Below are 57,671 nucleotides of genomic sequence, written 5' to 3'. Positions count from 1 at the left end.
ACACCTGAAGTCAGAGAATTTGTAGAAAATAGTGAGTACGTATTAGGAATTGGTGCAATGATGACCGACTTCAATACAGGAAGTTTCACTGCCAATATTAAACCAAAACAATTTATCAACATCATGCCCGAATATGTTGAGATTGATTCCATTATCTACACATCGATTTATATGGAGGACGTACTCTCTGCACTGACTCAACGATTACCGAAAAGAAGTTATCATCAGATAAAAGCCAAAGGATTAGGCGAAGCTGTGTTATCTGATAATGGTAAAATTACTGCTCAATATCTATATCCTCATTTAGAAAAATTCTTTAAACCTAATGATATTATTATTGCAGAGACAGGGACATCATCAATGGGATTAGGTTTTGCCCTATTACCAGCAGGTGCACAATTCCATAACCAAACATTATGGGGTTCTATTGGTTGGGCTACACCAGCATCATTTGGTGCTGCACTTGCAGCGCCTAACAAACGAGTTATTTTAATTACAGGTGAAGGCTCACATCAATTAACCGTACAAGAGATTAGTCAATTTGTTCGCTTCGGATTAAAACCGATCATCCTTGTTTTAAATAATGATGGTTATTTAATTGAACGATTATTATGTGATTACCCTGAAGCTTATTATAACGATCTCGCTCAATGGAATTATCATCAATTACCTAGAGCTTTTGGCGCAAGAGATTGGCATTGTGAGAAAGTCACAACGATAGATGAATTAAATAAAGCGCTTAAAGTGGCAGAATCAACAGAAAATGCCTCTTATATAGAAATAGTAACCGAACGATATGAAGCTTCTGAATTAGCACAAAAATTAAAAGAGTCTAAAGATTCGCTTTATTCATTTTAAGTTATAAGTACGATTTAAATAACAAAACCTAGCTTATGCTGACTTAGCTTAGGCTAGGTTTTTATCAATATAACCATTTGATATAAAATGTATTAATTTAATAAATTTCTCAAGAGAAAGAGTGCGATTTTCATAATCACCAAGAAAAAAACAGCTTCATTAAATTCTGTTAGATCAATCATATCTTAATATTTTATTTATAACGATACGATTATTTATTTTTTAATGTAATTCTTATTATCAGAAAATGTGTCCCCCCTATTTATCATTTATTGTTCAATTTCCTATTTGATACAGCTAATTTAATACTGATAATTTATTGTAGGCAAAAAAAAATGGCTTCATTACTGAAGCCATTTCTACACTGATTTTTATGACAATTTTTATAGTATTACTTTTCTGGCATTTGTGGCATTGGTCGACGGAATCGACGAGTGATCCACACCATATAAAGAATACCAATTGCGCCCCAAACAAGTCCTAACTCCATAGAACCTGGTTCAAGGTTTATCCACAAGACTCCCATTGTCGCAGCACCAATGATAGGCAATATCAGGTAATTAATGTGATCCATTAATCCTTTATTACGACGCTCACGAATATAGAACTGTGAAATAACAGACAGATTCACGAAAGTAAACGCAACTAACGCACCAAAGTTAATTAATGCAGTTGCAGTCACTAAATCAAAGAACACGGCACCTAATGCTAAGAAACCAACTAATAGCACGTTAAATGCAGGTGTACGCCATTTTGGATGTACATAACCAAATGTCTTCTCAGGGAATACGCCATCACGTCCCATTACATAAAGTAAACGTGCAACACCTGCGTGAGCCGCCATACCTGATGCTAATACCGTCACACAAGAGAACACTAAAATAATAGACTGGAATAAAGCACCCGCAACATACAGCATTATTTCAGGTTGTGACTCTTCTGGATTTTTGAATCGTGAAATATCTGGGAAATACAATTGTAAAAAATAAGAAACCGCAATAAAGATGAGTCCACCAATCAGCGCCGTTAAGAAAATCGCTTTAGGGATAACTTTACCTGCATTTGGTGTCTCTTCTGATAATGTACTGATACCGTCGAAACCTAAGAATGAGAAGCAGAGTATTGTCGCTCCGGTTATCATTGGTATGACTTCAGCATCAACAGACGCAAACGGTCTAAAGGTCCATAACTCCCCTGCACCTTCTCCGTTATAAACACCGTGGATAAGCAGCCCAACAAAGACAACCATGACTGCAACCTGAACAATAACGATCGCTGTATTTAAGTTAGCAACAACGTTAATACCACGTAGGTTAAAGAACGTCATTAAAGCCACTAAAGCAAATACAAAGATCCACGGTTCAACGCCTGGGAATATTGCTTGTAAATAGATTTTCGCCAATAGAATATTGATCATTGGCATAAATAAATAGTCAAGTAAAGATGACCAACCCACCATAAAGCCAACATAAGGGCTCATGGATTTTTGAGCATAAGTATACGCAGAGCCTGCTGAAGGAAAACGCTTAACTAATTTTCCATAACTGACCGCTGTAAATAAAATTGCAATCAACGCAATCGCATACGAGGTTGCTACGTGACCATTCGTAATGCCAGAAACGATACCAAATGTATCGAAAATAGTCATAGGCTGTAAAAAAGCAAGCCCCATCATGACTACCTGCATTAGAGTCAAGGTTTTACGTAATTGTACTCGATTGTTAGCACCAGTTTGGTTAGTGCCGATAGAGGAGATGACGTTATCTGACATTAGCGAACCCTCCCATAACTTCGGTTTGAGTATTAGATAAACTCAACCGACAGTTACTGGGAAGACTTCGCATCTGCCTATAAACAGAATAGAATGAAGTTTTTAAGGATGTGTATGTGTTTAGGAGACGCCGTGCTCCGTAGTCATCATTGCCCGCAGTGCCGTTAGGCCCGACTGCGAAAGAGAATAATTGTACCATATTAGCATTCCTCTATCATGACAACCCTTTCTCTAAGGGGCTGGCTGCTAATCAAATTATGTTATCTATTCAGACTCAAATGAATCTGACCTCTTGGTGTAGTAATAAGTAAAAATGCAAAAAAAAACCGATGCACTTTAAACGCATCAGTCATATTTTTAGTGGGCGCATTTTGCACGTCTCAGACTTAAATAGCAATACATTTTCATCAAAAAGCCCCCTTTTTTTACGATCTTTTCAATTCGCAAACTAAGTCAACATATAACGCCACATTTTATTAACAATAATTGTGTTTTTATCACAACTCTTAAGTTTTAAATATTTCAAATAGTCATTACTGCAACGAAAGGAAATAAAACACAATACATTGATAAATAAGAATTAAACTTTAGATTAAAATTAATATCATTACCAAACCATCAAAATAAAGCATTTAAAATACATTAATAAGATTAATGCTAAGATTTTGTTAACTCATGCTTCTTTTATCCCCAAAAATAGACTTTTAATAAAAAGTGCCTATTTTTTAATAACCTGTTTTATATAAATAAAAAGTAAGAGAATAATTTGAGAAAAAAATGACTGGTAATAAGTAGAAATAACACTCTGATAGTCAGAATAAAACGATAGATAAGATGATTTATTGAGCTAAATATAGACCTCAATATTTAAATTTTCCAGTATTTATTTTAACCAAAAGAATGATAAAAAAAGACTCCACAAGTGGAGTCTTAATGACACAAACTGAGGGTGAAAAATTAGAAGTTATAGTTCAAACCAATGTTGTAACGACGACCTTCTAATGTGGTATTAAAGTTTTCATAATTAATGCGACGATCAAACACGTTATAAACACCACCAATCACATTAAGTTGTTTGGTTAAGCTGTAACTTGTACCAATATCAACAAACGCATAAGAAGGCGTACCCGTTGCCATACTCGTGCGTGATAAATAATCTGATGTTTTACCTCGGAAATTAATACGTGCCCATGTTTCCATTTCTGGCGTGGTTTCCCAGTTTAAGGTCGCATTTGCCATATGACGAGGCTGTTTATTAAGTGGTTTACCACTAAATGCACCACTCTTCTGCTCTGAATCAGTGAAGGTGTAGTTAGCTGCTAAGTTCCACGCAGGTGAAATCGTCCAGTTACCTGTAACTTCAATACCACGCATATTCGCTTTATCTACGTTTTCACGCGTACTGATAAAGTCATATTGGTGACCGTATCCTTGCTCTTTAGTACATGTAGGTAACACGCCTTTATCATCACAAATACGACGTTCAGTAATTTTATCTTTGAAATCAGTATTATAAATAGTAACACTTGCGGTTAAGTTATCACGATTATCCCAAATAATACCAATCTCTTCGGTTACTGACTTTTCAGGTTTCAGATCTGGATTACCATAAATGACGGCATTACCACCTGAACCCCCTGTTGCCTGTCCCCATGTTTTAGTGGCTTGACGTAGATCTGGTGAACGATAGCCAGTAGAAACGCCCCCTTTTAAGGTCCACTCATCAGCCATATGCCAAACACCATAAACACGAGGTGTCCAATGTGTACCGTAGTTTTCGTCTTTATCCATACGTAAACCACCGGTTAAAGCGAAATCATTTGTTAGTGCCCATTCGTCTTCAGCAAATAGCGCCCAACTATAACGATCTAATTTATTACCGTTGTCTAAACGGTTGTTGTTATCTTTTAATTCTTCAAAACGGTACTGAGCACCAACACTTAACGTATGCGCATCTAACATAAATACTGTTTGATTACGAACTGTTGTATCGTTGTATTCCATTTTACGACTTGGGTTATTATTTTCATCACGCTGAACATAAGTATTCATCGTACCAAAGTCATAAACACCATCATGAGTCAGGGCATATTGCGTTAGCTCATATTTACTGAAATCACTGCTCTTAGATTTACGAGAACGTTCAGAGGCTGAATATTCCCAACGTGCATCTCGGTGCTGGCTGTCTTTTTTAAATTCAAAATCAATCGTATTTTTATCATCTGGTGTCCAGCTTAATGTCCCACCACCGCTTGCGGTAATCTGACGATTATAACCATTCGCAAATTTATCTTCGCTACGATGCGAATATTGTCCTTGAACTTTTAAACTTAGCAAATTATCAACTAATGGGCCCGCTGCGTAGAAACTACCTTGTTCTGTATTACCTGAATTTTGGCGTTCCGTTAATGTACTGTCTGCTCGTAAGCTAACATTCCACTCTTTTTGTGCTTTACGGGTAATAATATTGATAACCCCACCCATTGCATCTGAACCATATAAAGAAGACATTGGGCCACGCACAACTTCAATACGTTCAATAGCAGGTAAAGGCGGTAACCAACCTTGTTCAATACCAGAGTTATCACTATTAGGACGCGTTTCACGCGACGCAACACGCTTACCATCAACTAAGATCATGGTATATTTTGCATCCATACCACGAATACTGATATCAGAACTACTTCCACCGCCTGTTACTAATACGCCGGGAACATCTTTTAATGCGTCAGTCACATCACGGTAAGATTTGGTTTCTAATTGTTCACGAGTGACAACAGAAACCGATGCAGGTGCATCTTCAACGGTTTGCTTAAACCCAGAAGCGGTTGTTACAAGCAATTTTTCTACATTTTCTGCTGAAGCAGTCATTACAAAACTTGATGCAATAGCAGCAACAACGCTAAGCGCGATTTTATTTTTATTTAACACTACCATTCCCGATTCTCCAAGAATATATATTCTTTAAGTTTTATATAGATGGATATGTCGACAGTTGCTCAGAAATTAGGGTAATAAATAAACTTAATTACCCTTAGTTATTTTAATATTATTTTTATATCCCTATTTACTGCGTTCCTATATTTACTTCTTTTCTCTTTCTTTTTTACTTCTCTATATTTTATCCACTAAACCATCAATAATGATTTGAGGTATTCCTTGTGAACAATATTCCAATCGACCTTGAACACCATAAACATCGGCAAGGCTTTGTGCCGTGATAACCTTATCTGGCGTGCCTTGTGCAATTAACTGTCCTTGTTTCAACATTAATACATGTTCGCCATGTCGTAAGGCGATATTAATATCGTGGACAACGACGACAGTAATAATATTTCTACGGTGTGTTTCTTTAGCAACTAAATCCATTACATGATATTGGTAATTAAGATCTAGTGCGCTTAATGGCTCGTCCAATAATAATAAAGAGGGTTGTCTAATTAATGATTGAGCAAGCCCCACTAATTGTTTTTGACCACCCGATAATTCATCTAAATAACGTAATGCTAAATGCTCAATACCTAATTGGCGTAATAAGTGCATTACCTGAGCTTCACTATGTTCATTATGTAATCCACCTGAAGCACGTTGCGCCACAATAATGGACTCTAAAACATGTAAATGAACACCAGCAGGTAATGTTTGTGGCAAATAGACTACATTTTGAGCACGTTGTGCAAAATTCATCGATGCTAGATCGTTGCCATCTAAACTGACAACACCTGATGATTTATTTAATCCAGCTAACGCTCTTAATAATGTTGATTTTCCGCTACCGTTCGGCCCCAATAATACGGTGACCTTTCCTTTTGGCAAAGGCTCAACATCCAGTGCCTTAATGATAAGATGTTTAGCATACCCAGCACTAAAATCTTGGATCTTTAATCCTTCCATCATTAGATATTCCCCCTATGACGTAAAATCATACTGAGGAAAAATGGCACGCCCACCAGCGATGTCACAATACCAACAGGAATAATGACACCCGGTATTAAATTTTTAGAAGCAATAGATGCCAATGATAAAACTAAAGCACCAATTAATGCGCTTGCTGGCAGATAGAATCGATGGTCTTCACCAAACATCATGCGAGCAATATGAGGGGCAACTAAACCAATAAAAGCAATTGGTCCAACAAAAGCGACTGCGAGCGCGGTTAAAATACTGATGCGCAGTAATGAGCCTAATCTTAAACGCTTTACATCAATACCAAAGCTAATCGCTCTATCTTCACCTAATCGCAATGCAGTTAACTTCCATGAACTCATCCATGAAATCGACATAATGACAGCAAAAGCACCCGCCATAACACCGAGTTTTACCCATGTTGCACGCGTTAAACTTCCCATAGTCCAGAAAACCAAACCTTGGAGAGTGTCTTCTGTTGCAATAAATTGCATCATTGAGACTAGTGCATTAAAGGTAAACACCATAGCAATACCAAAAAGCACTACTCCAGATGTAGGAACTCGAGTCCAACGAGTTATTCCGTCTAATAATAAAGCTGATAATAATGCAAAGAGAAACGCATTCGCCGAAATAAACCATTGGTCAGGAATACCCGGAATACCAATACCTAAAACAATCGCTAATGCAGCACCAAATGAAGCCGCATTTGATAAACCTAATGTGAATGGACTTGCTAACGGGTTATTTAGAATAGTTTGCATTTCTGCACCCGCTAATCCTAGTGACATCCCTACCACAACCGCCATTAGGGCATAAGGTAAGCGGATATCCCATACAATCACTCGAGAACCTGCATCAACAAGCTCAGGTTGAAAAAGGGTTGTTAATAATTTATCAAGCGATAAACCAGAAGGTCCCATGGTGAAATCTAACACCACTGAACCACAAATAATCAAAACGATAACTCCCAACCATAACATGCGTTTATTCATCATTTTTCGATAATGGACTTTCACATTATCTGATGGATCTCTTTCATGCTCTTGTGTGGCGAGCCTCTCTGATATAATGCTCATATCAATTGTTGTACCTAGTTTTTTTTCTACGTTTTTCTGCTTCTGCCAACACATTCAATAGGCAAAAACATACCGTACAACTCATCAACTGTTTCTTATGTACCAAAAGCCAGTTATTAATTTGAGACAATTCATTCAACAAAGAAGTGAGTCGCAAAATTATTATACGGTGAAACATATCCGCTGTGTAACTTATTATATGACGATAAATTGTTGGTTGGCTGTATTGAACACTAGAATGGCTAATTATTATCAGACTCATTACATTAAGCATATTATTTACAACCAATAGCACCATCATTTTATTTTTCAGTAAATAAATTATGCGCCAACAATAAAGCAAATAATAATTATTATCAATGCGATTACTAATATAATTAGGATTTTTGTATATTTTTTATAATTGACTGGTTAAAAAAATAAAAAAACGCCCGTTTTATAGTGATTTCGATCACAAAACGGGCGTTTTAATAACTTAATTTAGAGGTTATTTTTTATTCGCAATATGTGTTGGAAATTCCATTTCGTTATAACGAATAAAGCGGGTTTTCTTCACAATCTTATAAGTAAACCAAATTAATAAAAATAATGGGATACCAATATAGGTTGCAATGGCACCATACCAATCAATCGTATCTTCTAAGAAAGCTTGGTAATTTTGGCCTAATGTAATAATTAAACACAATATAAAGGCAAAAATAGGACCAATTGGGAAGAAGCCAGAGCGATAAGGTAAGTCATTTAAATCACGACCTTGTGCAACATACCCTTTACGGAAACGGTAGTGGCTAATCGCAATACCTAACCATGCAATAAAACCCGTCATTCCCGAGGTATTTAATAACCACAAGTAGACAGTTTGGTTTCCGTACATTGAGCTTAAGAAGCATAGACCAGCAACAACCGTTGTCGCATAAAGCGCATTGCGCGGTACACCATTTTTAGACAATTTACCAAAGCATTTTGGTGCTTTGCCTTCTCTTGCTAATGTAAACAGCATACGCGTTGATGCATACATGCCTGAGTTACCAGCAGAAAGTACCGCTGTTAAGATAACCGCATTCATGATGGCAGCCGCAGATAATAATCCCGCATTTTTAAAGACTAATGTGAATGGACTAACGCTAATATCACCTACATCATTACGCAGTAAATTAGGATCAGTGTAAGGGATAATTAAGCTAATAATTAAAATCGCGAAGATATAAAATAATAAGATACGCCAGAAGACTTTACGCACAGCTTTTGGTATATTTTTAGCTGGATCTTTAGATTCACCCGCCGCAATACCAATTAATTCTGTGCCTTGGAATGAGAAACCAACAATCATGGCAACACCAATCATGGCGGCAAATCCACCCGCAAAAGGTGCATCACCAATTTCCCAATTATGCCAACCTGCGTTTTCGGCACCTCTCATAATGCCAGTGATCATCGCAATACCCACAATAATAAAGATAATTACTGTGGAAACTTTGATTAAGGAGAACCAATATTCTGCCTCACCAAATCCTTTTACAGAAATATAGTTGAGTAAGAAAATAACGCCAAGGAATAGAGCGCTCCAGATCCAACCATCAACATCAGGGAACCAATAGAGCATCACCAATTGTGCAGCAACAAGGTCAACAGCAATTGTAACTGCCCAGTTATACCAATAGTTCCAGCCTAATGCGAAACCAAAACCTTCTTCTACATACTTAGAACCGTATGTTGAGAATGAGCCGGAAACAGGCATAAATGCGGCTAATTCCCCAAGGCTGGTCATTAGGAAATAGACCATTAATCCAATTAAAGCATAAGAGAGTAATGCCCCACCTGGCCCTGCTTGAGCAACAGTTGCACCAGATGCGACAAAAAGCCCTGTACCAATTGAACCACCAATAGCGATCATCGCTAAATGTCGCGCTTTTAACTCTCGGCGCAAAGTGCGTACTGCGCCCGAATCAGCAGTACTATTTTGTTGTTCTGACATAACATTCCACTTTTATATTCACTTTTCTAACGAGGATTGTAGCAAATCTGTCGTTTGTGAATAGCAAGGATCTGGGATTATAAGATACCTTCATGATCGGGCGTCAATTATTAGCAATTTATGAAAAATTGCCGATTAAGTGTTCAGCATTGCAATACGTCAGAAGTTTTTTCAATGCATCAGAGACATGTTTTTGACGATGATATACAAGATATAGAGTACGTTGTAAGGCCAGCCCTTCTACTTTTATCTCTTTTAATGAGCCATTATTGATCTGCTCTTCAATGACTCGGCGAGATAAACAGCTGATCCCCATTTCATACATCACGGCGTGTTTTATTGCTTCTGAGTTACCTAATTCCATTTCAATGCGGTAGCCCGGTAAAGAAGCAAATAGAAGATGGTTAAGTACATCTCGAGTTCCCGAACCATTTTCTCGTAAAATCCAAGGAGCCGACTGTAAATCAGTTAAAGTCACTTTTGGTGCTTTAGCTAACGGATGATCGGGCGAGCAAAAAATAACCATTTCATCTAAAAGCCATTTCTGGCTAATGAGTTCAGAGCTTTGACAAGCACCTTCAATTAACCCTAAATCAACACGGAATTCGCTCACTAATTTAACGACTTCTTCGGTATTTCCAATACTCATTTCTAGCGGAATATCAGGATAGTTACGATGAAAATTCCCCAACATTTGAGGTAAAATATAATTACCTATTGTTGTACTTGCAGCGATGCGCAGAGCACCATTTCCAGCTTGGAATAACTGCTCCACTTCCGTTGCTCGTTCAAGTAAAGATAATGCTCTGGGATAAAGTAATCGCCCATGTTCATTTGTGACAAGCCGTTTTCCCACTCTGTCAAAAAGCTGTACGCCTAGTTGGCTTTCGAGATCAGTTAAAGATGCACTGACAGCAGATTGAGATAAAGCAAGCTGTTGTGATGCTTGCGTTGTAGAACCACTCTTGAGAACTTCAGTAAAGACTTCCAGTTGCCGCAACGTAATTCGCATATCCATTCCACCTTTGAGCTGTCATTGTAATAACATACTATCCACAAACCAGTAACATACCAAGTACATTTAAGAAAATACACCTATATTAGTTTTACTGGTTATTATTATAAAAATAATGAATTTAATAAATAAGATTGCTTGTTATATGCTTATGCAAAATTCATATAAGCAAGGTTTTTCTATGTCAGAGCAAAGTCAACCTATTACATTGGCGAAAAAATGTTTTACTCCAGTCTATCGCTGGCTTCCTGGTTTATTACTAACAGGTGTATTAACTGCGCTTGCTATTTATATTGGTGATATTCCTTGGTTTTCTAGCATGGGTTTAGGTGCATTAACACTGGCTATCCTATTCGGTATTATTGTGGGTAATACCTTTTATCCTGTTGCCAAACCTTATAGTGACGAAGGTGTCAAATTCGCCAAACACTATTTATTACGTACAGGTATTATTTTGTACGGTTTTAGACTGACTTTTCAGCAAATTGCAGATGTAGGTGCAACAGGTTTAATTATAGATGCCATTATGCTGATATCGACTTTTCTTATTGCTATGTGGATTGGTCGCAAATATTTCGGTTTAGATGAACAAACTGTCATCTTGATTGGTGCAGGTAGTAGTATTTGTGGTGCTGCGGCTGTTATGGCGACAGAGCCTGTTGTTAAAGCACAAGCAAGCCAAGTCGCTGTTGCGGTTTCTACTGTTGTGATTTTCGGGACTATTGGTATTTTTCTTTACCCTTGGTTCTATCACTTAAATGCATTTGCAGGCTGGCTACCATTTACAGAAGAAACCTTTGGTATTTTCTCAGGTTCAACAATTCACGAAGTGGCTCAAGTTGTCGCCGTCGGGCACTCAATTAGTCTTGATGCTGAAAATGCAGCGGTTATTAGTAAAATGATCCGTGTAATGATGCTAGCACCGTTCTTAATTATTCTTTCAGCTTATTTAAGTAAAAAGAAAAGCAAGGCAAACAATGGCGCGCAATCTACTGAGAAAAGCCCAATTACTATTCCTTGGTTTGCCGTATTCTTTATTTTAATGGCGGGTTTTAACTCTTTGAATTTAATTCCAGCGTCTATTGTTAGTTATATTGTAACTATCGATACCATTTTATTAGCAATGGCTATGGTGGCATTAGGTTTAACAACACATATCAGTGCTATCCGACAAGCGGGCGTCAAACCGTTATTGTTAGCATTATTCTTATTTTTCTGGTTAACCCTTGGTGGGGCAATGATTAATATCTTTATTCAAACTGTGTTGATGTCTTAATAGGAAGATCGATAAAAATTAATTCCCTTTAAAATTTCGCCTTGAGAAGTACTTTTCAATTGCGCAACTATTTTTAGTTGCGCTTTTTTGCTTTTATCATCTCAATATGATGTTATACGCTGTATGTTTGTTATCATGGTGTGAAATAAATCTAAGGAGAGAAAGAATGAAATTTGTTGGCGCACATGTCAGTGCTGCTGGTGGCGTCGATCAGGCGGTATTACGCGCACATGAAATAAAAGCGACTGCGTTTGCCCTTTTTACTAAGAATCAGCGCCAGTGGAAAGCTGCACCATTATCCACAGAAGTTATTGATAAATTTAAAAAGAACTGCGAACTTTATAGTTATAGCCCCTCTCAAATTTTACCCCATGACAGCTATCTCATTAATTTAGGTCACCCTGAAGAAGATGCTCTCGAAAAATCGAGAGATGCATTTTTAGATGAAATGCAGCGTTGTGAACAACTGGGTATTGAGTTACTGAATTTCCATCCAGGAAGTCATTTAAATAAGATTGATGTTGATAAGTGTCTACAAAAAATTGCCCAATCAATTAACATCACTTTAGAAAAAACTAAAAATGTCACTGCCGTAATTGAAAATACAGCAGGACAAGGAACAAATCTAGGTTATCGTTTTGAACATCTAGCCGCCATTATTGATGGCGTAGAAGATAAATCTCGTGTAGGCGTTTGTATTGATACTTGCCATACTTTCGCCGCAGGTTATGATCTAAGAACAATTGAAGATTGCGAAAAAACATTCGCTGAATTTGAAAGGATTGTCGGCTTTCAATACCTAAAAGCGATGCACCTTAATGATGCAAAAAGTGAATTAGCCAGTCGTGTAGATCGCCACCATAGTTTAGGTGAAGGTAATATTGGTAAAGTGCCTTTTAGTTATATTATGCAAGATAAACGTTTTGATGGTATTCCGCTGATTTTAGAAACCATTAATCCTGATATTTGGCCTGACGAAATTGCTTGGTTGAAATCACAACAATACTAATACCAGCACTAACAGTAATGAGTTTTGCGGTTTATACAATTTTCGCTTTATAACAATAAACCGCAAATTACTTTATTTAATAGGTGTTAACTCAATCTTAGTCATCATTTCAGCAAGCTGGCTTCTGTCTTTTATTCCTACATCAGGCTGACTGACTGATAACGCAGAAATAGCGGTTGCAAGGCGCAATGTATGCTCACTCGTTTGGCTCATTAATAAGCCATAGACTAATCCAGCAACCATTGAATCCCCAGCACCAACGGTACTTATCACATCACAATGTGGTGGCTTTGCAAGCCATGCTCCAGATGCATTTACCCATAAAGCTCCTCTTTCACCCAGTGAAATAACGACATGCGCAATGCCTTTATCTCGCAATTGATGAGCAGCTTTAATAATATCTGCCATTTCAGTTAATGAATGTCCAACCCACGCTTCTAATTCACGATGATTAGGTTTTATCAACCAAGGTGCCGCTTTTAACCCTGCGACTAAAGCATCACGACTGCTGTCAAAAATAATGCATGGGCATAATATTCTTAACTTAATCATCCATTGGGTAAAAGCTTCAGGATCAACACCATTAGGTAAACTTCCACTGACAACCACCATATCGAAATGACCAAGCCAATTAAGCGAATCTGTTGCAAAACGCTGCCAATCTTGTGGTGATACTGTAAATCCTGAAAAATTAAAGTCGGTGACTTGCCCTTTTCCTTCAGTTAGCTTTACATTTATGCGTGTTCGTCCCGACACTAGATAAAAACGGTTCGCCATACCATTTTCACTAAAGAAATGCTGAAACTCTTCTTGATTTTCGCGTCCCATAAACCCGCTAACAGTAATATCGATACCTAAATCACGTAAGACTTTCGCGACATTATTGCCTTTACCCGCAGGATTAAGTCCAGCAGTTCGGACTAAATTAACACCACCTACATCAATAGCTGGACAAGCACCAACAAGATCATAAGCAGGGTTTAAGGTGATCGTAGCGACACGGCGACTCATGCCTTCACTCCCCAATCATTTTTTATTATGAATATTTAGGGTGTTATTTATAGCATCAATTAACCTTTTATTCAGTGAAATCGAGCTGGTTCTCCTTGCACTCTATTCATCCTCAATGGAGAATATCACCCGTAAAAAGCGACTTATTTTATACATTAACTATATAAAAAAGAAAAAAGGAGTCTCAAATGTCAGTCGTAGTCGGCGTTGGTGTAATTATCACTAATGAAAATGGTGAAATATTATTAGGAAAACGTTGTGGAAAACATGCCCCTTATTGGTCAATTTTTGGTGGGCATGTTGATGAAGGTGAAACTTTTGAGCAATGTGCAATTCGAGAAATAGAAGAAGAAATTGGTATTGCGATCACTGAGCCACAAGTGATTGGTATTAGCAATAATCTAGAAACTTATCAATTAGAAGGTAAACACACAGTTTCTATTTGTATGATCGCACAACATCAAGGTGACGAACCTAAATTGATGGAACCAGATAAATGTTCTGAACTTCGCTGGTGTTCACCTGATGATTTACCTGAGCCACACTTTGAAGCCAGTCGCAATTCTATTGCATTATGGAAAAGTAAGCAGTTTTATCAAGGCTAATTAAAAACGCCCTATCACTTTCATTATTCTGGATCTTTTTTGTTCAGAATAATGTTTGAATTATCTATTTCTGCGCAAATTTTCACTTTTTTATAGCGATATTTCTTTATCATTTCTAATAATTCTCACTCTAATCTATTGATTTATATAATCACCTTCTCCTATTGTATTATTTTTACTCACTTTTTTCTTTTATAAAGCACAATAACCTCTATTTACACCTTTATAGCAAAAGTGTATTCTTTACACCATCAAGCTAGTACATTGAGTCAATTTTATAAGGACATCCTATGTCAGAAGTCACATCAATAACAAAGCGCCCATCCATACTTGGTGGTGCAATGATCATTGCTGGCACCGCTGTGGGTGCAGGCATGTTTTCCATTCCTATTGTGACTTCCGGTGTCTGGTTTACCGGTTCTATTTTCCTTTTGATCTACACTTGGTTTTGTTTATTTATGTCGGGGTTAATGATTTTAGAAGTAAACCTTCATTATCCTTTAGGCTCAAGCTTTCATACCATTACCAAAGACTTATTAGGAAAAGGTTGGAGCACTATTAATGGACTATCTATTGCGTTTGTTCTTTATATTTTAACTTACGCTTATATTTCTGCGGGTAGCTCCATTATTGTGCAAAACTTTGCAAATGTGATAAGCGTCCCTCAAGCTATTGCTGGTTTAGTCTTTGCATTAATTGTTGCTTTCTTTGTTTGGTTATCAACACGCGCAGTGGATAGATTAAGCACCATTTTAATTGGTGGTATGGTAATTGCCTTTGTGTTAGCTATTGGCGGTCTATTTACGGAAGTAAAAATGCCAGTGTTATTTAACACTAATGAAAACAATGCAAGCTACTTGCCTTATGCTTTAGCCGCATTACCTTATTTACTGACCTCATTTGGTTATCACGGCAATATTCCAGGCTTAGTGACGTATTACCGTAAAGATGGTAAAGCTGTTATGAAAAGCTTGCTTATTGGTACATTGATTTCACTGGCAATTTATATTTTATGGCAGTTTGTTGTACAAGGTAATATTCCTCGCGAAGATTTCAAACAAGTAATTGCTGATGGTGGGAATATTGGTAACTTATTAGCACAAATGCGTTCAACAACCGCCAATGCCTCTGTATCAATGTTATTAGACTTTTTCTCTTATATGGCACTAGCAAGTTCATTCTTAGGAGTGTCATTAGGATTATTCGATTACTTAGCAGACTTTTTTAAGTTTTCAAATACAAGAGGTGGTCGATTTAAATCTGCATTAGTAACGTTTATACCACCGACTATTTTGGCAATTATTTTTCCTGATGGTTTCTTATATGCCATTGGTTTTGCAGGACTGGCAGCAACCATTTGGGCTGCAATTATTCCAGCATTAATGGCAAAAGCGAGTCGTGAACGTAATCAAAGTCAAAGCTTTAAAGCGCCCGGTGGTATGTTTATGATTGGATTCGTCATTTTGTTTGGTGTTATCAATGCCAGCGCACATATTTTAGCGAACTTTAATCTTCTGCCTATCTACCGTTAATTTCTTTTCTAAAAGCCTGTATCTAAAGCCAGCTCCACTTCAGCTGGCTTTGTTTTTTCATCAAATCTTATAAAAAAATGTGCGAATAACTTGCCAAGTTTCTGCACTGCGAGTAATTTTGTCGCCATTATCGTCAATGTTATTTAATGGAAGGTTTTATATGGCAAAAGCCAATGAAATTAAACGTGGTATGGCTGTTAGTTATAACAACAAGTTATTACTGGTAAAAGATATCGACATCCAAGCACCAAGTGCTCGTGGTGCAAGTACACTGTACAAAATGCGTTTTACTGATATCCGTACAGGCCAAAAAGTAGAAGAGCGTTTTAAAGGCGATGATATGATTGATACCATCAGCTTAACACGTCGTGCTGTGAGCTTTTCTTACATTGATGGTGATGAATATATCTTTATGGATAATGAAGATTACACACCGTATACCTTCAAAAAAGATCAAATTGAAGATGAATTACTGTTTATTCCTGAGGAAGGCTTAGCAGGAATGCAAGTATTAACAATGGATGGTCAAGTTTTAGCATTAGAACTGCCACAAACTGTTGATATGGAAATTGTTGAAACTGTTCCAGGTATTAAAGGCGCTTCTGCAAGTGCTCGTACTAAACCTGCAACATTGCCAACAGGGTTAGTTATTCAGGTTCCTGAATACCTTTCTACTGGCGATAAAGTTCGTATTCATATTGCTGAACGTCGCTATATGGGCCGAGCTGACTAATCAACAGTCAGAAACCCTACTCATTAGCGTATAGCTAATGTTGCTTTAAATAGGTCAGATAATCGTAAGAAACCCAATGTGACAAACGATTATTTGACTTGTTTATCTTTTGCAACCTACCTCTGTCTACCCACAGACACCTTAAAAATAGTGAACGTCAATAACACCATTCTTTTGGATATCATCCATCCAACGGATCTCAGCCTTGCCCATATCTTGAGGCAAAATAATAGTTTGTTGGGATTTATCAAAAGACGCAGGAACAATAGATTGAGTAGATGTAAACACTTTGTTGTGTTTGTAACATTGGTATTCAGCTTTATCAAATGTGAAATTCATCTCACATGCAGGATCCACAATCGCACCCCGCAGATAAATCTGCCCTGTTGTTTGCATGGGATCAGATGCCCAAGCTAATGATATCGAACTGGAAACGAGAAGACTGCATACTACGGTCAGATATTTTCTCATAACGACCTCACTTCTTGTTTGCGCTAGCAGGTATGAGGATCACACCTACCCGACATATTTTCATCATAGCAATAAAATATGACATTCATATAGACATAAGAGGAATATTTGATGTCTATCAAATATAAGTGTTCGATGTTTATAAATAAGAAATCAACGTTGATTAAACTTAAGTCAAATATTTTTAACTTTAATAACAATTCTATAAAAGCATTAAAATTTTATTTAATTAATACAATTATTTTTATTATTAGGTCTATGGGAAACTAATTATAAACAATGTTCATTACAGCTAAATTATCATTAATCCATTTAATATCCATAGAGCCTTTGTTGTTAATCAATTTAGAATTAAAGTGCTTATTCCTTTCTAACTGATATTGAGATTCTTGCATTTCAGTTCCATTCCAACAGCTTGTTTTAAAAGTGTTTTTCTCTGTATCCATTAGGCAATTGCCCTCAACAATTGCACCAACAAAAGTTATAGTTCCGGAACCAATGACTTTATTTTCCTTAGCAAAAGTAGGTGTACTTAATAATAAAGTTAAGCACGTAGCAGCAATACATAACTTATTCAAAACTAGCCTCCTATGATTATTGGGGTGTGTAAATTCCACAAGCCAATATGTTATTAAAGTCCTAACTAATATCGGCTTGTTACTTTATTTATTTAACTTTTATCTTTAATTAAAGAATAGAAAAAAATTATATAATACTCAAATTACGAGTATCAAGAAAAAATATTCTAAATTTGAGTTAAGTGAGTATGAAAAAATCCAACAGAAATGAAACTAAAGTATAACATTTACACAAACAGCAAATTGCAAAGATCTATTTTTTTATTTTGGTTATAGTTCTATAATTAAACTCAAACTTTTTGTGATCAAGATCACCAAACACACGCAAAATTTGTCATTTTATTATTATGAAACTTTCTTATTTTCACCAAAAAGCACTCGCTATTTTTCTACTTAATCTTGCAGGTCTAATTATTTTTTTCTCTTGGTATCTTCCAGCACAACATGGATTTTGGCTATCAATTGACACTCATATTTTTTATTTTTTTAATCAGCACATTTTACCTGATACTTTTTTTGCCTCTTTTGTGGCTTATACCAATAATAGGAAGTTTGATTTAGTTATTTTGCTGGCGATGGGTGCACTTTATTACAATACATTCCGTAAAAAAGATTATATGGGTAAACGCCATCTTGTCATTGTGGGATTAGTGATGGTAATAAGTGCAGTGCTGATTAATCAATTGGGACAAAATATTCCCATTGAAAGACCAAGCCCAACACTTCATTTTCAAGGTGTGCATAGAGTGGGCGTTGTGACTGGTATTCCTACAAAAGATGCCTCAGGTGATAGCTTCCCTGGCGATCATGGTTTGATGCTACTTATCTTCTGTAGCTTTATATTACGTTATCTCTCGTTTCGTTCTTTCTTATGTGCTCTTCTTATTACTATCGTATTTTCATTACCAAGAGTTATGGCCGGTGCACACTGGGCATCAGATATATTAGTTGGTTCTATTTCTTTAACTTTAATCACAACAAGTTGGTTATTAATTACACCATTATCAGATATTATTGTCAGACAATTAGAAAAATATCTTCCTTTTAAAAAATAAAAGGGAAAACACATTTAATTTATTAAAAGAGAATAAGTGTAATATTGCACTTATTCTTTTGGTCATTTTTTTGACAATTAAATGATATTATTATGACAAAATGAGATCTATTTTAAGTATTAGCACTTTATTATCTAATGTTTTGTAAATTAAGCTCCTTTTCTCTCGCCATTTAGCCCCTCTTTCTGTACACTTTTCTGGTTTCTTCATTATTTATTGTTTAATGTGGATATTTACGTGCTTTAGAGCACGTTTTTCGCGAAATAGGGTTGCCAGAGTTAAATTACACTATATTCTCTGGTTATTTGGTGAATAATTCATGTGCGCTTCTGCACGTAAGGATGTAAGGGAAATCTGTCACAATGAGAACAAAACCGTATATGAGAATGCTTAAGCTCATACCGGCGTTCATTGTTGTAGCTACGCTATCAGCATGTAGCTCACAGAACGCAAATTCACGCTTAGCGAATTCAAGCACTACCCCACTTAATACATCATCAAGCACATCTATTTCCCAAGCATCACAAGATGAATTTGAATCATTGGTGAAGAATCTCGATATAAAATCTAAGATACTTGACCAATATGCAGACTGGAAAGGCGTCGCTTATCGTTTAGGTGGAGATACTAAAAAAGGCATCGACTGTTCTGCCTTTGTACAAAGAACCTTTCTTGACCAATTCGGTGTAGAACTTCCTCGCTCGACCTCAGACCAGCAGTTCTCTGGTACCCAGGTTAATAAATCAAAATTACAAGCAGGCGATCTCGTTCTATTCAAAACAGGCCGTACTATGCGCCATGTTGGAATTTACATCGGTAATGATAAATTTGTACATGCATCCACCAGCAATGGTGTAACAGTGTCAGAAATGTCTAATGTCTACTGGAACAAACGTTTTTATGCAGCAAGACGTGTTATTGACAAAAATGACGCAGCGCTTGTTGAAAACAACCTTTCGCAAAATGTATTAAGATAATTAATTCCCTTATATCTTATTGCAATAAAAAAGCCTCATTAAAATAAATAATGAGGCTTTTTTTATATTCTTGGCCATGCTTAAACCGCACAGTAACTACATTGGTTTTATAACATTAACTAGGTGTTATAAATAAGAATATGCCGTTGGGAATGGCTCTGCAATAGCGACACCCGCGTTTTTTAAGCAACATAATGCAGCACATTCATCGTCGCTATGAAGGAAAAGGCAAGGAGCTCCATCCCACTCAATCACAACGCTATCAATATGGAGATTACTCAGATACTGACGCAAATTCTGTATTGCTTCATCCAGTGTCATACCATCATGACTTAATAATTTTAAGCCAATTAACGTATTTTGCTTTCCAGCATCATTTTCAGGCAGTATTTCTACTCTTGTGCCTGCAAAGCCTGCTAGCCACCGATAACTCAGCGGCAGCTTATGAACTACCGAAAGTTGTACATTATCCACAAATCAATCCTGTTTCATCAACACGTTAATTTAATACATCATCAATACGAGTTTGAACTGACTTGCTCACACGCATATTAGAACTTTGTTAATCATAGAACATAAATATTACAATTGCTTTACAAAAAAAGCGAAGAGACGTATCAAACCATTCGTTTAGCTTAGTGTTTGCAGATATTCATGCCTGCAATGCTTAATCTCTTCAATTATTCTTCCATTTATTTAACATTTTATCAACCATATAAAATAATTGCATAAAATATTACGCATTCATGTAAAACAATCCATCAATTTTTATCACGATACTTCATATCAACAAAACAATAATAGATGATTATTAAAATAAATTTTACTTAATTTAACAAAAAAACAACATCAGGTATTGATTCAAATCAAAAAATCACACTAATTTGAAACGATTCATGAAATACAGCAGAGGAAAATGTGGTGTTTTTTGAGGAAATAGAGACAGGAAAAGAGGAGCACGCTATAAATTTCTGTTATTTATAGCGTGATGTTCTTATTTATAACGACGAGCAAGCAAAATAAACCCCATAGCAAACAGTACACAGAATGCCATAGAGCTTACCATTGGCCATTCTGATTTTGCTGGTAGCATAGCAATAGCCGTTCCAACTAACGCACCAACACCAAAACGCACTGTTCCTGCGAGAGAAGAAACCGTTCCTGCCATATGGGGATAGTCATCAAGAATAACGGCCATCGCATTCGATGTGATCATTGCGATCCCGCCCACATACATTGCTACACCCACAACAAGGAAATAGAAATGTAAATTAAGAGCGACCACCAGCAATAAAAAGATCCCCATAATACATTGAATAGTTAATCCTAGGCGTAACATATTCAACGCACCAAATCGACGAACATATCGCCCATTAATGCTTGTCATCACAATTAAGAAGATGATATTAAAGCCAAAATATAATCCAAATTGATCAAAGGGAATACCATGCAATTCGATATAGACAAAAGGGCCAGCACTAAGAAATGAAAACATGCCAGCAAAAGAAAAACCTGAAGCCAAAATATAGCAAAGGACACGACGTGTTCTAAATAGACTAATAAATTGGCTAAATGTCACTCTTAAGCTAAAGCGTTGGCGACGCTCTTTTGGTAATGTTTCTGGAATATAAAAAGCAATTAATGCAGATGCAATCACGGCGGCTATCGCGATACTCCAGAAAATAGCATGCCATGAAAACCAATTCATCACCCAAGCACCTAATAGTGGCGCTAATAAAGGTGCGATAGTCATAACAAGTGCAACAAAAGACATACTTCTAGAGAAGTCATCTCTAGAGAACATATCTCTCATCAATGCATTAATAACAACACTTGCCGCAGCTGCTGCAAAACCATGTAAAAAGCGCATACCAATTAGCACATCTATTGATTCAGATAATGCACATGCACTAGAGGCAAAAGCAAAAACAATTACGCCGCCCAAAATGACAGGCTTACGTCCCAAGCTATCAGCCATAGGACCATAGACTAATTGCCCAATAGCAAAACCAAAAATATAGATACTTAATGTCATTTGTACTTTGCCACTTGGCACACCAAAATCTTGCGCAATAGTAGGTAAACTTGGCAAATACATATCTATAGCCAATGGCATAAGCATGGAAATAAGTCCCAGTATTAAAATGAGACTAAGGTACGACGAACGTTGCTGTTGCACGCAGATAAACTCCCAAAAACGACAGGATAAATAATAATTATTGAGGTAAGTGAATGCTGTTGATCTCTTCTTCTGTTAATGGACGATATTCGCCCTCAGCTAAAGTCTCATCTAATGTAATATCACCAATACGCTCACGATGTAATGCACTTACATGATTACCCACTGCTGCAAACATACGTTTTACTTGGTGGTATTTGCCTTCACTAATAGTAAGTTTGACTTCTGTTGGCGTAATAATTTCTAACGTGGCGGGTTTTGTTAGGTCTTTTTCACCGTTGAGTTGAACACCCTTTTGGAATTGTTCAGCAACACCCTCTCCAATCGGCTCTTCTAACGTAACCAGATAGGTTTTCTCACAATGATGTTTTGGTGCCGTAATACGATGTGACCATTGACCATTATCCGTTAATAAAACAAGTCCTGTTGTATCAATATCTAAACGCCCAGCAGCATGTAATTTATGAGCCAAAGGTTCATCAATAAAATAGAGGATAGTTGGATTAACTGGATCGTCTGTTGAACATACATAGCCAATTGGCTTATTCAACATAAAGTAGCGAGGCCCTAAAATTTGAGTTAAGACATTACCGTCGTAAGCTACTTCTTGCTCTGGTGCAATTTTGGTTGAACCGCTTTTCACCATTTCGCCATCAATTGTTACAAGCCCTGCTCTTAATTCACGAAGGATCAAGCTACGGCTAATACCCAATTGCTGGGATAAAAATTTATCTAATCGCATGAATTTCTCTGAAAAATGGAAGAATACCATCTGATATGAGGTATCTATTAAAAATGAATATTAACAATAAAACAACTAATTAATTTATAAATAAACTATCACGCTCTTTACTCCCCCCTTATTCGCGCTACCTATAAAAAAATGTTACGCTGACGCCCCGTTTGATTTCTTATGCAGAGTTATGGCTTTTACACTCAGACCTTATCAACTTGACGCTGTTAACGCGACAATCTCTTATTTTCGCCAACACAATACACCTGCGGTAATTGTATTACCTACTGGCGCTGGGAAAAGTTTAGTGATTGCAGAACTCGCTAAAAGAGCGCGCGGACGTGTATTGGTGTTAGCACACGTAAAAGAGTTAGTAGAACAGAACCATAGCAAATATGAGGCTTATGGTCTATCTGCAGATATTTTTGCTGCTGGCTTACAACAAAAAGAGAGTAGCGGGAAAGTTGTTTTTGGTAGTGTGCAATCTGTTGCCCGTAATTTATCGCGGTTTAGTGATACTTTTTCTCTTCTTATTATTGATGAATGCCATCGCATTAGTTTGTCTGAAGATAGCCAATATCAGCAAGTCATTAAACAATTGCAATCCATTAATCCACAATTACGTATCTTAGGATTAACTGCAACACCTTATCGTTTACCTACGGGTTGGATTTATCAATATCATTATCACGGTATGATCAGAGGTGATGAAAACTGCTTTTTCCGCGATTGTATCTATGAATTGCCTTTACGCTATATGATAAGCAATCATTTTTTAGTTCCACCAACTCGCCTAGATATGCCTATATTGCAATACGACTTTAGCCAAGTAAGAACAAGTCAAAATGGGATATTTAATGAAGAAGATCTAAACCGTGAAATAAAGAGACAAAAACGTATTACGCCTCATATTGTCGCTCAAATTATTGAATATGCGCAAAATTGCCGAGGAGTAATGATATTTGCGGCGACAGTTGAACATGCAAAAGAGATCCTTTCTCTTTTACCACAAGATGAAGCAGCATTAGTCAGTGCGGATACCCCCTCTTATGAACGTGATGATCTTATTTCCCGTTTTAAACAGCAACAATTACGTTATATGGTCAATGTTGCCGTACTAACAACAGGTTTTGATGCACCTCATGTTGATTTAATTGCTATCTTACGCCCCACTGAGTCTGTGAGTTTATACCAGCAAATTGTAGGACGGGGATTAAGATTATTTGCAGGAAAAACAGAATGCCTGATTTTAGATTATGCAGGTAATCCTCATGATCTCTATCTACCCGAAGTTGGTACTAAAAAACCCAATCCAAATAGTCAGCCGGTACAAGTTTTTTGTCCTATTTGCCAATTTGCCAATACCTTTTGGGGAATTGTAGATGCTGATGGGGATATCATTGAACACTATGGTCGCCGTTGCCAAGGTTGGGAACTCAATGAACAAGGGCAAAAACAGCAATGTGAATTTCGTTTCCGCTTTAAATTGTGTCCTCATTGTAATGAAGAAAATGATATTGCAGCACGTCGCTGTGTTCATTGCGATGAGATCTTGGTTGATCCTGATGATATGCTCAAAGCGGCATTAAAACTCAAAGGGGCATTAGTTCTACGCTGTGGTGGAATGCAATTTAAGTCAGGAAATGATGTTAAAGGTGAATGGTTAGAAATTAATTATTACGATGAAGAAGGCACGTCTGTCTCTGAACGTTTTCGATTAACCACCCCAGCTCAACGAAAAGTATTTGAATTAAAATTTTTACGTGAACATCAACGCGCACCAGGTGTTCCTTTTGTTTGGCATGATGCCAACGACATTATTAAACAGTTTGATTTGTTACGTCACCCCGACTTTATTGTCGCCCATAAAGGTAAAAAAGAGAGCTTCTGGAAGATAAGAAATAAGATTTTTGACTATGCAGGCCGCTACCGAAAAGCAGATACCTTATATTAATCTGGATTTATATTTGCTGTTAGAGGACTTTTTCGTTAAAATGCGCCCCGCTTTATCTATTTTTAGATAAACCAAATCTCGAGCTTGTTGCTGGGTCGCCTGTAACAAGTATGTATTTTCTTTCTTTTTTATAAGAGAAAAAAGATGTTAACTATCAAAGCAACTGTACGTAAAGAGCAGGGTAAGGGTGCGAGCCGCCGCCTGCGTGTGGCTAACCGTTTTCCTGCTATCGTTTATGGCGGAAATGAAGAGCCAATCGCTATCGATTTAGATCACAACGAAGTTATCAACCAAGAGCACAAATCAGAATTCTATTCAGATTTCGTAAACCTGGTTATCGATGGCAAAGAAACTAAAGTTAAAGTTAAAGCAGTGCAACGTCACGAGTATAAACCAAAAATTACTCATATCGACTTCCTGCGCGCTTAATAAGCCACCCTTCGAGCTTTATTTTTCGGGACGCCGAGCATATAACGCCACTTAATGTGGCGTTATTTGTTTCTACTATTTAATTATTTTTCTGATGCTCTACGTTGTAGCTGATCACGTAAATTAGGCGGTGTACCTTTAATGGTGAGCGTATCTGTTGCTGGATCCCAGAATATTCTCTCCCCTAATAATTTCGCATCAAAATTCACTGTTAATCCACCACCACTTCCTGAGTACTTCATCAGTTGACGTAACGTACTGCGATCTGCGGGGAATGTTTCAGCTAACTCATAGCCTTTTTCTTCAGTAAATTGAGCAAAGTTTTGATCACCCAAAGACGGTAATTCTTCGGCAAGCTCTGTTAAGGCAATTTCTTCGCCCGATTGTAATTGCTCGTTACAATAGCTATATACTTGCTCACGACAAGTTTGACGCTCTTGCTTGCCCATTTCTGAGGCTTCACAAAAATCGTCAACCGCTTGTAATAAGCCTTTATTTTGAACTTTAGCGTTTAAACCTTCTTGAGCACCTAAAAAGTCCATAAAGAAGTCAGAGACTTTACGTCCAACACGACCTTTTAAAAACGTTAAATAACGTAAAGAGTCGGGCGCCGTTTCCCATTCAGTTAAATCGATACGAGCAATAATGTCTGCATGAGGAATATCTAAATAGCGCGTTGATGACACATCAAGGCTGTCATTTACCCACATACTGTTACAACTACTAAGTACAGCAATTAAAAGGTAATCCACCGCTAAATAGCGATAGTGGCAAAATAGAACGGTGCCACCTTCTGCAAAAGGATATTTTGCTAATTCATCTTTTAGTCTCACGGTTGCTGCTCGTGAAAAACCTAAAAAGTTTTCTTCGCCTTTACGCTGTAAGCGCAGCGCTTCTGCTAATTCACTTTCTTCATTAAACAGACCATAAGCTTTACTTTTTGCACTGTATACACGATGCAACTCTTCAATCATCTCCTGAACAACGGGTTCAATTTCTAAGAGTGAATCACGTAGCACAACTTCTAATGTCTGCTCATCTCGCTTAATAAGTTGATGCAAAACTAATTGGTTAATATCTAGACTCATGGTCGTCCTCTTCTATTACGTCTCTTTCTCGTGCGCGTATTCAAACACTCCCTACTTTCAGTATCAAGGGAAAATTAATTAATTTAATAGCGGAAAAAGACCTAGTAATACGGTAATATATAGCGTTTTATTCATTTAGTAGGAATTCAGATTTTATGCCACAAAAATCCCGTTATAGTGATGAACAAGTTGAGCAATTACTTGCAGAACTTGTCAGCGTTCTTGAAAAACATCATACTCCTACAGATCTTTCTTTGATGGTGTTGGGGAACATGGTGACAAACTTAATCAATACAAGTATTGCCCCTGCTCAACGAATGCTGATTGCTGATTCTTTTGTTCACGCATTGCGTGCTTCAATTGATGAAGGCAATATTCACTAATAAACATAGAAAAATTATTTATAGACATGGTAACGAGACCTCAGTCCTATCGTGAAAAAGTATCCCAAATGATCAGTTGGGGTCACTGGTTTGCGCTATTTAATATTATTCTAAGCTTACTGCTTGGGAGCCGTTACCTGTTTATTTCTGATTGGCCTGCAACTTTTGCTGGTCGTTTTTACGCTATTGTGAGTTGGATGGGACATTTTAGTTTTATTGTCTTTGCTATCTATATACTCATCCTTTTCCCTCTCACCTTCGTAGCGGTTTCTCAACGGCTACTTAGAGTCATTTCCTGTGCCCTTGCCAGTGCTGGATTGACTATCCTTATTTTTGATATCGCCGTTTACCAGCAATTTCAACTCCATTTGACTCAACTTGTTTGGGATCTCGTGATTAATCCAGATGAAGGTGAAATGGCGCGTGAATGGCAACTTATCTTTATTGGCATTCCCATCATCTTTCTTATTGAAATGCTTTTTGCAACGTGGAGTTGGCAAAAATTACGCAGCTTAAATCGCCAACGTTGGGGTAAACCATTAGCGGGTGTCTTTATTACTTGCTTTATATTATCTCACTCTATGTCAATTTGGGCTGATGCTAACTTCTATCGCCCAATCACCATGCAACGAGCTAATTTACCGCTATCGTATCCAATGACGGCGCGTAAATTCCTTGAACGTCATGGTTTTATTAATCAATCAGAATATGAGCAACGTGTTATCAGTGAGGGTAACCCAGCAGCACAAGGGATCACCTATCCTCTTGCTCCATTAATCTATGCCAAGAATACCTATTCTTATAACTTGCTGGTGGTTGTCATCGATGGTTTAGGTAACGAAGAAGTGCCTGAATTACCAAGCCTGCAACAATTCGCAAAAAATAATCTTTATTTTTCAAAGCATTACTCATCAGGCATTAATAATGACACTGCATTATTTGGCCTATTTTATGGTATTTCACCTTCTTATTTAGACAGTGTATTAAGTAGCAGAAAAAACTCTGCACTTTTCGATGCGCTAAGTTATCGGAACTACCAATTAGCAATGTTTTCAACTAATGGTTTCCAAACGCCACTGTTTAAACAAGCTGTGCTATCAGATTTCTCCCTCCCAACATCACGCAGTGGTGATAACAATGCCACAATTGATAGTTGGAGCAATTGGCTGGTCAAAAACAGCCAAACAACCCCTTGGTTCTCTTTCTTACAAATTAATGGTCACACCAATAATGCGTCTCAACGCACCACATTAAATGATCAACTTGAGACAATATTTAAGACATTACAAGAAACCAAAGTGCTAGATAATACTGTTGTAGTTGTCACTTCTAGCTATCATCAAGACAACAATAAGAAGCAGATTAATCAATGGCTTTCAAATAAGACCACCTTTAATTTAAGCCAGTCACAAGTGCCATTGATGATACATTGGCCAAATATGACGCCACAGGTTATTGATCGAATGACAAGCCATCAAGATATTATGACAACCTTGATGCAGCATGTTTTACATGTCATAAGCCCAGCTGATAACTATTCACAAGGTGAAGATTTATTCGCAAGCACCCGTAATCATCCATGGATTTTTACAGGTGATGAAGAGGCATTTGTCGTCTTTTTACAAGATAATACTTTGTTGATAGATAAGAATGGCCGGTATGCTTTATTTGATAAATCAGGACAAGAGATCAGCTCTGCAAAACCTGATTTAAAATTATTACTGCAAGTTCTGGCTGAGCAGAAGCGTTTTATTGAACGCTAGCACTATTAAGTGACGTATAAAATTACGTCACTTAATTAGCAAAGGGTTGCTTTAGCAGTCAAAAACAGTAATATACAGAGCACAAACGGCATGTAGCGCAGCCTGGTAGCGCACTGTCATGGGGTGTCAGGGGTCGTAGGTTCAAATCCTATCATGCCGACCAAAATTCCTTAGAAAAACCAACCGCTTATGGTTGGTTTTTTTATGTCTGAAATTTACCACTGGTAAAACTCTGGTAAAACTCTGGTAAAACGACAACAAATCATCTCTCAAAATCACCCTTTCTTTAGCTCATAAAATTGCCCTTTTCTCCTTGCTATTCTATTCGTTACCTTATATAAATTACTGTATAAAAACACAGTAAGATAGGTGATATCATGATTAAACTAGAAATCAATAATGCTGAATATATTGCTCAATTAGAAGAGGCTCGTTTATCTGCAGACAACCCTTATGGTTATCTGTTTATGGACATTATCTTTTCTGATCCAAAGTTTGATGAAAATACATTTGAAATAAAGAATATTAAACGGGAACCGATGAGAACCTATATGACAGAGGATGTGGCTAGGGATTTGTTTGAGCAATTGGAGCGGTTTTTATATAGTAAAAATACTGTACATAACTCTTAAAAACATAAATACTCAGTTAAATACAATTAATTTATATAAAGATTTATTTTGGAATACAGCAATGGATAGTTATGACTACACTAGTTACAGATTTTTAAAGCAATGTTTATCTGTCGAAGTGATTAAATCCAATGATAAAAAGTTTTCATGGCGTAGAGCTATGTTAAGAAGTTATAAGTGCCATGATAGGCGTTTTATTTTTTGGTGGAGGATTGCCAGTTTCTTACATCATAAAACTCATTCAAAACTCGCAAATTATATAAATCGAAAGATATCTTTAAAATATGGAGCTGAAATTAATTTAAATGCAAAAATAAAACCAGGGATATCATTTGCCCATTTATCTGGCATCATTATCACAGGTCTAGCTACAATTGGTGAAAACTGTCACATTAGACAAAACACTACAATAGGTGTTGGTGGTTCTCGATATTCTGAAATCAAAAATAAGAGATTCATTATTATTGGTGATAACGTTGAAATCGGTGCCCATTCATGCATTATTGGTAATACACTTACCATTGGTAATAATGTTATCATTGGTGCTATGTCTTTTATAAACAAAAATATTCCAGATAATTGCACTTGTTATACAAAAAAAGAAAACATACTAATTACCAATAACGCATAACTTATTATAAGAAAGATGATACTCCATAGAAAAGCATCATCTTTCTAAATTGAATAAATTTAGTTTTAATCAAATATAGTTTCTTAATCGTCAGTGTGATTGCAATAATATGTATTCTTGTTCCATTCTCTGTTGTTTTCATTCTAGTCCATTTATCACCATTATTTATAGTGACAAGAAGATTATCCGCAGGTATACGGCTCTCTGTTAATCCAATGTCATTCCTATCCGATAACATATATAAAGAACGACCTCGAACACCATAATGACCTTAACTGAATTTCCTTCATTTAAGGCACCGTTATAAATCTCACCAACCCAATTTTTAGGTATGTATCGACTATCGCTCTCAGCTTTTGTGTAACTACTCCCCCCAGTTGCATAACTCCCTTTAGGCTGATACTTATTATCTGACTCTGATTTTGAATAACTGTAACCGGATGGTGTGTAATTGCCTAAAGGTTGAAAACGTTGATCAGATTCTCCTTTTGAGTATGCTTCCACGTCACTCGCTGTGGCATCGGCTTTTAACTCTGCCCATGCATTACCAGCAACCAGCTCGACATTGTTATTTTCAACTTTAGACTGCCAGACTTTATTTTTATGGTACACAATGGCGCATATCGCATACGGCTTACCGACTTCATCCCATTTTGGAAAACCAAAAGATTGGATTTCACCAATGGCTTCCGTGATATCGTGAAATATCCCGTTCATTTTTTCACGTTCAATATCTTTCGCAGCAGGATCTGTGACTTGGTCACGTTCATAGTCGTAACCATAGCCTTGTGTATAGGATACCAGCACGAAAATCACTGCCTTTGTGGTTAGCAATATCAAACTCGTCAGAATTACATTTAACTGCAATGCCGTTCTCAAACTTGTTATCTAACTCACTTTTAGAAAATAACACACGATATTTATCGGACATCATATTCGCTGAACATCGGTGTTCATATCACTAACGAGATCTGATGAATACGATAATGCACCAACACACATATTTAGGTATTTACCAAAGAAATAGGCTAGCAAATAGCGAGAAACAATATCAGACTTACCATGCTAAGGTGGCGCACTTAAGATTAACTTAGGGCGCTTACCATCCATCATGTCTAACAAAAATTGCTCTAACGCATTACACACCGTTTCTGAAAAGTGGCTTGTAATATATTCCGGGTTTATATACTGAATAAATTCATGCAAACTACGCCTAGCTATCTCTCTCCTGACCTCTTCAGTAAACAAATCGAAATTGACATTCATAGAGATACCTAAAGTAATAAAACAGCCCTTTCACTACCACATAATAATGAAATGAAAAATGAGTTTTCAATAATAAATTAGCTACAAATAAAAAAGCCTAAATTCAATATTTAAAGATATAGACCCAATTATATTCAGAAATCGAGATTTACACTGTTATAAAAGGATCTTCCCCTATTATGGTGGATAGTACATAATATATTTTTAAACACTACACAGCCCTTTATGCTCTTTCTCTTCTAATTAGATGGAAGTTCTTATGAGTGTACCGCAAACAAAAGTTGAACTACTTTTAGCTATTGATAAAAATTTCAATAAATTAATTAGTTATCTTGATGCAATCCCGATAGAAACTACTTCGGAGCGCTCAATGGATGGGCACGCCAAAGGAACCAAGATGAGTGTTCGTGATCTTGTTTCGTATTTGCTCGGATGGAATTCTCTTGTTGTAAAATGGATCACATCTGATGCCAAAGGTTTACCTATCGATTTTCCAGACACTGGTTATAAATGGAACCAACTTGGTCTTCTTGCTCAAAAATTTTACTCAGATTACAGTGAGTTAAATTATGACTCGTTAATAGCTGAACTTCGGGCTGTAAAAAATGAAATTGTGGCACTTATTGATGAGCGAACTGATGATATTTTGTATGGTAAACCATGGTACACAAAATGGACGATGGGTCGAATGATCTCATTTAACACATCTTCACCTTATGCCAACGCTAATGGGAGATTAAAAAAGTGGGCAAGAAATAATAATATCAATTTAAAGTAAGTATTAGCGTCAAAATTACACGCAGTATTTAAGAACAGATTGCCCTTATAACTATAAGGAAGGTTTTCTCTAATTATGATTAAGCACTAATACTCAACATTCACGCCCATGATCTTATCTATCGTCTCATTTTACACTTTCTCCTCAAATCGATATATAATAAATTATATATCGATAACAAAATAAAAAGTTGGAAAAGCAATGAAGTTATTTATGTTCTACATTGGTGGTAATGCCGGTAAGTCAAATATTGAAGTTCACGATATCCAATTTGTTGTGGCAGAAAAACCTACAGATGCTTGGTCTGCGTTAAGAGAAGCATGGTTTGGAGATAAAGACAAAGTACATATTGATGGTTATGCAGAAATCACTTGGGTTGATGGGTTTAATATCACTCTTAGTGATAAACCTAGCGATAGTAACGATAATTTATATTTTGTTAATGTGGGAGGCTATCATCCATCAAATCTAGCTGAATTGCATGAATTTGATTTATTTGTTGCTAAATCAGCGAATGAAGCTAAAGAGAAGGCTATTGCGACCCTTTTAGTAAATAGTCTGCAACAACATAAAGACAATTTAAAAGATGTTGATGATTGCACTTTATTAAGCAAAATCGGTAATTTTTACATTCATCTAATACCAAATAATTCGGGTGAACATTTCAAACCTTTATGGCAAGGTTATCAACCTATTGGTATTGAAAAGACTCAATAATAATTTTTACTGCGCTGTTATTTTTCAGCGTAGTAAATTTCATAAGTTACGCAATCATCAACTTGTTTTTAAATATATATCAATTTAAAAAATATTGATATCTACATTTAAAATGATCACATATTACTTGCTTATTATTGCTATTATTTAAAATTCATTAATTTCTTAAAATAAAAACCTTTTTTAGTTTTTGGGAATTTATTTCCATAATATATTTTCCGCTCATAATCTCGGCCAGCATAGTGATTATCACCATAAAATTGACCATATAATGCAGTTTTAGGGCACACTTCGTCAGAAAAAAATCTATGATTATTATCCACTTCAATTTTCCTTCTTTAAATTAAACTTAAGACCTCTTGAAATTAATTATAAATATTTATCATTTATAATTTTTAGTAGTTATTTAATAACTACCATACTACTTTTATAAAATAGATCCAGTTTATAATAAAGTTATTATTTAAATTGAAGGAAAAACATAATTAGACAAAATAAAAATTGAGTGTATGCTATATATCAGACACTCAATAATTAAATACTTATTATTTATTATCTATTTTTCTATTTGCTATTCCAAAAGGAATATGGACAGAAGGTAATTCAGATGATGATTTTAAATGCAGTTTTTGATCATCAAAGAATATATGAGGTTTTAGAATTCTCAAAACATTGGCTTTCTCTACTCCCCCCATAAAAAAGGCTTCATTAACAGAAATTCCCCACGTTCTCATCGTATTAATAACACGTTTATGAGATGGTGCATTACGCGCAGTAACAATAGAGATCTTAAGCAATGGAATATATGTAGGATCTTGTTTTACTTTTTCTAATTCTAATTTTTGAATATCAGAAATACGCAGTAAAAATTTCTTTAATGGTCCAGGGTTATGAGGAACATCAACCATTTTAGCTTCATGCTTGTGAAATTGAGACAACTCCCCTGAAGTTTTATAAATAACTTCTGCTTCATCATCAGCGATCACACCATCAAAGTCGAACGCAATTCTTAATTCATCGGCATCATCATCATTAACATGGCCTTCTAATATCTGTCCTGCTGGATAATTTGCATTAATTGCTTGTAAAACATCATCATGATCAGCAGATAAAAATAACTCAATATCAAATGCTGGAATATAAATATGAGGTGATTTTCCTTGAAGAAATACGGCTCGGGTGATCCCTAGATTATAATGTTCAATAGAATTCATCACTCTTAATCCAGTATCGGGATCATTTCTAGATAACAAAATAACTTCAACGAGTGGATCGTCAGGTCTAATATTATTTAGCTTCAAAAGCCGGCTAATAAAAGGAAATGCAACACCTTTATTTAGAGGTACATCCTGCATTTTATGTTGATATTTTCGATAAGCTTCCTCTCCTTGTGTGCGAAAAATATTATCTGATTCTTCTAAATCAAATAATGCACTAGAGGAAAGCCCTATGACTAATCGCTTCGTTAAATCATATGCCATCGCCAAAATCCTCTGTTAGTTCCTTTTATTATTCATAATATCACTCTTTTAAGAGAGCAAAGATAAGAAAGCTTATACAAAGAAGTAGATAAAATCGTAGTATTTACCTGAACATAAGCACTTTACCATCAAATCACACGCTACAAATAATATTGATTATCATTTGCATTTAAATAATATCCTTATTATTGTTATGACTACAATTCATAAGGAGAAAATTCATGGTTAAGAAAACGATACATTTACGCTCTCAACATTTTAAAGATTTAGTCAATAAAATAAAAAAAATGAATGCTGTTAAGAATACGATAAACACTAAATCAGAAAGTAGTGATCTTGTTGTTATTAATAATAAAATTCTAACTTTAGTTTCTATAAAGTAAGATAATTTATTGACTTTTAGTGTGAATAAATAATAACCGCAACTTTCTTAGGGTTGACACATTAAATGATAATGATTATCTTTTACCTCGTGAATAGTTGAGTATTTTGCTCAGTTTCTCACAACGACATTGCTCACATTGCTTCTAGTATTTATTGACCAACTCTCCTAGCGTTGGTCTTTTTTTTATCTGTATTATTCCATAACCCATTTAACCCTAAATGGAGAACATACTTTCCTTCAAAATACTATTATCTTGTTAAAACTAAAATAGCTTATAGTGAATCTAACGCAAGATAGTAATATTGTATTTGGTTATCACTATCTAAAAAGGATCATGAAATCACCACGTTATAATTAAACCATATCATCAATAGGGATTTTAAATTATGGGTTTTATTTCCACCATCATTGGAAAAAATGAAGAGCTAACAGCAGAGCAGCAATGGGAACAACTTAATAAAAAATATGCAGATAATCCTATCGAGCGTATCCGTAAGAAATTAGTACTAGCAACTAGTATTGATCATGAATATAAGGAGTTTGGTGCTGACAATCATAAATATCAACTAAGCTCTCCACTCTCAATAGAGAAAGTTAACCAGCTACAAGCAAAGGCTGGATGTGAATTTCCCGAAGATTATATCGCCTTTGTAACTCAAATTGGCAATGGTGGTACAGGCTCTTATGGTGGTGCAGGCCCTTACTATGGCCTATATGCTTTTGATGACGCAATAGATAGAAATGGTGTACAAAATTGTGCATTACCCTGCTTACTTAAACCTAAAATGAATATTGATGAGTGGAAAGCACTTTGTCATGTCCCCGAAGACTGTAGTGATGAAGACTTTGATATTATTTGCGATAAAGTTCATCAAGGTACACTTTATTTAGGTACTTGTGGATGTGAATACGATCTTTTATTAGTGGTCAATGGTAAATATAAAGGTCATATTTTATATACATCTGATTGGGTTAATTCAGATACTCCTTACATATTTTCCTATGAAACTTCATTTACACAGTGGTACGAACGTTGGTTAGATGAAGTGATTTTAGGCTATGATACAAGCTGGTTTGGTCATCGAATGGGAGGTAATGAAGAAACGTTACTTCATTTTGCCAAAAATAATAAAGATATTACGAAAAAAATTAGTGCTATCAACTCATTAACTAAGTTACCTGAATTATCCAACAGCAGTTTATATTTTCTAGAACAACAACTGCAAACTGAAGATATTGAGTTATATAAAGTTTCGTTAAATGTTTTAGCCTCTTATTTTAAAGAACAAGCATTGCCCTATATTCAGCAAGCTTTAGTTGCTCCATTTGATGAAAAAACAGACATTGTTATTCCTATTATTTACTTTAAATATAGAGATCAATGTTCTCTTTTCAAAGATAACCTTTTCCCAATTCTTAAAGTAACGAATAGCGAAGATACATTGCGTTTTATCGGTTACTCTTTGGCCGAATTAAAAGCTGTTTTAGTTGAAGATTTCCAACCCTTCTTTACTCACTCAAGCGTAGAAATAATAAGAAGTGCAATTTATGCAGCTTCTCATGATATTAATTTAAAAGATAAAACATCAGCATTTTATGAACTCGCAATCTCTGAAAATGAAGAGATCTGCTTAGGTGCAATTCAGGCATTATCGAGCTCAAATTACATCGATAGTGAGTTGTTACCTTATTTACAACAAGCTTGGAAAATGTATCCCAAAGAAAAAAATCCTTATATACGCAACAATATCTCTTCTTATATTGCGAAGGCATATCAGAACAATGAAATTGATGTAACAAAATGGTAACTAACAGATAAATATACATTTTTCTTTAATTTTTTCAAATAGACAATAATAAAATCTTATTATTATCTATTTTTAATTCCAATCTCATTATAAATAAGCATATTGTTATTCTAACCAACGAAGTAAATTATCAAAATTTTCAACTAAATGTATGTAAACTTTATAGTTAAACCAAGATGGTTTTAGTTTATATCATTTAGCCTCACTGTTAAGTGAAAATTAAAATTAAATAAAATCAAATAATTAAATAGAAAAAATCAAAAAAATTTATTTTTTCAGAAAATTATTTCAGCACTTTATTCTTATTATTTCTTTTTAAAGTTTGTTACAGATTGATATCTTTTTTTCCCTTACTATTGGTTTCAGTATTTCATCACTGATAGATATTTAATTTTTCCCCCGCCTCGTGCGGGGATTTTTTTATCTCAATTATCCTCTTAAGATGCTCAATCGCTAAACTCTCACTATTTTCAAACTAAACGTGCTTTCCTGTTTTTTCCCCATAGCGCAAACATATTATGCCTGTTATATTTTTTGCAATGGACAATTACCTATAATTTGCTTCCCTTCAATATCAAGTTCTATCTTATCTATTTAAAAGCCATCGAATAAAGATAGTTTTTATTCTTAATAACCATTTCTTTGTAATGCTTTGACAAATATTTTTGAACTCTGAAATTACTCATTTTATAAGTTTTCTATTTTAACGACAAAATGTATCACTAAAAAATTAAGTAACTTAACTAATGTCAAAAAAAGTTAACTTATTAACAAAAATAATCAAAAATAAATTTTACCCTTAAATTTCAAGTAATTATATAAATAACAATCAATTTATATTAATGATTATGTGCTGAGAAAATCATAAATTCATTCATAAATCTTTATTTACCTGTCATTAACTATCAAGATTTTTTACAGATTGATATATTTTTTTCCTCTAATATTTCTTCCATCAACTCGATACGAAAAGATATTTATTCATCGTACACAGAAAAATAAATCAAGAATTAACCAAAGAAAGAATATTTGAGGAATATAAAATGAAAAAGAATTTTATTATCGGAACTTGTTTAGCACTTTTATTATCAGCTCCAACTATGGCAAATAATAATAAAGTAATCGGTTCAGGAACAATTACATTTACAGGTTCAATTGTAGAGGGGAATTGTATGACCGACTCAGTAGGAAATACTTTTAAAGCAAATTGTTGGAATGGAACTGAAATGGAAGAAACTTTACATAAAATCGAACCCAATAAAATGTTTAATGCTCAATTAGGTGAAAATAAAGGTTCAATGAGCATAAATTGGATCAAAGAAAATGTAGGAATAATGGATATCGTATACAATTAATATAGTAAATTTAAAATCCTATATTTTTAATAAACATTAAATTCTATCAAATAGAAATAATATTTATTATTAAATAACGAGTATATATTTTCCAAGCGTTAGAATTCATTATTATATAAATGGTATTCTCTATTATGGTTATAATATATTAGGCAGATATAGTTTATTTCTATATCTGCTAACTCTGTTTTAACTTATTTATAAAAATTTTTATCTTCTTATCTTTGCTTTGTATCCCCTATCTTTATCTTCCAAATCCATACAAATATTGGGGTTGACAACTAAAATGATAATGATTATCTTTTACCTTGTGAATAGTTGAGTATTTTACTTGGTTTTTCACAACGACATTGCTCACATTGCTTCCAGTATTTACTGTGACCAACACATCATGTGTTGGTCTTTTTTTATATAATATATTCATAATTAATTATAAAAACTGGCTTCACCTGCTGGTCGAGTTTTAAAACGGCGGTGAGCCCATAAATATTGATCTGGTGCTCGCATAATTTCGGTTTCAATCAACTTATTCATTCTATCTGTGTCATTTTGAATATCTTCAGAAGGATAATTAATCAATTCTTTACCAATGATTAAACTGTATTTTTTACCTTTCTGATTTTCATTTCTGACCAAAGTAACAGTTAAAGAAGGTGCCCCTGATAGTTTTGCTAATATAGCAACTCCTTTTGAAGTTGATGTTTTTTCAACAGAAAAGAATGGAGAAAATGTTGTACCTTTTAAACCAAAATCTTGGTCAGGAGCAAACCAAATTGCCTTCCCTTTTTTTAACTCCATAACCATAAACTTTAAGTTGCGTCTATCTATCATGCCCTTATCTGAACGGCATCTTGCTTTAGTTTGAATAAACTCCATCGCTTTATTATTATGTGGTCTATACATCGCATTCACAGGAAAACAAAGCCCCATAATGCGCCCACCCAGCTCTAGAGACATAGAGTGGATACCAATTAATAAAATTCCAGCTTTTTTATCATTTGCATCAGTAAAATTGGAGATCCCTTGTACTTCAAAGAGATTTTTTAATCGGCGGTCACTCCAAAACCACGCCATGCCCGTTTCAAATAATGCGACACCTAGTGACGATAAATTATCCATAACAAGCTTGTTAATTTCATTTTCATCTTTATTAGGGAAACATAATTCTAAATTTTTCTTTATGATCGAGACTCTTCTTTTGACAAAGAAACGAGATAACACCCCAAGATGTTTACCTAAAAAAAGTAACCAAGCATAAGGAAGTTGTACTAATAAAAAAAGAATAAAGACACCAAACCAAGTTAAGATATATTTTGGATGTAATAGATGCAATGAGAAAACATTTTTAGCGTACACAAGTTTGTCCTTTAGGAACTAAAAAGCATTTAAGCCACATTAAATTAGACAGCAATTGTTTAAGATAAGTCACTAAATATTAATTTAATTTTATCTTAAATTATTTTTATGATTTATCTGATATTTTTTATTCTAATAAAGTTTTTTTCTTTCTTTTGATTGAGAAGGCAATGTCTTAATGCCTTTATTTTGCCATTATAAGAATTAATTTCTCCATTAATTTATTTGTCTGTAAAAATTATTAGGCATTAAAGTAAATAACTTTATAGAATTTTAAATAATTTACATTAAATACTTACATAACTTTAATAAAACTATTTTTTATACGCTTTAATAAATATACTTCAAATTTAAATAATACTATAAATTGATATAAAAAAACCCCACCGAAGTGAGGTTTTTTAGATCTTACTTGTATCCATATTGCATTAAGCAATATATACAGTAAATTACAGAGCGATTACGTTCGCTGCAGCTGGGCCTTTAGCGCCATTTTCGATAGAAAATGAAACTTCTTGACCTTCTTTCAGAGATTTGAAGCTATCGCTTTGGATCGCTGAAAAGTGTACGAATACGTCTTTGCTACCGTCTTTAGGAGTGATAAAGCCAAAACCTTTATCATCGTTAAACCATTTTACTGTACCAGTCATTGTATTAGACATAAGATTTCCTTTAATTAATTATTTTGCCATAAGGCATTGTTTGCGGTTTGATTTCGGATTTTTACTTATGGTCACTATTTGAAGGAATTCGCAACGAAGAGGTATCAGGGATAACGCTAAACGGTGAACTACTTAAAACTGCACTAACATAAATAGGTCTGTACTTCCAAACCAGTGGCGCTATTAAGTCATATAATTCGTTTTATAGCAAATTATTTTCATCTTTATTTTAAAAAAACTTTTCACCCGTCAAATTAGAAAATAATTATAAGATAAAAATAATTATCTATTTTACCTATCTCATTATTTTAATTTAAGAACATAAATAAAAAAGTAGATACTGTTATTTTTTTAAGATAACCAGTATCTACTCTATCATTAATGTACTACATCACCTTAATCAGCTAGTTCTAATAAAATTTCTTCTGTTTTCGTCCATAGAAGTGAACCGCCTTCTTCTGGCCATAAATGCCGCTCAGCATTAGGAAAACGTTGAAATAATAAATCCCCAAAGTCTGGAGAATGAACTGTACTGGTATCTTTCATACCATACCATAAGGTTGTTGGTGTCTTTATTTCTTCAGGTGAAAATCCCCAAGGTTGCATAGTAATCAGCAAATCTTGAGTATATCCATCATTGCCTTGTTTAAAGGCTTTTACCATACATTCTTGATAAACTGGGAGAAAATCAATTGATTTATAAATAGCCAAATCAACATCGGCACTGTTATTTAGAATAAAATCCATTAACCACTTGGCTGTTATATTTTGCTTAATCCAACTAGTTAACGAATCTGGTGATCCAACAGCTTGACGTTGCATATTAACAACATCATCTGTTAGCTTATTTTGTGTATCTAGATAGTCAAATTGATCTTGTCCTGCGACAATAAGTAATTTATCAACATGACAATAAACACAAAGAGCCATAGCAAAAACAGCACCTTGTGAAAACCCCATTACATTAATATTTTTAATACGAAGATGATCTAATAAAAATAAAATATCTTTAGAAAAAGATTTTAACGACTTTTGAGGATCAAAGGTGGAATCGCCTAATCCAGGGCGAGTGGGTGTAATCAACCGAATATTAAGCTTATTTAAAAGGTCAACTTCGACTCCTAATAAACCACTCATACCTGCACCGGTACAAAATAATACTGGCTTACCTTGCTCTGGACCTGATTCATACCACGTTAAAATTCTATTATCTGGCAATGATACATTATATTTTCTTGAGTTTTTAATTTTCATTAAATTTTGTCTTTTATTAATTTTTGATAACACATTACCTGCCAATTTGCACAGCAATGTCTATTTTTAAGTTTTGCTTTTAAAAATTAATGTTGAGACTAGCTAAGGGTAAGATTTCATATAAACTCGCAATAAATTTTGTTTCGTTGCAGATAAGTGGATAAACCTAAATTTATTTTTCGTTTTAAAAAAAATAAAAATGAGTAGATTTCATACTACTCTCTATTAGTATAATCAAATTAGCCGTAATAGGTAAGAGTCCTACCATTGATCACCACAGCGAAAATCACAATAAGACTATCTTTATAACTGATTTATTTCCTATGACCAATTTATTTGTGTGATAAAAAATGCGTTATTATTTTATCGATACTAATCGTTTTTATTTTCAATTTTTACTATATTTATTTAATCTTTTTCTTATAAAAAAAGAGAACAATAAAATTGTTCTCTTTTTATTTATGACTCATTTCTACGTTATTTTACTAATTTACAAGTACGTCCTTTATCTTCAGCAACACGTCCATTAACTGCATCATCTTCTGAAATCGTTGCTAAATTAAACTCACCTTTGCCTTTACCCCAAATTTGGAAATTTTCACCAACATAACGAGCACCACTAGCCGCAATAGCTTCTTTTAAAACAATAATTTCATCGCTGTAATACATAACAGCTAGCTGTTCAGTAGGGAAAGAAACCCTGATTTTTTGGCCTTCACAGTTATAAGTATCCGTTTTAGCTGCCAAAGCAGGAGCTGTTATTAATGAAGAAACTAATGCAATAGCAGAAATAGAAAACAACTTATTCATTTACATCTCCTAAAATAACCAAGTAAGACTTTACTAATGAATTTAGGCTAGGCTTTATCTTTTAAATATAAAATAGGATACCTCCGCATTTTTTTAAGACTAAAAATATATATGAATATTTTAATTTAAGATTAACTTTAATAAAAAGTCATCAATCATTGATGAGTGAGTTAAAATGCAACCTTTTAATTAAAATTAATTTTAATTAAAACAAATTACAATACATAACTTTACATTAATATCTGTCTATTTTACTTTATTCAGTGTAATTATCACTATACGATATGCTACTATCCTAGAACATATAAATTTATTGTAGTTCAATAAATTAAGTCGATCTTATTGAAAAATATCGATAGAGAAAAAGAATAGGAATATTCATGCTTCAAGAGAATGTTGTTAAAGATATTATTGTTTGGATTGAGCAAAATCTTGATTCAAGCTTATCACTGGATATTGTTGCTGAAAAATCAGGTTATACAAAATGGCATTTTCAGCGTTTATTTAAAGCATATACAGGAATATCTTTAGGAAAATACATACTCGCCCGCCGCTTATCTTGCGGTGCTTATGCTTTACGCATAACGCGTTGTAGCCTGCTTGATATTTCATTGAAATATCGGTTTGACTCTCAACAAACATTTTGTCGTGCATTTAAAAAACAGTTTAATATTACGCCTTCCGAATACAGAAAAAAGCCGGGTTGGGATATTAGTGAGCTGATTTTCCCTGCACTAGAAACTGTTGAACTTAGCGCTAAATATGAAGTCGTTACCTTTCCTTCACTAAAATTAGTAGGTATGTCTCACCAATACAACAAACCTGTTTCAACGTGGAATTCAGACAAGAAAAAATTTAGAAAAGAATTTTGGCGTAAATTTTTAAAGGACGTACATACAATACCCACAGAGCTATATGCAATGCATCGAGCATCTGCGAGTACATTAGAAGATACGATGTACATTTATAGTACCGCTGTTGATAAAGAAAAATTATCAACAACATCTAATCTATCGTCAATGTCACAATTAGAATTACCTAGTGGTAATTACTTAGCAATTACTTTTGATATGGATGAAATTTTAGACTCATTAACAGGTTACGATGATATTATTTACACGGTATATACTAAAGTATTACCAAAAATGAATTTATTACGTAGGCCTGGCCCTGATATTGAACAATATACGCTGAAAAAATCTATGAGTTACGATAAATTACTTGAACAAAGTGAACAATACTTACAAAAAATTAGCTACTATATTCCTGTTCTTTAATAAGTTTTATCTACAAAAAAGATCCCAATAAAATTGGGATCTTTCTATTAAAATAGATATCTAAAATACTTCTCTTCTATCAATCTTTCTTAGACTTATTAGCAAAGAAAATATCGTCTTGAATATCTTTTGTTCTTACTGTAAACAATTCATTCATTAAGTTTTCAGTTAATTTTTCAGCATCTGCCATGACTCGTAGATTAAATTCATTAAGCATTTTATCTGCACCAGCTTTATCTGTTTTCACCATAGTGAGATATTTAGCTTCCATTTCTTTTTGCTCTAATGCGGTTTTTGCTTCCCACTCTTGATAAGCTTTTTTCACTATTGGTGCGAGTTTTGGATAATCTGTCATTACTAATGTTTGTAACTTACGATATTTCCAGTAAATAGAATCATTGTCTGCTTGATTGCTTCCTATTCCATAATGTTGCGGATAAGCTTTTAATCCACTGTAATACGGAACAAATGCAGTTAAATCCGCCATACCTAATCCTACATAAGTGACTTCTCCTATTTCTTGAGGAAGTTCTGGACGGACTTGCATGACATGCGCTTCATAAGTTCTAAATACACTAATTGGGCGCCATGGCTCTTTACCATTTAATCCATTGGTATATGGGTCGTGCTCTGTTCCTTCAAAGTGATTACGTAGCATCGCTTTAGCTTCTTCAACAGATACTTTTTTCTCTGGCGTTAATAAAGGTGCGAAATTACGACCATCATCCACAGCTTGTTTTAATGATGGATTAAATTGTTGCTGGATAATCCATACTCGCGGATCATTATAAGTACGATCTCGTTCGTCATCTCGTGTATAAGCTTTTGAAAAATTAAATGCCCCTTCTTTTTCAGGATTATAAAGCCCTTTTTCAACAGCAAATTCCACGAGATTTTTAGAGCCTAAAACATCATTACTATTAATATCATAGTGTTGTAATCGACCTTGGTTTCCTGTTGCAAAGTATTTATCTTTAGGTAATTTTTGTGCGATCCAATGATGTCCAGTTCCAGTTTCTAAATACCAAAGCTCATTTTTATCAACAACAGCAACACCAAATCCTTCGCCAGCACCTTGCTTTTCAATAATACTACCTAATAATTCCACGGCTTCACGAGCTGTTTTTGCTCTTGAAAGCAGGACATCTGGAATATCATCTTCAGTTATCCCAGTTTCTTCAACATAGGGATCAACAGAGAGTGCTTTAGGTGAAGCAAAAATAGATTCAGTACCACTGACACCCACCCCCAGTTCATTAAATCCTGTTGCACCGTGAAGTTGTGTTTTCCAATTCGGTACAGTGGTATAGCGTAATGAATTCTTAGGTAATGGATATGTAAAATTATTAGCACCGTTATGTTCTTTGGTACTGTAAATACCCGTTTGATTCGTTTTAGCAGGATGAATAACAAAATGTTGTGCTTTTAATGCATCACTATCTGCGCTACGAGCAATAATCAACGAACCATCATTTGTTGCTTCACTTCCTGCTAACAACGTTGTACAGGCTAAAGCTGAAGAAACTAATGCAATATTAACGGATAAGGCAATAATACCCTTTTTGAATAAAGACATAAAACTCCCCATTTGCTTGTTATTTATAATTTGTAGATCAATTAAGTATCTTTTTAGAGTCAAAATAAAAAACCAGATAGATAATTTGATGCAAAATATTAACAATGAAAAAGCGTGGGTTTCCGTGATTTATATCTCAATGACCATTATATTTTAAAATAAAAACATTAATTATATGCATCATATTAATATTAATAAGATTTATTAAAAGATTCATTTAAAATACAAATAAAAAGAAAAATAATTTGTTATTAACAACCTTTTATTATGTGATTAAAAATTACGTTATTTATAAAAACAGTTTTTGATATTAAAGATAATAACGATATATTGCATACCATAACAACCTTTGTTAATTGTTTTATATTGCGATAAATAAAAGCATCTGTAATACCCTAACAAGAGGTTTTATATGAGTTATCCTTATCTTTTTGCTCTATAAATTTTCTATCATCGCTATTATTTAATAATCAACTTATTAACTGTATAATCTAACACAAGATAAACTGACTAAAACAAAAAACACAATGGCAATTAATATAAAAAGAACTTCTTGGTCAGGAGGATGGGCAACTTTACGTGACCTTGAAATTATACAAACCGTGATTGATCAGGGAAGTGTCACTAATGCAGCTGAGCAGCTAGGTATTTCTCAACCAGCGGTAAGCCAGACATTAAATCAGATCGAGAAACGTTGTGGTAAAAAGTTATTCACTCGTGAAAATAATAAATTAATACCAAACTCTGATGCCTTATTGCTTTATGAAGAAATCGCCAATATCGCTGAATCTTTCAGCCGATTAAGCCATTTTCATCATCAAGAAAAAAAACGGAGTCTAAGAATTCTAGTTCCACCAACATTAGCCTATGGTTTTATCAATCAGGTCACTGCTCTGTTTATCAAAACATATCAAATTAATGTCCACTTAGAAATATCTAGAAGTGAGCAACTACTTTCTTTAATTGCAAAAGAACAAGCTGATATTGTTATTACTGATAATATGACCATTAATAGCAATTATAATTTGATTCAAATTCCGATGAGAGAAACTCAAATTATTTGTGCAATCCCTAAAGCACATGAGCTATGCACAAAAAATATCATTACACCTGATGATTTACATGAACAATCTTTTATTGCTTTAGTTAAAAATAATATTGGCCGTACAGTTATTGATCGAGCACTCAATAAATCAAAATCTAAGCCCAATATTATTGCTGAAGTTTCTGATCAAAACACAGCAATGACATTTGTAAAAAATGGGTTAGGAGTGAGTTTAATTAATTCATTTCCTATTATTGAAACAGAAGATATTGTTTATCGAGAATTCACACCCACTATTACGAGTAATATCTTTTTTTTCACCTCGAAAAAAACCGAGCATGAGACACAGCTCTATATTGAGTTTATTAAAGAGCATCAACCAGAAGCCTCTTTATTTTCAACTCCAATTAAATAAACATTAAGGTCTTATTCTATGTAATATAGGTAAATAGAATAGACCTTCTTATTATTTTTACATATTAAGGATAGAGAGGATACCTTCAGTAAAAAGTGTTAAGCCGATGGAAAGTGCTTCTTCATCGATATCAAATTTTTCTTTATGATGCCCATCACTTTGGTCGGCACCCACCAAAAAGAATATCGCTTTTCCCCCTTTCTCTTGTACTCTTCTTACCATTAATGAAACATCCTCACTTCCCCCTAAAGGTAATGTGATATTGACTAATTCTGGGTGTGAATTAATAGCACCTTGCATGATGTTTATCATTTCCGGATCATTTCTGAAGTTTGTTGCTTCACCAGTAATTTCTATTTTTGTGTCTAATTGATAAGCAACTGCGGCAGCATCGACATATCTTTTTATATTATCAAACAAATATTGCGTTATTTCGGCATCTTGTCCTCGAACTTCTAATTGCATTTTCGCGGAACTAGGAATAAGGCTACGATTTTCACCCGCAATTAAAGTGCCAACATTCACTCTTGTCATACCTTTACCATGTCTTGGTATGGCTAATATTTCATTAACTAAAAAACATGCCCCAGCTAAAGCATTATTTCCTTTTTCAGGCTCATCCGTGGCATCAGAGGCTTTACCTTTTAAAGAAATATCTAATTTAGTAGTACAAAGGAAATCAAAAGGATCGAGTGCTATTTCACCTTTTTTCAAATTACATCCAATATGCATCCCCATAAAATAATCGGTATCATCTAATATTCCACTATCACTGATTGCTCTTGCACCTCTCACTCCTTCTTCTGCGGGTTGGAATATTAATTTATATTTCCCACGTAAAGCGTGAATATTCTGTTTTAACCAATATGCTAAGCCAAGTCCTACCGCAGTGTGCCCATCATGACCACATGCATGCATTAATCCAGAGCGACATGAAGCAAATCCCTGCTTATTAGGTAGATGAGAATCATCATTTGACTCTTGGACATAAACACAATCAATATCGAAACGAAAATTAAATGTAGGCCCCGGAATTTCTGTATCAATAATTGCCATACACCCTGTTAAACCATCCATTTCAACTAATAACTCGGTGCTGATCCCTTTTTCTTCAGCTATTTTAATAGCTTCATTAACTAATTTTTCATCTCTACCTAAAATGCTTTCTCGACAAATAATATGAGGCCCCGTTTTTACCTCAATATTCATCTCTCTCAATATGCTGATGATCGTGCCTGTCGTTACAAATTCAGTCCAGCCAATTTCTGGAAACTGGTGAAACGTTCTACGCCATTCTATTAATTTATTGGTTTGGATCGACTTCATTATTTTTCCCTTACGAAAGATAAATATCTTATGAAAAAGGCAGCATTAAATAATTTTTTTATTATGATAATAATAACCTAATGATTATGGGTATATGTGTGATCACATCGCTATTTTGTTCATTTATATAGCATGGTAGTTTTAGAAATTAGAGCAGGCCACGGAGGGAAAATAATTATTAAAATCAATAAATAAAGTGTTTTAAAGTAGTGAGTTAACAATAAAACTGTGGCATAAAAATAGCCACTAAAAATCTTTAACTCATTTAGTGGCTATTTTATTGATCTTTATTCATTTATAAAACGCATTAACTGCTGACGTAATTGCTTATTTTCTTGTTTTAACTGTTCATTTTCATCTAATAAAGTCAGTGCTATGGCGATACCATGCCAATCTAATGCGAGTTCTTTATGAAGTTTTAATGCACGATGTGTCACCACAATAGCATTATCATCGAAAAACCACTCCTGAGTTTCAATTTCTAGCGGTTCGATCACACCAAGTGCTACAAACTCTTTGAGCTCATCATTTGATATTCCCGTATGATGACAAAACTCAGTGACAGTAAATACTGTTGTTGTTAATTGACCCATTATTTATTCTCCCAGTCTTTACGTGGATTATAATCGGTCTGGCTATCTGCAATTTGTTGCCATAATTCGCGTATCTTTTCATCGGGTTTAGGTGGCATCACAATTTTTAAAATTGCATATAAATCACCGCTGACCTTTTTGCTAACTAACCCTTTTCCCTTAATACGTAGCTTTTGTCCTGCCTGACTTCCCGCAGGAATAGTTAACAAGATTTTTTCTTTTATTGTAGGTATAGGAATTTTTGCACCTAATGCAGCTTCCCAAGGGGCTACAGGAACAACTATTTCTAAATCATGGCCTTTAATATCAAATAGAGGATGAGGTGCAATACGAATAGTTAACCATAAATCACCATTTTCGCCTCCATTTTCACCCGAAGTACCTTGCCCTTTTAAGCGTATACGTTGCCCATCAATAACACCTGCGGGAATTTTAACATTCAGTGTTTTAGGAATTTCTTTTTCCAAAATACCGAAGACATTATAAACAGGTAAGTGGTAACTTATTGTGCGCTTATGCTCTTCCTGTGATTCTTCCAGAAAAACAGCTAATTCTATTTCTAAATCATGCCCACGCTGTTTAGGCGCCTGTTGAGCTCGACGGCCTTCAAAGGGAGAATGTTGACCAAAAAATGAAGCATAAAAATCGTCAAAATCTTCTTGGTTAAAACGTTCTTGATTTGTATTTGATTGCTGTTGCGTAAATTGTCTAAATTTAGGATCGTTGCGATGTGCCCAAAGTTCATCGTATTCTGCTCTACGTTGCTCATCACCTAATATTTCCCATGCTTGAGCAATTTCTTTAAAACGCTCTTCTGCATCAGGCTCTTTACTCACGTCAGGATGATATTTTTTTGCTAAACGACGATAAGCTGTCTTAATCGTTTTAATATCATCCGTAGATTTAACACCCATAATGGCGTAATAATCCTTTAATTCCATAGTGATATCTCAATTATGTTAAATAATGAATTAAATATTAATATCCTAGACTTGATCAATTATAGAACAAAGAAACTATGTTGATGAGTAAATTCCCACGAAAAACCGTGTTTGCAGCCTAAAAAATAGGCTTGAAATAAAAAATAGTTTAAATATTAAAAATTAATTTAACAAAATAAAACAATATCTTAGATAAAAAATGAATAATATCGTTGTATATTCTTATTAAATTGCATTTGAAATACCTCATTATAAGAGGTAGATTTTATTTAACGCATAATAATTTACTACGTTATCAACTGCGATTTTTCTTTTTAATCAAGATAAAAAGTATAAAAATCAATCTATTCACGTTTTCTAGGGCGGTAAAATGGAAAGAATTATTATCCCTACTCACTATATTCATGTACGTGCTACGCCACTTTGGACGAAAGACACTGCCCCTAAATCAATTTGGGAAAGACATTTAGATAAAGGAACTCGCCAAGGGGTTTATCCTAAATTATCGGTCATGCAAGGTACGATTATTTATTACGCCTATGCAGATGAATTCAGCCCTGAGCCAACAGAAACTCTAGTGATTAATGCCGGTGAATTTGGTGTATTTCCACCAGAGACGTGGCACAAAATAGAAGCTAAAACTCAAGATACTGTTTTTAACGTCGATTTTTATGTCGATCCTAAAATACTTGCTGAAGGTTAAAAGGTTGATTATGGAAAATGAAAACAAAGGCTATTTATTAGAATTGATTAGTGCTGATGGCCGAAATAAATCCCAAAAAATCTTTCTTAATCCTAAAATTCTGTATATTCCAGATGTTGCAACTCAAGAAGTTTTACTCTTAGTTGATGAGTTAAAAAGTAAAGTAAATATTGATTCACAAGAACTTACCTTAGCATTAACAAATAAAAATAATGGTGTTTCTGTCAATAAAGAAAGCTTTTGGGCTGATTTATTAGATGCCGAGATGTCGAGCCTAATGGTAAAAGATCTTATCAATATTGTACGTGGTTATGATATGGATGAAGAAACAAATGTCTGTGGTTGGTAAGTCAATATTATTAAGATAATAATGAACTAATATCACCTTCATTATTGCTAATGAAGGTGATTGATTCCCTAATTTTTATCGAGAAGACTGAATATTATTTTTCAACAATTTATCAATCATCCAATATCCTGCTTTTCCTGGTGGATTATTTCTCGACCAAACTAAATCGATATCTATTTTTTTCGGAAACTGGTCATAATTCAGACTGACTAGTAAGTCATGCCCAAATTGCTCAACTAACCAAGTGGGTAATATTGCCCATCCCATTTCTTGCTCTGCCATTTCAAGTATCAATAAATAGTTAGGTGCCAGCCAATTTTTTTCACTATTGATGACAAATTGAGCACGACTACTTAGCCGTAATTGACGATGCATGGTTAAATGTTGATAGCTAATTTGCTTTTCTTTCGCAAGTGGGTGAGTTTTATGTGCATATAATCCTAACTCACCACTTACGGGTAAACGGGCAAAAGCAATATCGGCTGGATATTCTATTCGTGATTCCATCATACCGATATGTGCCTGATTATTTTGTAGCATATTAATGACATCATCATTTTCAGCGACAAGAAACTCAAACTCAATATGAGGAAATTCTTTATCTAGAATTTTTAAGAGTTGCTCAGAATAAGGGGGTTGATACATATCAGAAAAAACGCAACTTAAACGAGGCTCCATTTCTGGTGATAGCTCTATTCTTAATGCCTGTAATCGTTCATCTGCCGCTAATATATCTTCAACTAAGCTTAGTACTTTTTTCCCTGCAAAGGTTAGCGTTGATTCTCTCCCCTTTCGTTCAAATAATTCAAAGCCCATATCATCTTCAAATCCTGTAATTGTGCTACTCACTGTAGACTGACTTTTATTTAATTTTCGAGCAGCAGCAGAAAATGATTTCAGTGATGCGGCCTCAACAAATGTACGCAAAGTTTCTATGGAATAGTTCATTATGGTATCGGTTTTTTCGATGGCTCCTATTTTGTATATATACAAAAAATCACTAATAATTGCATCTGTTTTTTTGCTAAACAATTAATTTGAGGTGGGATATGAGCCAATATCAAAAAACATTTACTGAGCGCGTTTTTCACGCTGTTTCATTTGAAGTGATAGCCATCACAATAACAGCGCCACTTAGTGCATGGATTTTGGGTCGCTCAATTTTTCAAATGGGAACCGTTGCTATTGTTTTATCAACATTAGCTATGTTATTGAATTTATTTTATAACATGATTTTTGACCGCTATTGGCCTTTAATCAAAGGCTCAAGACCAACAAAAATACGAGTCATGCATGCCATTGGATTTGAAATAAGTTTTGTGATCATTGGTTTACCAATATTGGCATTTTTATTAAATATGTCACTGTGGAACGCATTCTTATTGGAAGTCGGCTTCTTTGCCTTTTTCCTTTTTTATACATATGCATTTAATCTTAGTTACGATAAATTGCGTGAAAATTGGTTTAATCGTAAAGAGAAACGCATTACTGCACGTCAATAATTACTCGAAAACACCTTTTGAGCTATCATTAGGTGTTTTTTATCACGAATCAAAAGTAGATACTCTGATTGTTCGAAATGTAAATGAAGATAGAAAGCCCTTAAAAAAAAGGGCTATAACTTGAATTTTTATTTATCTGCTTTTGCTGCCCAAAGAAATTCAGCATTGGGTAATGTGGTATATTTTTCTATTATCTCTTTATAGGTATTTTCTGGCTTTAATTCAGCAAATTGTTCAGGATAAATAAAGGTTGCTAAATACTCTAAGCCAACGATGTTATATGGATGATTATAGAAATTATGATATATACCATATAATCGTTCATTTTTAACCGCAGTGATTTGATTAAATCCAATTCGACTCTTCAATCGTTTGAAACCTTCTTGAGCCTCTTTGTTAGATACCCCATAACCAAATGGTGCAGAAATATTATTTTTATTAATCCAGCGAGATCCCGTTACAATATATACATCAGGTTTAGTGCTAATAACTTGTTCTAAAGAAATAACACCCGAGGCTCCTGGTAAGAAATGACTACCAATATTGTCACCACCAACAGCTTGAATCAAACCACCCCAACCTGCATTATTATGTGTAAAGCAGCACCCATCACCATTAGCTCCAGCCTTTGCTTCTACAAATACACTTGGTTTATTTTTAATTTCTTGAGTTTTATTTTTAATATTATCTAGGTGTTGTTGATAAAAATCTGTATATTCTTTAGCTTCATTCTCTTTATTTAAAATGATACCAAGAAGTTCAACACTTTCTTTCGTATTTTTGACTGGCTCTAAGAAAGTATCAACATAAATAATAGGAATATTGGCCTCTTTTAAAATACTGACAACACCTGATCCTTCTAATGCGGGTTTTGCTCTTAGTTGAGCAATCAGAACATCAGGCTGTTGCGCAATAACTTGCTCTGCATTAACCTCACCTTTGTCATTAAACCCCATATCAGGGATTGCATTTATATTAGATTTCCATTTCTGTTCTAATAAAGAAACTGTCTGTGGGTCCGATTTTTTTAGATTATTATTCCATGCTACAACCCTTTCAAACGGATTATTTCTATCAAGCAAAGCTAGCGTTAAAATATCTCTACCATCTTGTAATATAATGCGTTTTGGTTCATGTTTTAACGTTATTTTTTGCCCATCTGTATCAGTAATAGTAACTGGATATGTTGTAGCTGATGCGGTAAAAGGAAGTAATGCTGAAAGAGATATTGCTAGCAGGTGATATTTATTTTTCATAGTATACTCTCCATAATAGAGAGTTAATGCTAACAATTATCATTAACATCATCAATAAGAAATCATCTTTATCTGACTATTAAATAAATTAGCCTTAATAGAGCGGCATCTAAGTTTGTTATAAAACAAAGGTCACGGAACATTATAATAAGGGTAGCAAGTGATGAATGATATATCATACACGCAGAAATTTAGCTGACTATTTCAGTTAGATCTTCTAAAGCTTTTAGCATCTTATTACCCATTTTGGTTTTACCAACAATGGTGGTTCTTTCAAGAGACTTCAGGAGACAATGATTTAGTACGAAGGTTTGATTTTACTGGAATTGGGAGACTTCAGGAGACGCTAGGAGATGTTGAGATGGCGGAGGAGGAGAGAACAAAATAAATAGGTTAACACACTGATTTATATAAAAATAAACATACAAATGAATTTTCATACCCCCATAAATACCCCTTTTGGATTTTTAGAGGTTATTTTTAGATAAGACATGAATGCAAAAAAAAGAAAGGTGATACTTTTATACCACCTCCTCATTTTTAATTCCACCTATCCAAAAACTAACTGGAGCTGTTATGAACCTCATGAAGCTAATCCAGAAAGAAAAAAAGATAATGGAATTATTTAAGCCTGATAATTTTGCATGAGTAGCTGGCGAAATAGGCGCCCCTCCTTTTGAGGTTTCTGGTGTAGCTTAATGCTTAAAGGATAGGATTCTTTTAACAAGAAAAGTATTCTCGAATCTACTCGCAGAACATTAGATAGCATGGTTAAAGATGGCTTGTTAGAAAAAATATCCAGCTATGAGAGACGACAAAACAAACACCAAGGCTCAAGTAGCTCTCCTGGTGTTCGTTGTGTCGTTAGTCGATATGGCTTATGTGGAAAGTGTCGTCTTGTGAAATGCGAAGATGACGGAGAGGATTTTATTGAAGGTGAGTGTGTGGTAGTTGGCTAACCAACAGGCAGTTTCTGGCACCTTAAATACTCAAACGTACTTGCTGTGCTTTATCATGTGGTGTAATAAAAATTGTCACCACAAATAAAAGAACAAAAATTGAGCAATTAAATACAAAGTAGCGTACACTGAATCACGATATCCCTATAATGGGTGAAAGATATGAAAGCTTTTAATGTGATAAGAATGTTTCAAGACGCACTAGTAGAAGTTACCTGCCCAAGCTGTTCTTACGTAGCTAAACAAAACAAACACAAACTTAAGAAAAACCTAATCTTATTATGCCCTAATTGTGGCTACATGTTTTATTTCAATAAAATATAAACACCACGCAATATGCCCGTTGTTGCCGTGGAAGTTGAACGACAACAACCAGCACATCTGCGCGAGTATTTTAACGAACGATTGGCATTTTATCGTGAGAGAGGCAAGTAGTTGCCTGATGGGAGTTCGGTGCAGTATTTGAAAACAGAGTAGAGCCGATGCTCTATGGAACCGACTGATTTATATAATCAATCAGTTATAAATTTTTGGAGTCTTATTTGTGTCCTGATTTTCTTCTTCCTCTTTCTGCACTTCTACCATCTCACTTACAATAAGTAGCACTAAAATTAAAATCGCTCAGTATAACAAGCGAAATTGACTAAAATAAAAACAACCCAATTATTGAAAATAAGAAGCATTACCATTAAAATAACATAGAGCTAATTATTCATTAGGAGCTAGATATGACTAAAAAATATTATATTAATAATATGTTCTGGGGATGGATTTATGGAGCTTTGTGTATTTACTTCATTTTTGATTACGATATAAAAGAATATAAATGGTTATTATTATTTATTATCAGTCTTATAGGAATTATACTTTACCCAGTAGCTAAATTTGCTGTTGAAACGTTCTTTTTAAAATTCACCACAAAAGAATTTTGGAATAAAGGGTTATTTATGAATACAGCGGGTAAATCAGGTTTATTAGCAATATATGGTGGCGCTGTTTTTTTAATGGCTATACCTATTACACTTGTTTTTATATTAGGAGTTTTAATAAGAAGGCTGTTAATTAAATAGCAACCTTCTTATTATATATTAAATCCCAATTAATTTATTTGCGTCTTCAACTAAATTATCATCAATTAAAGCACCTACGCCTGCAATAATAAGACCATAACCTAATATGCCAATAGGCCCGCCAAATAGTACACTAAATGTAAATCCAACAATTGCTGTAGCTCCTGCTCCAGCAACTAGCGTTTCAACTTTAACAAAAAATGGACGCCAATTATCAGTTTTTACAGCTTTTAATAACTCGTTAAATAAATCTGCCGCATCAATAAATCTACTTACATACAACATACTATTACTGAATTTTTTTAAGTTGCTAGCAATCTCACTCACTTTAATTGATTCTAAAGCTTTAACGATTGCCTCTCTATCTTTCGCATTAATTCTTTTATTAATATTCGCTTTATACTTATTATAGGCTTTTAGCGCATCATCAACATTACGAATAGTTTTTCCTTTTACTTGTGAAGCTAAATCCTTCGCTAATTTTTCTGCTTTATCCCCGTAAGCATTAAAAACTTCCTTGTAGAAATCGGCTGTAAATTTAACTGCATCTTTTTCTACTTCATTATTTAACTTATTTATACTAGTTTTCAAATTATTTAAACGTTTTTCAGCAATTTGTTTTTCATTTTCTTTATTCGCAATTTCTTTGTTTGCATCATTTATTTCCTGTGTTTTCTCTGCTACTTGTTTTTGTTTATTAATGAGACTATTTCTAGCTTTTTCAGTAGCTTTATAGAGTGAATTCATGCTTTCACGAACTTTATTTGCCAAAGCTACATCAGCTAACCCAGAAAACCAATCTTCTTTAGACATAATTAAAACCGCAAGTGTTTTATCTCCATCTTTTTCTAATAAAATATTCAAATCATCCTGATTTTCTATATCAACAGTTTTAGACCCAAATACACCTAAATATGGTTGACTATAATGATCTTTTTTAGGATTGATCAATGTTTTATATTCTCTAGAATCTTTTAGAATCTTGAGTTCATTCTCCATGTGAGTGAGCTTAGATTTAGTTTGAGAAACTGAATCCACTAATTGTTTATACACTAATTCTGCATGCTCAACCGGATGTGACTCTATCCACTCTAATTCTGCTTTTTCTGCATCAGCTATGGTTTGCTTTACAAGCTCGGCTATCTGATTTTTTAGTTGTACAATCGCCTTTTGCATTGCTTGTTGTAATTTTTCGTTAAGATCCTCAGGGTCAAAAACTAAATCAGGTATATTAGAGATACTTACAGGTCTAGCTGTAGCTACTAAATAACCATTTTGATCATAACTATTTACCCAACCATTTTCATATTTTTGATTTACAACTGTGGAATTGCCAACAGTCTCACCAAGAGATACACCATAATTGGGTGGAATTTGATTACTGTTGGATGTGGCAATGTTAATACTCATAACTAACTCCTTGTTAAAATTTCCAAACGAATAAAGCTGTACATAAACACAGTATATTCAATAATAATCGTAAAACAATCGTCTTATTTCGGCTATATTCGGAATACTTATCATTAGCATTTGACTCCTACTTGAACTAAATAAATTTAATCAGTTATAATTTTTGGGAGTCTTATTGGTGTCCTGATTTTTTCTTTTACAATTATTGATAAAACATCATACTGACAATTAGTTGCATTACCCACCATACTCCCCCCAACCTATGTGGTGTAGCATTATACCCATAATAATTAGGTAATTTATTAAATAATCTATATTAAAATATTTTTGGGAAAGGTATTTTAGTGATTGATAACTTATCAAACAATCAGACCTATTATTTAGGTTAAATGATAGAAAATAAAAATTTAGTTAGAATCATATACATTATTAATAATGTATATGATTCTATTTAAATTCAATATATTTTAGCGACAAAAAAGAATAAATCATCTTGTAGTATCTTGTTTTACATAAACTGTCTTAACTTAGCACATAATAACAAAGTTTAAAAATCAACCTGTTATATCAGAAACAGGTTGAAGGGTCTAAAGATATTTCAAGGTTGATCCTTGATTACTAAAAATTAATACCATGCTTCATAATATTTCATTGCGAAATCTATAACCATTTTTATTTTTCTATTTTCATCTAAAATAACTGATGCATCATCTATATATTCAACCCCATACTTTTCAAATAATTTTTTAATTCTATTAAATTCTTCCTTGGGTACTAAAGGCGATTTTATTTTTATGAAATTTCCCTTTTCATAACTCATTATATAGGCACAATTTGTTTTATATTTACTAGTTAAATCATTTTTTTCATTATCTAAAACATTACATACTTTTACAGTCCCAAAAAATTTTGGTGTAATTGCCTTCAATTCTGAATCAGATTGTATAGCCTCGTATGCCTCAACCTCTGAAGTAAATACTTTTTCATATCTTTCTTCATCCTTTTTTGTTTCTGGTAATTTAAATAATTTGATTACTCTATTATTTTTAATACAAAAAACACTTCCAAAAAACCCTTCATCAATAAAATCATTGCTAAAATTTATATTCATTAACAACCCCTCTATTTTCATAAAAAACAAGCCATTATCAAAACCTCATAATACTATAAATCATAAGGTGAGAAATTGTTTAATTTTCTCTATCAAATATGAATTTCATTACCTTACCATTTTATTGATAATCCTTAATATCAATATACTGCACTACATCATCCGTACTTGAATTTGCACTAGCTCCCGGTAATACCGTTAATTGCCATCGCATTGGTGTGATTTTAGTACCTGAACCACAGCTTCCCACTTCAATAACGGCATGTTGATAAGGAGAGGTTGGTGTGGAGTAATATCCGACAACTCGACACAGTGAAGCGCATTGGATACCCACTGATAATTCATTACCAATAGGTCTACCATTAGAAAACCCAGTGATGGACTGAATTCTTAATGGTCTTGCTCCTGAGACTTGAAGCAACTGGTTATTATTAAATATCTGAATACCCCATTTTTGAGGTTTGGCTTTATTATAATATGAGGCTCTGACGAATAAATAACACTCAAAAAGAACATCACCGTTTTGTTGACAAGTAATGTTCCAATATCCATCCTTTTTTATAACCGAAATTGAAGCAGGAATAACAGATTGTATTGATGTACATCTTGAAAATACCATTGGT

Annotated in this window: 57 protein-coding genes, 1 tRNA gene and 2 pseudogenes (1 of these 60 running past the window's edge); 29 read left to right on the top strand and 31 right to left on the bottom strand. The window is 34.4% G+C overall.

Translation table 11 applies throughout. The features are described 5' to 3' along the window. A protein-coding gene (locus JEP71_RS15405; RefSeq protein ID WP_198626529.1) for an alpha-keto acid decarboxylase family protein crosses the window boundary here: on the top strand, window positions 1–858 show its 3' portion. 792 nt of this gene lie to the left of the window's left edge; only the last 858 of its 1,650 coding nucleotides appear in the window; its start codon lies off the left edge, out of view; it ends in the stop codon at window positions 856–858. Between the two features lie 391 nt (window positions 859–1,249). On the opposite strand, the gene JEP71_RS15400 is transcribed toward JEP71_RS15405, so the two are convergent. From JEP71_RS15400 to yieE, 7 genes are all read right to left on the bottom strand, one after another. Further along, window positions 1,250–2,629 (bottom strand): APC family permease, encoded by a 1,380-nt coding sequence (locus JEP71_RS15400; protein WP_198620656.1) that lies wholly within the window; start codon window positions 2,627–2,629, stop codon window positions 1,250–1,252. Further along, window positions 2,619–2,828 carry a hypothetical protein gene (locus tag JEP71_RS17790; RefSeq protein ID WP_100157911.1) on the bottom strand — a complete coding sequence of 70 codons (210 nt, stop codon included), beginning with the start codon at window positions 2,826–2,828 and terminating at the stop codon, window positions 2,619–2,621. The genes JEP71_RS15400 and JEP71_RS17790 overlap by 11 nt, the downstream gene beginning before the upstream one ends. Before the next feature lie 758 nt (window positions 2,829–3,586). Further along, entirely contained in the window at window positions 3,587–5,566 is a 1,980-nt protein-coding gene (locus JEP71_RS15395) for a ligand-gated channel protein (RefSeq protein WP_198620657.1), read from the bottom strand. A gap of 177 nt (window positions 5,567–5,743) precedes the next feature. Next, the gene (locus JEP71_RS15390) at window positions 5,744–6,526 is read right to left on the bottom strand and encodes an ABC transporter ATP-binding protein (RefSeq protein ID WP_198626528.1); all 783 of its coding nucleotides are present in this window, start codon (window positions 6,524–6,526) and stop codon (window positions 5,744–5,746) included. Then, window positions 6,526–7,533: a FecCD family ABC transporter permease gene (locus JEP71_RS15385; RefSeq protein ID WP_442958817.1), complete on the bottom strand. Its 1,008-nt coding sequence runs from the start codon at window positions 7,531–7,533 to the stop codon at window positions 6,526–6,528. The genes JEP71_RS15390 and JEP71_RS15385 overlap by 1 nt, the downstream gene beginning before the upstream one ends. Before the next feature lie 568 nt (window positions 7,534–8,101). After that, window positions 8,102–9,589, bottom strand: a complete 1,488-nt coding sequence (locus tag JEP71_RS15380; protein ID WP_160230198.1) for an amino acid permease — start codon at window positions 9,587–9,589, stop codon at window positions 8,102–8,104. Window positions 9,590–9,707: 118 nt separating this feature from the next. Further along, a complete protein-coding gene (yieE, locus tag JEP71_RS15375; protein WP_100157915.1) occupies window positions 9,708–10,601 on the bottom strand; it encodes a DNA-binding transcriptional regulator YeiE in 894 nt (297 codons plus the stop codon). A 184-nt stretch (window positions 10,602–10,785) separates the two neighbouring features. On the opposite strand from yieE, the gene JEP71_RS15370 reads away from it, so the two are divergent. Continuing rightward, window positions 10,786–11,880, top strand: a complete 1,095-nt coding sequence (locus JEP71_RS15370) for a YeiH family protein (RefSeq protein WP_198620659.1) — start codon at window positions 10,786–10,788, stop codon at window positions 11,878–11,880. A 166-nt stretch (window positions 11,881–12,046) separates the two neighbouring features. Continuing rightward, window positions 12,047–12,889 carry a deoxyribonuclease IV gene (gene nfo / locus JEP71_RS15365; protein WP_198620660.1) on the top strand — a complete coding sequence of 281 codons (843 nt, stop codon included), beginning with the start codon at window positions 12,047–12,049 and terminating at the stop codon, window positions 12,887–12,889. Between the two features lie 72 nt (window positions 12,890–12,961). On the opposite strand, the gene fruK is transcribed toward nfo, so the two are convergent. Then, the gene (gene fruK, locus JEP71_RS15360) at window positions 12,962–13,900 is read right to left on the bottom strand and encodes a 1-phosphofructokinase (protein WP_196533111.1); all 939 of its coding nucleotides are present in this window, start codon (window positions 13,898–13,900) and stop codon (window positions 12,962–12,964) included. 188 nt (window positions 13,901–14,088) lie between these two features. On the opposite strand from fruK, the gene JEP71_RS15355 reads away from it, so the two are divergent. From JEP71_RS15355 to yeiP, 3 genes are all read left to right on the top strand, one after another. Continuing rightward, window positions 14,089–14,505: a nucleotide triphosphate diphosphatase NUDT15 gene (locus tag JEP71_RS15355; RefSeq protein ID WP_198620662.1), complete on the top strand. Its 417-nt coding sequence runs from the start codon at window positions 14,089–14,091 to the stop codon at window positions 14,503–14,505. 290 nt (window positions 14,506–14,795) lie between these two features. Further along, window positions 14,796–16,037: a tryptophan permease gene (gene mtr / locus JEP71_RS15350; protein WP_198620663.1), complete on the top strand. Its 1,242-nt coding sequence runs from the start codon at window positions 14,796–14,798 to the stop codon at window positions 16,035–16,037. 160 nt (window positions 16,038–16,197) lie between these two features. Continuing rightward, complete coding sequence (gene yeiP / locus JEP71_RS15345; protein WP_088493223.1) at window positions 16,198–16,770, top strand: elongation factor P-like protein YeiP; 573 nt, start codon at window positions 16,198–16,200, stop codon at window positions 16,768–16,770. 141 nt (window positions 16,771–16,911) lie between these two features. Here the strand turns inward: yeiP and JEP71_RS15340 are convergent, their stop codons facing one another. Beyond that, window positions 16,912–17,241 (bottom strand): hypothetical protein, encoded by a 330-nt coding sequence (locus JEP71_RS15340; RefSeq protein WP_198620664.1) that lies wholly within the window; start codon window positions 17,239–17,241, stop codon window positions 16,912–16,914. A 266-nt stretch (window positions 17,242–17,507) separates the two neighbouring features. Beyond that, window positions 17,508–17,819: a hypothetical protein gene (locus tag JEP71_RS15335; protein ID WP_109372856.1), complete on the bottom strand. Its 312-nt coding sequence runs from the start codon at window positions 17,817–17,819 to the stop codon at window positions 17,508–17,510. A 347-nt stretch (window positions 17,820–18,166) separates the two neighbouring features. Here JEP71_RS15335 and JEP71_RS15330 point away from each other — a divergent pair, with 347 nt between their 5' ends. Beyond that, entirely contained in the window at window positions 18,167–18,874 is a 708-nt protein-coding gene (locus JEP71_RS15330) for a phosphatase PAP2 family protein (protein ID WP_198620665.1), read from the top strand. 362 nt (window positions 18,875–19,236) lie between these two features. Continuing rightward, window positions 19,237–19,851, top strand: coding sequence for a bifunctional murein DD-endopeptidase/murein LD-carboxypeptidase (gene mepS, locus JEP71_RS15325; protein WP_100157924.1), 615 nt, complete (start codon window positions 19,237–19,239; stop codon window positions 19,849–19,851). Window positions 19,852–19,977: 126 nt separating this feature from the next. Here the strand turns inward: mepS and JEP71_RS15320 are convergent, their stop codons facing one another. From JEP71_RS15320 to rsuA, 3 genes are all read right to left on the bottom strand, one after another. After that, window positions 19,978–20,325 carry a YejG family protein gene (locus JEP71_RS15320; RefSeq protein WP_072062745.1) on the bottom strand — a complete coding sequence of 116 codons (348 nt, stop codon included), beginning with the start codon at window positions 20,323–20,325 and terminating at the stop codon, window positions 19,978–19,980. Window positions 20,326–20,845: 520 nt separating this feature from the next. Further along, window positions 20,846–22,030 (bottom strand): Bcr/CflA family multidrug efflux MFS transporter, encoded by a 1,185-nt coding sequence (locus tag JEP71_RS15315; protein WP_332872280.1) that lies wholly within the window; start codon window positions 22,028–22,030, stop codon window positions 20,846–20,848. A gap of 37 nt (window positions 22,031–22,067) precedes the next feature. Then, window positions 22,068–22,772, bottom strand: a complete 705-nt coding sequence (rsuA, locus tag JEP71_RS15310; protein WP_100157926.1) for a 16S rRNA pseudouridine(516) synthase RsuA — start codon at window positions 22,770–22,772, stop codon at window positions 22,068–22,070. 181 nt (window positions 22,773–22,953) lie between these two features. On the opposite strand from rsuA, the gene JEP71_RS15305 reads away from it, so the two are divergent. Next, window positions 22,954–24,717: a DEAD/DEAH box helicase gene (locus tag JEP71_RS15305; RefSeq protein ID WP_198620666.1), complete on the top strand. Its 1,764-nt coding sequence runs from the start codon at window positions 22,954–22,956 to the stop codon at window positions 24,715–24,717. A gap of 144 nt (window positions 24,718–24,861) precedes the next feature. Further along, window positions 24,862–25,146: a 50S ribosomal protein L25 gene (gene rplY / locus JEP71_RS15300; RefSeq protein WP_023581385.1), complete on the top strand. Its 285-nt coding sequence runs from the start codon at window positions 24,862–24,864 to the stop codon at window positions 25,144–25,146. A gap of 83 nt (window positions 25,147–25,229) precedes the next feature. Here rplY and yejK read toward each other — a convergent pair whose 3' ends face one another. Continuing rightward, window positions 25,230–26,234 (bottom strand): nucleoid-associated protein YejK, encoded by a 1,005-nt coding sequence (gene yejK / locus JEP71_RS15295; protein ID WP_099074944.1) that lies wholly within the window; start codon window positions 26,232–26,234, stop codon window positions 25,230–25,232. A gap of 155 nt (window positions 26,235–26,389) precedes the next feature. On the opposite strand from yejK, the gene JEP71_RS15290 reads away from it, so the two are divergent. The 5 genes from JEP71_RS15290 (at window position 26,390) to JEP71_RS15270 (ending at window position 29,643) form a co-directional block, all read left to right on the top strand. After that, on the top strand, window positions 26,390–26,617 hold the full coding sequence (locus tag JEP71_RS15290; RefSeq protein ID WP_004247042.1) for a YejL family protein: 228 nt from the start codon (window positions 26,390–26,392) through the stop codon (window positions 26,615–26,617). Window positions 26,618–26,643: 26 nt separating this feature from the next. Continuing rightward, window positions 26,644–28,380, top strand: a complete 1,737-nt coding sequence (gene yejM, locus JEP71_RS15285; RefSeq protein ID WP_198620667.1) for an LPS biosynthesis-modulating metalloenzyme YejM — start codon at window positions 26,644–26,646, stop codon at window positions 28,378–28,380. Between the two features lie 86 nt (window positions 28,381–28,466). Continuing rightward, window positions 28,467–28,543 (top strand) — tRNA-Pro (locus JEP71_RS15280). A gap of 214 nt (window positions 28,544–28,757) precedes the next feature. Beyond that, window positions 28,758–29,012 (top strand): hypothetical protein, encoded by a 255-nt coding sequence (locus JEP71_RS15275; protein ID WP_198626526.1) that lies wholly within the window; start codon window positions 28,758–28,760, stop codon window positions 29,010–29,012. A 61-nt stretch (window positions 29,013–29,073) separates the two neighbouring features. Then, window positions 29,074–29,643, top strand: coding sequence for a serine acetyltransferase (locus tag JEP71_RS15270; protein WP_198626525.1), 570 nt, complete (start codon window positions 29,074–29,076; stop codon window positions 29,641–29,643). 324 nt (window positions 29,644–29,967) lie between these two features. On the opposite strand, the pseudogene JEP71_RS15265 reads toward JEP71_RS15270, so the two are convergent. Together JEP71_RS15265 and JEP71_RS17705 are read right to left on the bottom strand one after the other, a co-directional pair. Continuing rightward, a pseudogene (locus JEP71_RS15265) lies at window positions 29,968–30,444 on the bottom strand (hypothetical protein); the annotation flags it as partial. Next, window positions 30,440–30,909, bottom strand: a pseudogene (locus JEP71_RS17705) (phage terminase large subunit); the annotation flags it as partial. The pseudogenes JEP71_RS17705 and JEP71_RS15265, both read right to left, overlap by 5 nt. Before the next feature lie 259 nt (window positions 30,910–31,168). Between JEP71_RS17705 and JEP71_RS15260 the strand changes: the two are divergent. Together JEP71_RS15260 and JEP71_RS15255 are read left to right on the top strand one after the other, a co-directional pair. Then, entirely contained in the window at window positions 31,169–31,687 is a 519-nt protein-coding gene (locus JEP71_RS15260; RefSeq protein WP_198620672.1) for a ClbS/DfsB family four-helix bundle protein, read from the top strand. Between the two features lie 201 nt (window positions 31,688–31,888). After that, window positions 31,889–32,404 (top strand): DUF1543 domain-containing protein, encoded by a 516-nt coding sequence (locus tag JEP71_RS15255; RefSeq protein WP_198626524.1) that lies wholly within the window; start codon window positions 31,889–31,891, stop codon window positions 32,402–32,404. A 143-nt stretch (window positions 32,405–32,547) separates the two neighbouring features. Here JEP71_RS15255 and JEP71_RS15250 read toward each other — a convergent pair whose 3' ends face one another. Beyond that, on the bottom strand, window positions 32,548–32,727 hold the full coding sequence (locus JEP71_RS15250) for a hypothetical protein (RefSeq protein ID WP_088493237.1): 180 nt from the start codon (window positions 32,725–32,727) through the stop codon (window positions 32,548–32,550). 222 nt (window positions 32,728–32,949) lie between these two features. Beyond that, window positions 32,950–33,885, bottom strand: a complete 936-nt coding sequence (locus tag JEP71_RS15245) for a 5'-nucleotidase (RefSeq protein ID WP_198626523.1) — start codon at window positions 33,883–33,885, stop codon at window positions 32,950–32,952. Window positions 33,886–34,106: 221 nt separating this feature from the next. Between JEP71_RS15245 and JEP71_RS15240 the strand changes: the two genes are divergently transcribed. The 3 genes from JEP71_RS15240 to JEP71_RS15230 all read left to right on the top strand — a co-directional run bounded on the left by JEP71_RS15240 (window position 34,107) and on the right by JEP71_RS15230 (window position 37,433). Continuing rightward, on the top strand, window positions 34,107–34,268 hold the full coding sequence (locus tag JEP71_RS15240; protein ID WP_198626522.1) for a hypothetical protein: 162 nt from the start codon (window positions 34,107–34,109) through the stop codon (window positions 34,266–34,268). A gap of 388 nt (window positions 34,269–34,656) precedes the next feature. Next, on the top strand, window positions 34,657–36,078 hold the full coding sequence (locus JEP71_RS15235; protein WP_198626521.1) for an SMI1/KNR4 family protein: 1,422 nt from the start codon (window positions 34,657–34,659) through the stop codon (window positions 36,076–36,078). Between the two features lie 1,043 nt (window positions 36,079–37,121). After that, window positions 37,122–37,433 (top strand): hypothetical protein, encoded by a 312-nt coding sequence (locus JEP71_RS15230; protein WP_196533092.1) that lies wholly within the window; start codon window positions 37,122–37,124, stop codon window positions 37,431–37,433. A gap of 426 nt (window positions 37,434–37,859) precedes the next feature. Here JEP71_RS15230 and lpxL read toward each other — a convergent pair whose 3' ends face one another. The 4 genes from lpxL to JEP71_RS15210 all read right to left on the bottom strand — a co-directional run bounded on the left by lpxL (window position 37,860) and on the right by JEP71_RS15210 (window position 41,515). Beyond that, window positions 37,860–38,789, bottom strand: coding sequence for an LpxL/LpxP family Kdo(2)-lipid IV(A) lauroyl/palmitoleoyl acyltransferase (gene lpxL, locus JEP71_RS15225; RefSeq protein WP_198626520.1), 930 nt, complete (start codon window positions 38,787–38,789; stop codon window positions 37,860–37,862). Window positions 38,790–39,238: 449 nt separating this feature from the next. Continuing rightward, window positions 39,239–39,451: a transcription antiterminator/RNA stability regulator CspE gene (gene cspE, locus JEP71_RS15220; RefSeq protein ID WP_006537332.1), complete on the bottom strand. Its 213-nt coding sequence runs from the start codon at window positions 39,449–39,451 to the stop codon at window positions 39,239–39,241. Between the two features lie 396 nt (window positions 39,452–39,847). Further along, entirely contained in the window at window positions 39,848–40,705 is an 858-nt protein-coding gene (locus tag JEP71_RS15215; RefSeq protein ID WP_198626547.1) for an alpha/beta fold hydrolase, read from the bottom strand. A 477-nt stretch (window positions 40,706–41,182) separates the two neighbouring features. After that, entirely contained in the window at window positions 41,183–41,515 is a 333-nt protein-coding gene (locus JEP71_RS15210) for an MliC family protein (RefSeq protein ID WP_196573675.1), read from the bottom strand. Between the two features lie 380 nt (window positions 41,516–41,895). On the opposite strand from JEP71_RS15210, the gene JEP71_RS15205 reads away from it, so the two are divergent. Next, the gene (locus JEP71_RS15205) at window positions 41,896–42,792 is read left to right on the top strand and encodes an AraC family transcriptional regulator (protein WP_198620678.1); all 897 of its coding nucleotides are present in this window, start codon (window positions 41,896–41,898) and stop codon (window positions 42,790–42,792) included. 79 nt (window positions 42,793–42,871) lie between these two features. Here JEP71_RS15205 and JEP71_RS15200 read toward each other — a convergent pair whose 3' ends face one another. Further along, entirely contained in the window at window positions 42,872–44,368 is a 1,497-nt protein-coding gene (locus JEP71_RS15200; protein ID WP_198626519.1) for a C69 family dipeptidase, read from the bottom strand. Between the two features lie 527 nt (window positions 44,369–44,895). On the opposite strand from JEP71_RS15200, the gene JEP71_RS15195 reads away from it, so the two are divergent. Continuing rightward, entirely contained in the window at window positions 44,896–45,828 is a 933-nt protein-coding gene (locus JEP71_RS15195; protein WP_198626518.1) for a LysR family transcriptional regulator, read from the top strand. A gap of 57 nt (window positions 45,829–45,885) precedes the next feature. Here the strand turns inward: JEP71_RS15195 and JEP71_RS15190 are convergent, their stop codons facing one another. The 3 genes from JEP71_RS15190 to cbpA all read right to left on the bottom strand — a co-directional run bounded on the left by JEP71_RS15190 (window position 45,886) and on the right by cbpA (window position 48,688). Continuing rightward, on the bottom strand, window positions 45,886–47,154 hold the full coding sequence (locus JEP71_RS15190) for an amidohydrolase (protein ID WP_198626517.1): 1,269 nt from the start codon (window positions 47,152–47,154) through the stop codon (window positions 45,886–45,888). A 287-nt stretch (window positions 47,155–47,441) separates the two neighbouring features. Further along, window positions 47,442–47,747, bottom strand: coding sequence for a chaperone modulator CbpM (cbpM, locus tag JEP71_RS15185; RefSeq protein WP_023581369.1), 306 nt, complete (start codon window positions 47,745–47,747; stop codon window positions 47,442–47,444). Beyond that, entirely contained in the window at window positions 47,747–48,688 is a 942-nt protein-coding gene (gene cbpA / locus JEP71_RS15180) for a curved DNA-binding protein (RefSeq protein ID WP_109372797.1), read from the bottom strand. Before cbpA ends, cbpM begins: the two co-directional genes overlap by 1 nt. A 370-nt stretch (window positions 48,689–49,058) precedes the next feature. Between cbpA and JEP71_RS15175 the strand changes: the two genes are divergently transcribed. Both JEP71_RS15175 and JEP71_RS15170 read left to right on the top strand, forming a co-directional pair. Next, window positions 49,059–49,391, top strand: a complete 333-nt coding sequence (locus tag JEP71_RS15175) for a DUF1971 domain-containing protein (RefSeq protein ID WP_196533083.1) — start codon at window positions 49,059–49,061, stop codon at window positions 49,389–49,391. 10 nt (window positions 49,392–49,401) lie between these two features. Beyond that, window positions 49,402–49,740 (top strand): DUF1869 domain-containing protein, encoded by a 339-nt coding sequence (locus JEP71_RS15170; protein WP_198626516.1) that lies wholly within the window; start codon window positions 49,402–49,404, stop codon window positions 49,738–49,740. 75 nt (window positions 49,741–49,815) lie between these two features. Here JEP71_RS15170 and JEP71_RS15165 read toward each other — a convergent pair whose 3' ends face one another. Further along, window positions 49,816–50,688, bottom strand: coding sequence for a LysR family transcriptional regulator (locus tag JEP71_RS15165; RefSeq protein ID WP_198626515.1), 873 nt, complete (start codon window positions 50,686–50,688; stop codon window positions 49,816–49,818). Window positions 50,689–50,789: 101 nt separating this feature from the next. On the opposite strand from JEP71_RS15165, the gene JEP71_RS15160 reads away from it, so the two are divergent. Beyond that, entirely contained in the window at window positions 50,790–51,242 is a 453-nt protein-coding gene (locus JEP71_RS15160) for a multidrug/biocide efflux PACE transporter (protein ID WP_198626514.1), read from the top strand. A 128-nt stretch (window positions 51,243–51,370) separates the two neighbouring features. Here the strand turns inward: JEP71_RS15160 and JEP71_RS15155 are convergent, their stop codons facing one another. Beyond that, window positions 51,371–52,498: an ABC transporter substrate-binding protein gene (locus JEP71_RS15155; protein ID WP_198620685.1), complete on the bottom strand. Its 1,128-nt coding sequence runs from the start codon at window positions 52,496–52,498 to the stop codon at window positions 51,371–51,373. Window positions 52,499–53,265: 767 nt separating this feature from the next. Between JEP71_RS15155 and JEP71_RS17590 the strand changes: the two genes are divergently transcribed. The 4 genes from JEP71_RS17590 to JEP71_RS15140 all read left to right on the top strand — a co-directional run bounded on the left by JEP71_RS17590 (window position 53,266) and on the right by JEP71_RS15140 (window position 54,527). After that, the gene (locus JEP71_RS17590) at window positions 53,266–53,457 is read left to right on the top strand and encodes a hypothetical protein (RefSeq protein ID WP_004247006.1); all 192 of its coding nucleotides are present in this window, start codon (window positions 53,266–53,268) and stop codon (window positions 53,455–53,457) included. A 162-nt stretch (window positions 53,458–53,619) separates the two neighbouring features. Further along, window positions 53,620–53,781 carry a YnfU family zinc-binding protein gene (locus tag JEP71_RS17785; RefSeq protein ID WP_215534280.1) on the top strand — a complete coding sequence of 54 codons (162 nt, stop codon included), beginning with the start codon at window positions 53,620–53,622 and terminating at the stop codon, window positions 53,779–53,781. 12 nt (window positions 53,782–53,793) lie between these two features. Next, the gene (locus JEP71_RS17665; protein WP_226892316.1) at window positions 53,794–53,892 is read left to right on the top strand and encodes a DNA polymerase III subunit theta; all 99 of its coding nucleotides are present in this window, start codon (window positions 53,794–53,796) and stop codon (window positions 53,890–53,892) included. A 293-nt stretch (window positions 53,893–54,185) separates the two neighbouring features. Then, on the top strand, window positions 54,186–54,527 hold the full coding sequence (locus JEP71_RS15140) for a colicin E1 family microcin immunity protein (protein WP_160230149.1): 342 nt from the start codon (window positions 54,186–54,188) through the stop codon (window positions 54,525–54,527). Window positions 54,528–54,545: 18 nt separating this feature from the next. Here the strand turns inward: JEP71_RS15140 and JEP71_RS15135 are convergent, their stop codons facing one another. The 3 genes from JEP71_RS15135 to JEP71_RS15125 all read right to left on the bottom strand — a co-directional run. Further along, on the bottom strand, window positions 54,546–55,937 hold the full coding sequence (locus JEP71_RS15135; protein WP_231039519.1) for a colicin-like pore-forming protein: 1,392 nt from the start codon (window positions 55,935–55,937) through the stop codon (window positions 54,546–54,548). Window positions 55,938–56,562: 625 nt separating this feature from the next. After that, window positions 56,563–57,048: a hypothetical protein gene (locus JEP71_RS15130; RefSeq protein WP_160230148.1), complete on the bottom strand. Its 486-nt coding sequence runs from the start codon at window positions 57,046–57,048 to the stop codon at window positions 56,563–56,565. A 121-nt stretch (window positions 57,049–57,169) separates the two neighbouring features. Continuing rightward, window positions 57,170–57,671 (bottom strand): hypothetical protein (locus JEP71_RS15125; RefSeq protein ID WP_198626513.1); only part of this gene is annotated, 502 nt, incomplete at its 5' end.

It is taken from the genome of Proteus sp. PR00224 (assembly GCF_016238105.1).
Lineage (GTDB): Bacteria > Pseudomonadota > Gammaproteobacteria > Enterobacterales > Enterobacteriaceae > Proteus.
Note: the sequence above shows the minus strand (reverse complement) of the source record. Positions and strands in the feature narration are given on the sequence as shown.

What these genes read in the sequence shown, in the direction of transcription:
- JEP71_RS15400 (WP_198620656.1), bottom strand. Translation starts at nt 2,629, where the DNA reads ATGTCAGATAACGTCATCTCCTCTATCGGCACTAACCAAACTGGTGCT.
- JEP71_RS17790 (WP_100157911.1), bottom strand. Translation starts at nt 2,828, where the DNA reads ATGGTACAATTATTCTCTTTCGCAGTCGGGCCTAACGGCACTGCGGGC.
- JEP71_RS15395 (WP_198620657.1), bottom strand. Translation starts at nt 5,566, where the DNA reads ATGGTAGTGTTAAATAAAAATAAAATCGCGCTTAGCGTTGTTGCTGCT.
- JEP71_RS15390 (WP_198626528.1), bottom strand. Translation starts at nt 6,526, where the DNA reads ATGATGGAAGGATTAAAGATCCAAGATTTTAGTGCTGGGTATGCTAAA.
- JEP71_RS15385 (WP_442958817.1), bottom strand. Translation starts at nt 7,533, where the DNA reads ATGATGAATAAACGCATGTTATGGTTGGGAGTTATCGTTTTGATTATT.
- JEP71_RS15380 (WP_160230198.1), bottom strand. Translation starts at nt 9,589, where the DNA reads ATGTCAGAACAACAAAATAGTACTGCTGATTCGGGCGCAGTACGCACT.
- yieE (WP_100157915.1), bottom strand. Translation starts at nt 10,601, where the DNA reads ATGCGAATTACGTTGCGGCAACTGGAAGTCTTTACTGAAGTTCTCAAG.
- JEP71_RS15370 (WP_198620659.1), top strand. Translation starts at nt 10,786, where the DNA reads ATGTCAGAGCAAAGTCAACCTATTACATTGGCGAAAAAATGTTTTACT.
- nfo (WP_198620660.1), top strand. Translation starts at nt 12,047, where the DNA reads ATGAAATTTGTTGGCGCACATGTCAGTGCTGCTGGTGGCGTCGATCAG.
- fruK (WP_196533111.1), bottom strand. Translation starts at nt 13,900, where the DNA reads ATGAGTCGCCGTGTCGCTACGATCACCTTAAACCCTGCTTATGATCTT.
- JEP71_RS15355 (WP_198620662.1), top strand. Translation starts at nt 14,089, where the DNA reads ATGTCAGTCGTAGTCGGCGTTGGTGTAATTATCACTAATGAAAATGGT.
- mtr (WP_198620663.1), top strand. Translation starts at nt 14,796, where the DNA reads ATGTCAGAAGTCACATCAATAACAAAGCGCCCATCCATACTTGGTGGT.
- yeiP (WP_088493223.1), top strand. Translation starts at nt 16,198, where the DNA reads ATGGCAAAAGCCAATGAAATTAAACGTGGTATGGCTGTTAGTTATAAC.
- JEP71_RS15340 (WP_198620664.1), bottom strand. Translation starts at nt 17,241, where the DNA reads ATGAGAAAATATCTGACCGTAGTATGCAGTCTTCTCGTTTCCAGTTCG.
- JEP71_RS15330 (WP_198620665.1), top strand. Translation starts at nt 18,167, where the DNA reads ATGAAACTTTCTTATTTTCACCAAAAAGCACTCGCTATTTTTCTACTT.
- mepS (WP_100157924.1), top strand. Translation starts at nt 19,237, where the DNA reads ATGAGAACAAAACCGTATATGAGAATGCTTAAGCTCATACCGGCGTTC.
- rsuA (WP_100157926.1), bottom strand. Translation starts at nt 22,772, where the DNA reads ATGCGATTAGATAAATTTTTATCCCAGCAATTGGGTATTAGCCGTAGC.
- JEP71_RS15305 (WP_198620666.1), top strand. Translation starts at nt 22,954, where the DNA reads ATGGCTTTTACACTCAGACCTTATCAACTTGACGCTGTTAACGCGACA.
- rplY (WP_023581385.1), top strand. Translation starts at nt 24,862, where the DNA reads ATGTTAACTATCAAAGCAACTGTACGTAAAGAGCAGGGTAAGGGTGCG.
- yejK (WP_099074944.1), bottom strand. Translation starts at nt 26,234, where the DNA reads ATGAGTCTAGATATTAACCAATTAGTTTTGCATCAACTTATTAAGCGA.
- JEP71_RS15290 (WP_004247042.1), top strand. Translation starts at nt 26,390, where the DNA reads ATGCCACAAAAATCCCGTTATAGTGATGAACAAGTTGAGCAATTACTT.
- yejM (WP_198620667.1), top strand. Translation starts at nt 26,644, where the DNA reads ATGGTAACGAGACCTCAGTCCTATCGTGAAAAAGTATCCCAAATGATC.
- JEP71_RS15275 (WP_198626526.1), top strand. Translation starts at nt 28,758, where the DNA reads ATGATTAAACTAGAAATCAATAATGCTGAATATATTGCTCAATTAGAA.
- JEP71_RS15270 (WP_198626525.1), top strand. Translation starts at nt 29,074, where the DNA reads ATGGATAGTTATGACTACACTAGTTACAGATTTTTAAAGCAATGTTTA.
- JEP71_RS15260 (WP_198620672.1), top strand. Translation starts at nt 31,169, where the DNA reads ATGAGTGTACCGCAAACAAAAGTTGAACTACTTTTAGCTATTGATAAA.
- JEP71_RS15255 (WP_198626524.1), top strand. Translation starts at nt 31,889, where the DNA reads ATGAAGTTATTTATGTTCTACATTGGTGGTAATGCCGGTAAGTCAAAT.
- JEP71_RS15245 (WP_198626523.1), bottom strand. Translation starts at nt 33,885, where the DNA reads ATGGCATATGATTTAACGAAGCGATTAGTCATAGGGCTTTCCTCTAGT.
- JEP71_RS15240 (WP_198626522.1), top strand. Translation starts at nt 34,107, where the DNA reads ATGGTTAAGAAAACGATACATTTACGCTCTCAACATTTTAAAGATTTA.
- JEP71_RS15235 (WP_198626521.1), top strand. Translation starts at nt 34,657, where the DNA reads ATGGGTTTTATTTCCACCATCATTGGAAAAAATGAAGAGCTAACAGCA.
- JEP71_RS15230 (WP_196533092.1), top strand. Translation starts at nt 37,122, where the DNA reads ATGAAAAAGAATTTTATTATCGGAACTTGTTTAGCACTTTTATTATCA.
- cspE (WP_006537332.1), bottom strand. Translation starts at nt 39,451, where the DNA reads ATGTCTAATACAATGACTGGTACAGTAAAATGGTTTAACGATGATAAA.
- JEP71_RS15215 (WP_198626547.1), bottom strand. Translation starts at nt 40,705, where the DNA reads ATGAAAATTAAAAACTCAAGAAAATATAATGTATCATTGCCAGATAAT.
- JEP71_RS15210 (WP_196573675.1), bottom strand. Translation starts at nt 41,515, where the DNA reads ATGAATAAGTTGTTTTCTATTTCTGCTATTGCATTAGTTTCTTCATTA.
- JEP71_RS15205 (WP_198620678.1), top strand. Translation starts at nt 41,896, where the DNA reads ATGCTTCAAGAGAATGTTGTTAAAGATATTATTGTTTGGATTGAGCAA.
- JEP71_RS15200 (WP_198626519.1), bottom strand. Translation starts at nt 44,368, where the DNA reads ATGTCTTTATTCAAAAAGGGTATTATTGCCTTATCCGTTAATATTGCA.
- JEP71_RS15195 (WP_198626518.1), top strand. Translation starts at nt 44,896, where the DNA reads ATGGCAATTAATATAAAAAGAACTTCTTGGTCAGGAGGATGGGCAACT.
- JEP71_RS15190 (WP_198626517.1), bottom strand. Translation starts at nt 47,154, where the DNA reads ATGAAGTCGATCCAAACCAATAAATTAATAGAATGGCGTAGAACGTTT.
- cbpM (WP_023581369.1), bottom strand. Translation starts at nt 47,747, where the DNA reads ATGGGTCAATTAACAACAACAGTATTTACTGTCACTGAGTTTTGTCAT.
- cbpA (WP_109372797.1), bottom strand. Translation starts at nt 48,688, where the DNA reads ATGGAATTAAAGGATTATTACGCCATTATGGGTGTTAAATCTACGGAT.
- JEP71_RS15175 (WP_196533083.1), top strand. Translation starts at nt 49,059, where the DNA reads ATGGAAAGAATTATTATCCCTACTCACTATATTCATGTACGTGCTACG.
- JEP71_RS15170 (WP_198626516.1), top strand. Translation starts at nt 49,402, where the DNA reads ATGGAAAATGAAAACAAAGGCTATTTATTAGAATTGATTAGTGCTGAT.
- JEP71_RS15165 (WP_198626515.1), bottom strand. Translation starts at nt 50,688, where the DNA reads ATGAACTATTCCATAGAAACTTTGCGTACATTTGTTGAGGCCGCATCA.
- JEP71_RS15160 (WP_198626514.1), top strand. Translation starts at nt 50,790, where the DNA reads ATGAGCCAATATCAAAAAACATTTACTGAGCGCGTTTTTCACGCTGTT.
- JEP71_RS15155 (WP_198620685.1), bottom strand. Translation starts at nt 52,498, where the DNA reads ATGAAAAATAAATATCACCTGCTAGCAATATCTCTTTCAGCATTACTT.
- JEP71_RS17590 (WP_004247006.1), top strand. Translation starts at nt 53,266, where the DNA reads ATGGTTAAAGATGGCTTGTTAGAAAAAATATCCAGCTATGAGAGACGA.
- JEP71_RS17785 (WP_215534280.1), top strand. Translation starts at nt 53,620, where the DNA reads ATGAAAGCTTTTAATGTGATAAGAATGTTTCAAGACGCACTAGTAGAA.
- JEP71_RS17665 (WP_226892316.1), top strand. Translation starts at nt 53,794, where the DNA reads ATGCCCGTTGTTGCCGTGGAAGTTGAACGACAACAACCAGCACATCTG.
- JEP71_RS15140 (WP_160230149.1), top strand. Translation starts at nt 54,186, where the DNA reads ATGACTAAAAAATATTATATTAATAATATGTTCTGGGGATGGATTTAT.
- JEP71_RS15135 (WP_231039519.1), bottom strand. Translation starts at nt 55,937, where the DNA reads ATGAGTATTAACATTGCCACATCCAACAGTAATCAAATTCCACCCAAT.
- JEP71_RS15130 (WP_160230148.1), bottom strand. Translation starts at nt 57,048, where the DNA reads ATGAATATAAATTTTAGCAATGATTTTATTGATGAAGGGTTTTTTGGA.